Origin of the sequence: Agrobacterium sp. LY4 (assembly GCF_001526585.1) — a bacterium.
Taxonomy (GTDB): Bacteria; Pseudomonadota; Alphaproteobacteria; order Rhizobiales; family Rhizobiaceae; genus Agrobacterium; species Agrobacterium leguminum.
On sequence record NZ_ASYA01000019.1, the window covers coordinates 1 to 55952 of the forward strand.

Here is a 55952-nt window from a genome sequence, read left to right on the forward strand (position 1 = left end):
CAAGTCATCCTTCCCGTCGCCGACAAGCTCGGTGCCGCCGTCGGCGCCAGCCGTGCGGCTGTCGATGCGGGTTATGCACCGAACGACTGGCAGGTTGGCCAGACCGGCAAGGTGGTTGCACCGCAGCTTTATATCGCCGCCGGCATCTCGGGTGCGATCCAGCACCTGGCCGGCATGAAGGATTCGAAGGTCATCGTCGCCATCAACAAGGACGAAGAAGCGCCGATCTTCCAGGTGGCCGACTACGGCCTCGTCGCAGACCTCTTCGAGGCGCTGCCCGAACTGCAGAAGGCGCTGTAATTTAAGCATAAATTGGGGGCGGCGCGTTTTTTAAACGCGCCGCCTTCTCTTTTTCGGCGATATGCGTAACATCGCCGGCAATAACGCAGACAAAATCCCTGAGAGGAGACCAGCCTATGACCGCCCCCTTTAAGAACATCGGTGTCATTGGAGCCGGTCAAATGGGATGCGGCATTGCGCATGTCTCCGCCATTGCCGGCTACAAGGTCCATATCTACGATCTTTCCAAGGAAGGCATCGAGGCCGGTCTTGCCACGATCAACGGCAATCTCGCCCGCCAGGTCACCAATGGCAAGCTTTCGGACGACGCCCGCAAGCAGGCGCTGGCGCTCATCAGCGGTTCGACCGACATCAACGATCTGGCAGCCATGGATCTCGTCATCGAGGCCGCGACGGAAAACGAGGAAATCAAGCGCAAGATTTATGCGCAGGTCTGCCCGATCCTGAAGCCCGAGGCGCTGCTCGCCACCAATACCTCGTCGCTCTCCATCACCCGGCTTGCATCCGCCACCGACCGTCCCGAACAGTTCATGGGCATCCACTTCATGAATCCGGTGCCGGTCATGAAGCTGGTGGAACTGGTGCGCGGCATCGCCACCAACGAAAAGACCTTCGACGCGGCCAAGGACTATGTGCGGACGCTGGAAAAGGCGATCACCGTTGCCGAGGATTTCCCGGCCTTCATCGTCAATCGCATCCTGCTGCCGATGATCAACGAGGCGATCTATACGCTTTATGAAGGCGTCGGTTCGGTGGAAGCCATCGACACCGCCATGCGGCTCGGCGCCAACCACCCGATGGGGCCGCTGCAGCTTGCCGATTTCATCGGTCTCGACACCTGTTTGTCGATCATGCAGGTGCTGCATGACGGCCTCTCCGACAGCAAGTATCGCCCCTGCCCGCTGCTGGTCAAATATGTCGAGGCCGGCTGGCTCGGCCGCAAATCCGGCCGCGGCTTCTACGACTATCGCGGCGAGACGCCGGTTCCGACGCGCTGATCCCCTTCACCTGAACCCTCAGGCGATGAGCAGGTAAATGATCGATCCGACGCCGGCGGCGACGACGGATGCAGCCGTGAGCAACCCGCAATAAACGAGCGTTCCGGAAACGGCGGCGACGAATACGCGCCCTACCGCGTTGGCGGCGAGTGCAGCGAGGATAGCGCTCGCCACGATATCCGGCGACAGATTTTGTGCGCTGGTTCGCAACGCACTGAGAACGGCGACATCGGCATCGAATATGGCCGACAAGGCCGTGAGGGCGATGAAACCGCCCGCGCCGATCCAGACGAGCAGAACGGCATTCAGCGTTCTCGTCGCGGCAAAGAGCGTGGCGAAGATGGCAAGCGGCACCAGTTCAAACGGGTTCTTTGCGTCGATTTCCTGCCCTGGCTGCATATCCTGCAGCCTTATCAGGCCGGCGCCGCTTAACCCGAGAACCAGTGCGGCGGCCAGCGTTACCGGTGCGATAAGGGAAAATGTCGTCAGCGAAAGGGCAAGAACGATAACGAGGACCCGGAGCAGCGATACCGCCGCGGCCAGCGCCGCCACACCGGCCAGAGGCCACACGTTTTCACCGCTTTTCGCCTTCTGCCCGAAGCTGGCGGTTACGGCGGTCGATGAAACGAGGGCGCCCGCCAGCCCGGTCACCAGCAGGCCACGGGTTGAGCCGAGGAGGCGCACGGCAATATAACCGCAATAGGAAATCGTGGCGCTGAGCACGGTGAACAACCATATTTCCCAGGGGTTGAAGCCGCCCCACGGATCGATCGTCCGGTTCGGAAGGATCGACAGGCCAACGGCGGTCATCACGGCAAGCACCAGCGCGGAGCGCAGTTCGATCCATGTCAGCCGTTTCAGCAGGCGGTGGAGAACTTCCCTGCCCGCGAGCAATGCCGCAAGCGCAGCACCACCGGCCGCCGCCGCCGCCTGATATTGCGCCGTTACCGCAAGCCCGCCGAGGGCAAAGACGCAGAGCGCCGCCACCACGCCGGTAACACTGAAATCATTGTCATGGCGCGCCTCGCGCAGCTTGAACCATGAAAAACTGAATGCGAACCCCAGAAAACCCGCCGCGAAGGCGAAGGCGCTGTTCTGCTCGGCGGCCAATACGCCGAAGACGCCACCCAGCAGGCCGGCAATGCCATAGGTCCTGATCCCGGCGGTGCGGCTGCCCGCCGGCGCATCGCGCTCCCGCCAGCCGCGCTCAAGACCGACAAGCAGGCCGATGGCGAGGGCAAGACCAAGCCGGGGAATAAGCAACTCCATATCGGCACCCATTCATGGCGGAAGCCAGGATCATTATACGAGGCGGGTACGGGCTTGTCTGCACCGGCCCGTCCGCTGGAAAGGCTGGCTTTGCAGGCGGTTGCGGCTCACAGCCCTCAATGTCCAGCCGCCGGCATTATTTTCCAGTCGCGGCTGTCACCAGCGCCTTGGCATCCTCGCTGTCCCACGCCGCCGGGCCGTTCATGGCCGCAAGCAGGCAGCCGTTTTCATCCAGCAGCAGGGTTGCCGGCAGGCCGAAGGCGAGACCTTCCTTTTTCAGCACGTTGAAGACGCCCATGGAACTGTCGCGGTAGTGCTTCAGGGCATCGATCTTGTATTCATCCATGAAGGCTTTCGGTTTTTCATCCGCGCCGGTATCGATATTGACGGCCACGACCTCGAAAGCGTTACCGCCCTTTTCCTTTTCAAGCGCGTTCAGCGCCGGCATCTCTTCGCGGCAGGGCACGCACCATGTGGCCCAGAGGTTGAGAAGAACCGCCTTGCCCTTGAGATCGGCAAGCGTCATGTCCTGCGCCTCCGGCCCCTTGAAGGAGAGGGGAATGATGCGCGGCGTGTCCGTGGCCGACATGGCCGCCACCTGCCCCTTCAGAAACGGCTTCAGCGAAGCGATGCGGTTCGCCGCCCCCTCACATAAACCGGCGTCAGTCACCGCTGCCCCTTGAACCGGGCTCTCAGACCCAATATGCCTGAACCAGACCGCGCCCGCGCCGCTTAAGACACCGGCAACGGCAGCAATTGCAACCAACTTGGCGGAAGGAAGCCTGAACGGCCTTTTCTCTGTCATCGAATACTCCAGGGCACTGCGAACATGGCTGACGGCACAGATCAGAAATCCTCCAACCAGATGTGGGGCGGGCGTTTCGCTTCCGGGCCATCTGCCATCATGGAAGAGATAAATGCCTCCATCGGCTTCGACAAGAAGCTTTACGCCCAGGATATCCGCGGCTCTATGGCGCATGCCGCCATGCTGGCATCTAAAGGCATTATTTCGCCGGAAGATAAAGACAAGATCACCGATGGCCTGAACACGATCCTGTCAGAGATCGAATCCGGCAGCTTCGAATTCTCGCGCAAGCTCGAAGACATTCACATGAACATCGAAGCGCGGCTTGCAACGCTGATCGGCCCCGCCGCCGGCCGCCTGCACACCGCCCGCTCGCGCAACGACCAGGTGGCGCTCGATTTCCGCCTGTGGGTCAAGGAAGAATTGCAAAAGACTGAGGGCATGTTGACCGCCCTCATCGCCGCCTTCCTAGATCGCGCCGAAGAAAATGCCGATACGGTTATGCCTGGCTTCACCCATTTGCAGACAGCGCAGCCGGTGACCTTCGGCCATCATTGCATGGCCTATGTGGAAATGTTCGGCCGTGACCGCGCCCGCGTGCGCCACGCCATCGAGCATATGGACGAAAGCCCGATCGGCGCGGCCGCACTCGCCGGCACTGGCTACCCCATCGACCGTCATATGACGGCGAAGGCGCTCGGCTTCCGCGAGCCGACCCGCAATTCCATCGACACCGTCTCCGACCGCGATTTCGCGCTGGAATTCCTGTCTATCGCTTCCATCTGCGCCACGCATCTGTCGCGCCTCGCCGAAGAAATCGTCATCTGGTCGACGCCGCAATTCGGCTTCATCCGCCTGTCGGATGCCTTCTCCACCGGCTCCTCGATCATGCCGCAGAAGAAGAACCCGGACGCCGCCGAACTGGTGCGCGCCAAGACCGGCCGCATCAACGGCTCGCTGATCGCCCTTTTGACAGTGATGAAGGGCCTGCCGCTCGCCTATTCCAAGGACATGCAGGAAGACAAGGAACAGGTTTTCGACGCCGCCGAGAGCCTGGAACTGGCGATTGCCGCCATGACCGGCATGATCCGCGACCTTGAAGTGCGCAAGGACCGCATGCGCGCCGCCGCCGGTTCGGGCTATTCCACCGCTACCGATCTTGCCGACTGGCTGGTGCGCGAAGCGGGCCTGCCCTTCCGCGATGCCCACCATGTGACCGGCAATGCCGTGGCACTGGCGGAAAAGAAGGGCTGCGATCTCGCCGATCTTTCGCTGGAGGAATTGCAGGCCATCCACCCCGGCATCACCAAGGGTGTTTTCGACGTTCTGTCCGTCGAGGCGTCGGTTGCCAGCCGCACCAGCTTCGGCGGCACGGCCCCTTCGGAAGTGAAGAAGCAGATCGCCTGGTGGCGCGGACGCAACTGATAAAATCGCGTTACGCTGCGATCACAAGAAACAGGGTGCACAAGCGCCCTGTTTTTCGTTATCAGAGAGGCACATATTTCCTTTGGACAGGCCCATGCTTTCAAAAACTGCGCGCAAACTTATCGTTCCCATCGGCATGACGCTCGCCGTCAGCCTTGTTCTCAGCGCCTGCGGGCGTAAGGGCGACATCGACCCGCCGAGCACGCCGGTCGAAATGCGCAACAAGCGCAATGCCGACGGAACGGAGACAAAGCCGGCGACGGCGGAACGACCGTTCATTCTCGACAAGCTTCTCTGACGGATAAAAGCCTGTGAACCATTTCGGCTATATCGACGGCGTGCTGCACGCCGAAAACGTGCCTGTGCCTGAGATCGCCAAGGCGGTCGGCACGCCTTTCTACGTCTATTCGACCGCGACGCTGGAACGCCACTACAAGGTGTTTTCCGGCGCTTTTGCGGATGTGGACGCCATGGTCTGTTATGCCATGAAGGCCAATTCCAACCAGGCGGTTTTGAAGACTCTGGCAAAGCTCGGCGCGGGCATCGACGTCGTCTCGGGCGGCGAATTGCGCCGCGCACTCGCAGCCGGCGTTCCGGCAAGCCGCATCATGTTTTCCGGCGTCGGCAAGACGGTTGCGGAAATGGATTATGCGCTGGAAGCCGGCATCTACTGTTTCAACATCGAATCCGAGCCGGAACTGGAAGTCCTCAACCTGCGCGCCGTGAAAGTGGGCAAGCGGGCGCATGTCTCCTTCCGCATCAATCCGGATGTGGATGCGCGCACCCACGCCAAGATTTCCACCGGCAAGAAAGAAAACAAGTTCGGCATTTCCTATGAGCGCGCCCGCGCGGTCTATGCCCATGCCGCCACCCTGCCCGGCATCGAAGTGACCGGCATCGACATGCATATCGGCAGCCAGATCACCGAATTGCAGCCTTTCGAGGATGCCTTCCGGCTGCTGCGCGAACTTGTCGAGGCGCTGCGCACCGACGGACACACGATCAGCCACGTCGATATTGGCGGCGGTCTCGGAATTCCTTATCGCGATGACAATAATCCGCCGCCGCTGCCGGATGCCTATGCGCATATCGTCAAGAACGAGCTGAAGAGCCTCAACTGCAAGATCGTCACCGAACCGGGCCGCCTGATCGTCGGCAATGCCGGCATTCTGGTGACGGAAGTGATCTATGTGAAGGACGGCGGCGAAAAGACCTTCGTGATCGTCGACGGCGCGATGAACGACCTCATCCGCCCGACGCTTTATGAGGCCTATCACGGCATCCGCCCGGTGGTGCAGCCGGCCGAGAATACGCCGCGCATCAAGGCCGATATCGTCGGCCCCGTTTGCGAGACCGGCGACTATCTGGCGCTCGACCGCGAGATGGCCGCGCCGCAGCCAGGCGATCTGATCGCCGTCAGTTCCGCCGGTGCTTATGGCGCGGTGCAGGCCGGCACCTACAACTCGCGCCTGCTGGTGCCGGAAGTGCTGGTGAAGGATGACAAGTTCCACGTGATCCGTCCGCGCGGCACCTATGAAGAGTTGATCGCGCTCGATTCCGTGCCCGCCTGGCTCGATTGATCTCGCCTGCATCACCGGTTGGCCGATCACAATCAAGCGAAGCTGCCTAAAAAATGGGGGTGAGGGCTTGGGTGCCCTCGTCTTCGCCACAAAGAATGTTATCCTTGCTCCCGTGATATAAACAGCGCGCCGTTCCGGGAATGGCGTTCGACGTGGCCAGAACCGGGAGAACGGATTGATGACCACCGCTGGAGAGGACAGGACAGGCAGAAAGCGCCCGACCGGCGCATTCGCGCAGCGGCCGGACCTTGCCCGCCGGGTTGCCGCCAAGCGCTTCTTCGCGAAAATCGTACTGCTTTCGGAAAAAATTGCGCCGAAAACGCTGTGGCCGCTCTCCATCGCCGCCGTGTTTCTGGCGCTTGCCTGGTTCGGCCTCTACCGGCACATGCCGGATTTCCTGCGGCTCGGCGTTGTTTTCGTGCTGGTTTTCAGTTTCATCGCCACGCTTTTGCCAATCCTGCGGCTGAAATGGCCGACGGATAATGATGCATCCCGCCTGCTTGAAGATCGCAACGGTCTCGCGCACCAGCCGGTTGGCGTGCAGGAGGACGAACCGGCCTTCGATACGCCCTTTTCGCGAACGCTCTGGAAAGAACATCAGATCCGCATGGCGGAGCGCATCGCCGCGCTGAATGCCGGCCTGCCGAAACCCGATATCGCCCGTTATGACCGCCTCGCGCTGCGCGCCGTTCCCGCCCTTCTTCTGGCGGCCGCCTTCGGTTTTTCCTATTCCAACGGCGCGGGCACGATTGCCGATGCCTTCCGCAGCCGGCCGGCGGTCGGTCCCCTCAATCCCGATATCCGTCTCGATGCCTGGGTCACGCCGCCATCCTATACCGGCCGCGCGCCGATTTTCCTGACCGGACGCGACGCAACCAACCGTGACGCGGTTTCCGTGCCGCAATCCTCCAAGCTGACGATCCGCATGACCGGCGGCGATGGCGGCGAGGAGGTGACTTTCGAGCCTGAAATGGCAGGCGCGCTGCAAAAGCTTGCGCCGGAAGCGGCGCGTGCCGACAGCGCAAGCGGCGATATTGCCGTTCAAACGCCGGTTCGTTCGGCAGACCAGCCCGTCGCGCCGCGCACCTTCGCCATGGATGTTACCGAAAGCGGCATGATCACCGCCAATGGCGAACAATGGGTGTTCAACGTCATCCCCGACCAGCCGCCCAGCATCGCCTTCGACAACATGCCGCGCCGCGCCGTCAATGGCGCGCTGGAAGTGGGCTTTACCGCCAAGGACGATTATGGGCTGAAGGAAGCCCATGCCATCATCGAGCCGATTGGCGTTGCGGAAGGTGCGACCGCGCTTTATCCGCCGCCAGAATTCAAGCTCGATCTGCCGCGACAGAATAATCGCGAGATCAAGGGCCTGACCAGCCGCAACCTGACCGAACATCCGATGGCGGGAAAACGCGTGCGCATCACGCTGGTGGCGACTGACGGCGCCGGGCAGACCGGCCGCAGCCCCGCACATGAAATGGTGCTGCCGGGCCGCAATTTCTCCGAACCGCTGGCCGCCTCCATTGCCGAACAGCGGCAGATATTCTCACTGGATACGCGCCAGATGCCGAAGGCGATCGCCTATAACGAGGCGGTGGGCCTGCGCCCGGAAGAGACCATTCCCAACACGACGCATTATCTCCTGCTGCAATCGGCGCAGACCCGCATGCGGCTCGCTTATAACGAGGAAATGCTGAAGGATACGGCCGATTATCTCTGGGAAATCGCGCTCGGCATCGAGGATGGCGATCTTTCACAGGCAGAAAGACGCCTGCGCGATGCGCAGAATGCGCTTTCCGAAGCGCTTCAGCGCAATGCTTCCGATGAGGAAATCGCCAAGCTGATGCAGGAATTGCGGGAAGCCATGCAGCAATTCATGAGCGAGCTTGCGCAGCGCATGCAGAATGCGCCGCAGGCCAACATGAACAGCCAGGCACAGAACGTGCTGCGCCAGCGCGATCTGGAAAACATGATGAACCAGATCGAGAACCTCGCCCGCTCCGGCAACCGCGACGCGGCGCAGGAAATGCTCTCGCAGCTGCAGCGCATGATGAACAATCTGCAGGCGGGCCGCCCGCAGCGTCAGGGCCAGCAGGGACAGCAGCAGAGCAGCAAGATGCGCCAGCAGATCGACAAGCTGGGCGAAATCCTGCAGCAGCAGCAGAAGCTGATGGACGAGACCTTCAAGCTCGATCAGGCGCTGCGCGACCGCATGCAGCGCGGCGACCCGCAGCAGGGCGACGACGAACAGCAGATGGGTGAAAACGGCCAGCAGCCGCAAGAGGGACAGCAAGGTCAACAGGGCGAAAATGGCCAGCAGGGCGGACAGCCAAGCGACCAGATGACCGCCGAACAATTGCGCGACGCGCTGAAAAACCTGCGGGCGCAGCAGGATGCGCTCGGCAAGCAGCTTGGCGAGTTGCAGCAGGGGCTGCGCGATCTCGGCATGGAACCGGGTGAAAACTTCGGCAAGGCGCAGCAGGAAATGCAAGGAGCCGGTGAGGCGCTGGGCAAGGGCCAGGGCGAGCAGGCCGTCGAAGGTCAAGGCAATGCGCTGAATGCGCTGCGACAGGGCGCGCAGGACATGATGGGCCAGATCATGCAGGCCATGCGCCAGCAGGGCCAGCAGCCGGGGCAAGGTCAGGAAGGCATGGCCGGACAGGGAGGCCAGAACGGCCGTGATCCGCTCGGCCGCCCGCGCAGCACCACCGGCCCGGATTTCGGCGATCAGGTGAAGGTGCCGGATGAAATCGACGTGCAGCGCGCCCGCGAAATCCTCGAGGCCATCCGCGAAAAGCTCGGCAACAATCCGCCCGGTGAAATCGAGCGGCGGTATCTGGAGCGGTTGCTGGATATACAGTGAGGGTTCGCACAGGTAATGGCGCGCCTCGTTACATCCTGTTTCAGAAGCTAAAGTTTCCGTCATGCCGGACTTGATCCGGCATCCAGTCGGCGCGCGTCTGCGCGGCGGAAAGAGTTCTTTCAGCCCAAGGACTTGGGCTGGCTGGATTCCGGCTCAAGGCCGGAATGACGGAGGTAGGGAACTGCGCTGGGCCAGAGGGCTGACCAACAAAAAAGGCGGCCTAACAGCCGCCCTTTAAATCTCTGCGCCCTTATCAACTCAGGCTGCAAGCGCCCACGCCACAGCCTTGCGGATATCCGGAAGCGCAAAGGGCTTCGAGACGACGTCCACGATCTTCTCCGCCAGATCGTCAGCCCGTTCGCGCTGCTCGGCGTAACCCGTCATCAGCAAAATGCGCATGGCCGGGAAGCGTTCGGCGGCGCGGTGCGCCAGCTCGATGCCATCCATGACCGGCATGCGGATATCCGAAAGAAGAAGATCGAAACTGGTTTCCTGAAGCTTTTCCAGCCCCTGCTCGCCATCCGCCGCCTCATGGGTCTCGTGACCGTCGAGACGCAGGGCGCGAGCGACGAAAGCCCGCAATGCATCCTCGTCTTCGGTAATCAGAATCTTCGCCATTACTCATTGCTCCTGGGCATCATTTCCAGCCGTGAGCAACATCGCAGGCTCCTCTTTTCAAGAGGTAAACACCCAGCCCTTCGCTGGGTGAATGGTTAATGAGGCGTCTCCGCGCTGTGCCGTTCCGGCACGGCAAAAGTGCTCAGGCGTCGCCGGTCACGACGCCGACAAAGGGCAGTTCGCGGAAGGCATAAGCGACATCCATGCCGTAACCCACGACGAAATAATCCGGACATTCGAAACCGACATAATCGGCCTCCAGATCTTCCTTGCGCTTCACCTTCTTGTCGAGCAGCACGGCGATGGTGACGTTGCGGGCGCCACGCTCGTAAAGCAGTTCCTTGGCGAAACGCAGCGTGCGGCCGGATTCGAGAATATCGTCGATCAAGAGGACATCGCGGTCCTTCACGTCGCTGTCGATATCCTTGACGATCCTGACGCCTTGCGAAACCGTGCCGGTGCCATAGCTCGACAGCGTGATGAACTCGACTTCAGGGGCAAGGCCGCTATCATGCAGCGCGCGGATAAGATCGGCCGCGAAAATGAACGATCCCTTGAGCACGGCGATGACCAGTAAATCCTTGGTCGGGCCGCTGGCGATGTGCTTGGCCATGTCGCGATTGCGCTCGGCGATCTGCTCGGCGGTATAAAGCGGCTCGATGTTTTTTCCACGGACGACGGGCATTCTTACTCCTGTGCTGCGCCTTGCCGATTTTACCTTTCAGTAAAAATACGAAGACCACGCGTTAGCACAGTCAGCGTTCGGACGCACCCGCCTCAACGAAGGAAAGCTTGATCTCGGGCGTTTTTCCACCGGGATGGCGCAACTTTGCCGAAAAACCGTGGCTGAAACCGGGCTGCATCTCCTTCACCGGCGGTTCGATGACCATGCTGGCCACCAGCTGTCCCTTGGCGGCGAAGAGATCCGCGCGGAGGGCCGGCACCTCTTCGAGATTGCCGCCATTATTTTCGACAATGCCGTTGATGAGCAGAGTATCCATGCCGTCCGCCTCCATAGGGGTCACGGTGACATGGGAAATGGCGAGAGGGTTCACCGAAGCGGCAACAGCCGGCTTTTCCGGCACGACCACCGAGAGACCGCCCGAGCAGACGAAGACGAAAATCGCGAGCCCCGCCACCAGCGCCGAATAGGCGTCCGCCGAAAGACGGGACAATCTGCGGTCCAGCCAGCCGATGAAGGCGAGACCGAGCGCACCGATGGTGACGGGTGGTTTTGCCGCCTGCCGGCGCGCAGCACCACGATTGTCGTTTCCGGGTTGCCGCGAACGGTTTTCCTTGATGGTGACAAATTCCGCGTCTACCACATCGCGGTCGGGATTTGCCGCGCGCGCCGTGCGGCGCACCGGCGTTTCCGGCATCAGGAGGTCGAAATCGAATGCCGCTTGCCGGCGAGATGAACGGAACATAGCCATAGAATTCCTTGGGTGAGGTTTTCCGGCCCGCAAAACTGGGCATTGCAACGAATCCTGCCAAGTTTTAAATTTAATTGGTTAATGCTTCGCAAAAACGGCTCGCGCAGGCTGCCGGATCCGGGTTAAACCCCGACATCCGAACCCCATGCGCCAGCGGCTTGCGAACCACCACGAAACGAAGAGACTGGAAGTCCGTTGATCCATTTCGAAAATGTCGGGTTGCGTTACGGCATGGGACCCGAGATCCTGAGGGACATGACCTTCGATATACCCAAGGGTTCGTTCCAGTTTCTGACCGGCCCGTCGGGCGCCGGCAAGACGACGCTGCTCCGCCTGCTTTTGATGTCGCTGCAGCCGACTCGCGGCAATATCCGCATGTTCAACCGCGATGTATCGCGCATTCCGCGCAGCGAGTTGCCGATGCTGCGCCGCCGCGTCGGCATCGTGTTTCAGGATTTCCGGCTGCTCGATCATCTGACGACCTATGAGAATGTCGCCCTGCCGCTGCGCGTGCGCGGCAAGGAAGAAAGCGCCTACCGCAACGATGTGATCGAGCTTCTGAAGTGGGTGGGGCTCGGCGAGCGCATCAATGTGCTGCCGGCCATTCTTTCCGGCGGGGAAAAGCAGCGCGCCGCCATTGCCCGCGCCTTGATGGACCAGCCCGAAATCCTGCTTGCCGACGAGCCGACCGGCAACGTCGATCCGCCGATGGCCAAGCGCCTGCTCAACCTTTTCCTGGAACTCAACCGGCTGGGCACGGCCGTCGTCATCGCCACCCATGATTTCGGCCTGATGGACCAGATCGATGCGCGCCGGATGATCCTGACCGAAGGGCGGCTCGACATCTATGAATGAGATCAACCGCAAACAATTGAAGCCGGAAGCGGCGCAGCCGAAGCGCCCGCCCATGCGCATCCGCCCGATGGCGCCCATTCTACCGCCCTCCAATATTCAGGGCAATGCGCTGATGGTGGTCATCGCCATCATGGCCTTTCTCGCCTGCCTGACGCTGGGCGCCGTCTCCATGGTGCGCGCCACCGCCGCCACCTGGCAGAGCCAGATTTCCCGTGAGATCACCATCCAGATCAAGCCCGAGGACGGGCTGGACATGGATGCGGCGCTCTCCAAGGCACGTAATCTGGCGCTCACCTTCGTCGGCACGCGGGATGGCACCATCCTCGACGATGCGGCGACATCGCGCCTTTTGGAGCCTTGGCTCGGCAGCGGTCTCGATCTTTCCGAATTGCCGGTGCCGCGTCTCGTCGTCATCACCATCGACGAAAACAATCCGCCCGATTTCCAGGCGATGCGGGATATGCTGAAGGCCGAGATTCCGCAGGCATTTCTGGACGACCACCGCACCTGGGTCGACAGGCTGGTCTCCATGGCGAGAACCACCGTCATGATCGGCGTCGGCGTTCTTATCCTCGTTTTCACCGCCATGGTGCTGACGGTGGTGTTTGCGACGCGCGGCGCGCTTTCCGGCAACCGGCATATCGTTGAGGTGCTGCATTTCGTCGGCGCGGAAAGCAGTTTTGTGGCGCGCGAATTCCAGAAACACTTCCTGAAGATCAGCCTCAAGGGGGCGGCGGCGGGCAGTGCACTGGCCGCGGCGGTTTTCCTTGTCGCCGGTTTCTGGCAATCGAGCACGGTCGCCACGCCGCAGAGCGATCAGGCGAGCGCGCTTTTCGGCTCGTTTTCGGTCGGTCTCGGCGGTTATTTCGGCATTGCCATGACGATGATCATCATCGCGCTTTTGACCACAATCACGGCGCGCGTGACCGTCATCCGCACCATTGACGATATCGACCGCGTCCGCTCCGATCCATCGAAAAGCGACGGCCTTGCATCGTGAGAACACCCCCGGAATCCTGCGGTAAGACTGAAACCGTCACAAGCCGGATGTAACCTGCAGACGGTGGACAAAAATGCCTGTTCCTTGCCTTAATCGGCGAGTATTCAGGAGGAATGTTTGTGAGTCGGATGGACCAGGATCAGACGACAGCGCGACCGGCCAGAAAGGGCCTGTTGTCGCGGCGCGGTCCTCTGCGCCGTTTTATTCGCGGCCTCATCCTGCTTTGCGTCATTGTGCTCGGCGCATTTTCCGGCGGTTTCCTTTGGTTTGCCGATTCCGTCGCCTCCATGCGTCCGCCGGAGGGAGCGAGAGGCGATGCCATCATCGTGCTTACCGGCGGTTATCAGCGCATCGAACAGGCGGTCGGCCTGCTGAGAGACGGCGTGGGCAAGCGGCTTCTGATTTCCGGCGTCAACCCGGCCACCACCCGCTCGCAAATCCGCAAGATGACGCAAGGGTCATCCGACATGTTTTCCTGCTGCGTGGATATGGGCTATAAGGCGATAGACACGATCGGCAACGCCAGTGAGGCGGCAAGCTGGATACGCGACCACAATTATTCCTCCATCGTCGTCGTCACCAATAATTATCATATGCATCGCAGCTTGCATGAATTGCGCAGCGCCAGCCCGCAGACGCAATTCATCGCCTATCCCGTCATCAGCGCCGATCTCGCCCGCACCAACTGGTTCGTGGAGCCGGATGTGGTGAGAACCATGCTTTACGAATATCTGAAGTTCGTGGCGGCGGCGGGACGCGACCTCACCGGCTTCGGCAAGGGCGACGGTCTGCGCAAGGCCGCCGCCGATCATTCCCGGATAAAGACGACAACCGCTTCGTCCTGACCGGCGAGAACGCGCTTGCTGCGGCCCCTTGTTTTCGTGTAGGCGTCTGGCATCGGCATCCGGCATCGAGGCCTGTCCAAGGCTTCGGAACGGCTGCGCTCCGGGAAGGCTGTTGATGCTCAAGCTGCGCTCTTTTCTTTTCAATACGCTGTTTTATCTCAACCTGATTGTCCGCATGATCGTGCTGACGCCGATCTATTTCATCCTGCCGCGCAAGATCGCCTATGAAATTCCCAAGAACTGGGCGCGATCCAACCACTGGCTGATGAAAACCATCGTCGGTACCACCTTCGAGGTGGAAGGGCTGGAAAACATTCCCGAAACCGGCTGCATCTTCGCGCCCAAGCACCAGTCTTTCTGGGACACCTACGCGCTGCTGCCCAATCTTCCCGATCCGGTCTATATTCTGAAGCGCGAGCTTTTATGGATTCCGCTGTTCGGCTGGTACGCCATGAAACAGCGCATGATCCCGGTCAACCGCGCCGCACGCGGCAAGGTGATGCTGAAGGTGATGGAGCGGGCGAAAGAGGAAATGGCCGCCGGCCGCGAACTCATCATCTATCCCGAAGGGACGCGCCGCCCGCCGGGCGCCGAGCCCGAATATCGTTACGGCATCGCCAGGCTTTACCGCGATCTGCAGGTTCCGGTCATTCCCGTCGCGATGCATCCCGGCCTCTTCTGGCCGCGCCGTTCAACGATGCGCTATCCCGGCCATTTCAAGGTGCGTATCCTGCCGGCCATCGAGCCGGGGCTGGACCCCGACGTGTTTTTCAAGCGCCTGATCGATGTAACGGAAAAGGCGAGCGACGAGTTGCTGCTGGAAACCGTGCGCAACAACCCGCATTTGCCGCTGCCGCCGACCGCCGTGAAGCGGATCGCCGAACTTCAGGGCAAGGAAACCGTCGCTGGCTGAGCGGCGAGCGTGCCGACATTTTTGGCGATGCTCTCCAGCAGGGAATCGCGAATGCCCATCTCCTGCAGATGCTGCACGGTGTTGAAGACATAATCCGTATTCGGCCCGGATCGGCCCGATGCGGCTGCAACGATGGTCGCCGATTCGGCAACGCCTAGACCGCCGATATATTGCTCATGCGCGGGATCGGCCACATAGGTCACCGCGCTGCTGCGTCTGCCATCGGAAAGCGCGATGGAAACCAGCCGCTCCTTATAGACATTCGTCACCAGTTCGCGCTCGCGCAGATAGATCATGACCGGGTCGCGGTCCTGTCCGCGCACGCGGAAAGCGACGCCAAGGCAGGAACCGCCACGCTCCAGGCCGAGAACGAGACCGGGCTTTTCTTCGGTGCCTCTATAAAAGTTGGAACTGATGCAGAGCGAGCGCCGATACCCGTGCAGCCGAGCCTGCTGCCTCTCCTCGAAGGCGAAGCCGGGGTTCCACATCAACGAACCGTAGCCAAAGACCCAAAAATCGTCCATATCCCAAGCCAAATCGAAATTGTCTGAAGTCTGTTCATCGGAGATCAATATGGCAGCGTCAAGCCAATCCGGCACCGCCAAAAAATTCCTCTGGCTCGCCATCGCCATCCTCGTGGTCATCGGACTTTATACCGCCGGGTGGTTTTACGCCGCCGACAGGCTGAAGCAGACGGTTCTGAACGTCATTGCTCCCTCGCAGGCCCGCAGCGTCAGCGGCGAATGCGGCGATATCGCCTTCAAGGGTTATCCCTTCCGCATCGGCCTCTTCTGCTCCAAAGTGACGGTGGATGACAAGGAGAACGGCGTTTCCGCTTCCTTCGGCGAACTTCGCTCGGCGGCGCAGGTCTATAATCCCGGCCACATCGTCTGGGAACTCGATTCGCCGGCGGAAATCCGTTCCGCCCATGGCCTGACGATTTCGGCGGCCTGGCAGAACATGCAGTCCAGCATCGTCACCAAGCTGAAGGGCATCGATCGCAGCTCGCTCGTCATCGACGGGCTGAAGGCGCAGGCGGTTTCTTCCGTCACCGGCCAGACCATCGATTTCGATGCGGTAAAAACGGAAATGCATCTGCGCCAGAACGGCGCGGATCTCGACGGGGCCATCACGCTCACCGACTCCGCAACCGTTATCAAGGACTGGCCGCAGCTTCTGCCGCGCCTCAACGCCATTGCCGATGTCACGCTTGCCGGCAAGGCGGGCATGGTGGATGGCAGCGACAGATCGGGCCTTTATGGCGCGAGCGGCGAGCTTCGCCGGCTGGTGGCCGATATCGGCGAGGGCCGCACCATGCGCATCAGCGGCCCCTTCTCCTTCGACAATGAGGGCTATCTCTCCGGCCAGTTCAAGCTGGAAATAGAAAAGCTCGGCGCATGGTCGGACAATGCCAAGCAGGTCTTCCCGCAGTTGCAATCCACCATCGATACGGCCCGCAAACTGCTCGGCGCGCTCGCCGGCGGCGGTGACCGGGCATCCGTCGATCTCGTTGTGGATCGCGGCCGCGCCACGGTCAGCGGCTTTATTCCACTTGGGAAAATCCCGCCGATTTGAAGGATTGATTTATACTCGGCGTCATCCTCGGGCTTGACCAGAGGATCCATGGCGCGTCGGATCGTGGATCCTCGGGTCAAGCCCGAGGATGACGCCGGGGAGGCTTTGGCACTTTGCCGGCGGGCGCGACGGGCCGGATCAAATCCCATCACGACCTAAGCTAAATGCGATTTACTTCTTCTGGTCCAGCGCGTGACGGCCGAAGTCCGGTGCGTCGACATCCTGGCCCGCCTGCACGATAGAGCGGCGGATGGCGCGGGTGCGGGAAAACAGTTCGAACAGCTTGTCGCCCTCCCCCCAGCGGATCGCCCTTTGCAGGGATGCCAAGTCTTCGGAAAACCGCGCCAGCATCTCAAGGATCGCATCCTTGTTATGCAGGCAGACATCGCGCCACATGGTGGGATCGGAGGCGGCGAGACGGGTGAAATCACGGAAACCGGAAGCGGAATATTTGATGACTTCCGATTCGGTCACCGTCTCCAGATCGTCCGCCGTGCCGACGATATTGTAAGCGATGATGTGCGGCAGATGCGACACGATCGCCAAGACCTTGTCGTGGTGTTCGGCATCCATCTCATCCACGCGGGAGCCGAGCGCCCGCCAGAAATCCTTCAGCCTTTCCAGAGCCTCGGCATCCGTGCCCGGCAGCGGCGTGAAGATGCACCAGCGGTCGCGGAAGAGACCGGCAAAACCGGCATCCGGGCCGGATTTTTCCGTACCCGCCAGCGGATGGCCGGGAATGAAATGCACATTGTCAGGCATATGCGGGGCCATCTGCGCGATGACCGATGCCTTGGTGGAGCCGACATCGGTAACGATAGCGCCCGGCTTCAGATGCGGCGCGATCTGCTGCGCCACGCCCTCGGAAGCACCGACCGGCACCGAGACGATGACGAGATCGGCATCCTTTACCGCTTCCGCCGCCGAAACGGTGTAATCCGTGCCAAGCGCCAGTTCTTCCGCCCGTTTCAGCGTGTCTTCGCTGCGGGTGGAAATGGTCACATGGCGGGCAAGCCCCAGTTCCCTGACATCGCGGGCAATCGACGAGCCGATCAGGCCGATGCCGATCAGCGCGATGCGTTCAAACATGATCTCAGCCATCACGCCTGCCCCATGAACTCGGTGAGGGCCGCGATGACGCCGAGATTGGCCTCTTCCGAACCGACCGTCATTCTCAGCGCATTCGGGAAACCGTAACCACGTACCGCACGCAGAATGTAACCGCGGCGACTCAGAAACTCGTCCGCATCCGCCGCGCGCTTGCCGTCCTGATCCGGGAAATGGATGAGGATGAAGTTGGTAACCGAAGGCGTGACGGTGAGGCCAAGGCCGGTAAAGGTCGTGACCAGCTTTTCCATCCACAGCGCGTTATGCGCCACGGCCTTCTCTACGAAGGCCTGATCGCGGATGGCCGCAGCACCCGCTGCGATAGCCGGCGCACTCATGTTGAACGGGCCACGCACGCGGTTCAGTGCATCGATAACAGCGGCAGGTCCATACATCCAGCCGACGCGCAGGGCGGCAAGGCCGTATACCTTGGAGAAGGTGCGGGTCATCACCACGTTGCGGTTGCCGGAGACCAGCTCGAGACCGGCCTCGTAATCATTCTTGCGAACATATTCGGCATAGGCCGCATCCAGCACCAGCACGACATGTTTCGGCAGACCGGCCTGCAGGCGGCGGATTTCCGCCACGGGAACATAGGTGCCGGTGGGATTGCCCGGATTGGCGACGAAAACCATCTTGGTCTTCGGCGTCACGGCGGCGAGGATCGCATCCACATCCACCGCGCAATCTTTTTCCTTCACCGTCACCGGGGTCGCGCCCGCGCCCATGATCTGGATCTTGTAAACGAGGAAACCGTGTTCGGTGATGATCGCCTCGTCGCCCGCGCCCAGATAGACGTGGCAAAGCAGGCCGAGAAGCTCGTCCGAACCGTTGCCGCACATGATGTTCGCGATGTTGAGACCGTGCACGTCGGCAATCGCCTGGCGCAGCGCGATCGCCTGACCGTCCGGATAGATTTCCAGATGGCTGGCCGCCGTACCGAAAGCCTCTATCGCCTTCGGGCTCGGCCCAAGCGGCGTTTCATTGGAGGAGAGCTTATAAACCTTCGCGACGCCGTCCACATGTTCCTTGCCCGGAACATAAGCGGCGATATCCAGAATACCCGGACGCGGAACAGGTTGGCTAAGCTCTGCACTCATTTGATCGACCTTTGGAAAAGCGCCGGAGAACCCGGCAAAAGCAATGCCGGAGGCATTAGACCGGAATGGTCGCTTTGTCGAGGGTCAGCGCGGCTTTCCTTGGCTTGCGGCAGCGCGGGTGGTGGGCACCCCCTGCGGGGCCAGCACGGGCACAAAAACGCGACGCGAGGCGCGCTGGGTGACGGGCAATCCCTGATAGAGACGCTTCTGGGCTTCCACCACGATGACGCCGGAAAAAAGCGGCCAAAGCCGGCGGCCGGTATGTTCGAGATAGCGACGGAATTTCAGTATCGGTCGGCTGGTGGTGGGCGGAAAGAACAGCGCCTCGGCGGTGGCGCCCGGCGTAAAATTGGTTTCGCGCAAAAGCGCCGTCAGCTGTCCGCGCGAATAGGGTCTTCCGGAACCGAAGGGCGTATGTTCCATGCGCGCCCAGACGCCGCGCCGGTTCGGCACCACGATCACCAGACGGCCGCCGGGCGCCAGCACCCGCCACAGTTCCTTCAGGCTTTCGCGCGGATTTTCGGCAAATTCCAGCGCGTGCACCATCAAGACCCGGTCTATCGACGCATCGGGCAGCGGCAGTTCCTCGTCGAACACCAGCGCCGTGGAGGAAAGCTCGCCCGCCGGCCAGTTCACCGCCCCCTGCCCCGCCGGCATGAAGGCGAAGGTGCGCTCCGTATCGCGGCGAAACCGCTCCAGAAACGGCACCGCGTAACCAAGGCCGACCAGCCGCTCTTCCGGCAAGGGTGGCCACAGCGTCGAAAGCGCCATGGTGATCGCCTGCTCGGCCGAGCGGCCAAGCGGAGAATGATAGAATTCGCGCAGATCGACGATATCGGTATTCATGGGCGAGAATGTAGCATCAGGCGGTTGGACTTCAAGGCGTCTGCCCTTACATAGAAGGTCAGGCGGGCGAATGCGCCGGTTTTGGCCGGCAAATGGAGAGGATAAGATGAAACCTTTGGAAATAGACGTCTTTCTTTGCCGCAGCGACAATTTCGGGGTTCTTCTGCACGATCCCGAAAGCGGCGCGACAGCCACCATAGACGCACCGGAAGAAGGACCTATCCTGCAGGCGCTCGACGGCCACGGCTGGAAGCTCACCCATATCTTCACCACCCACCACCATCAGGACCATGTGGAAGCCAATCTGGCCCTGAAAGACAAGTTCCGCTGCGAAATTCACGGCCCCTACGACGAAGCGGTTGCGATCCCCGGTCTCGACCGTTCGCAGGCCGATGGCGACGAGTTCGAATTCGCCGGCCGCCGCGTTCAGGTCATCGCCACGCCCGGCCATACGGCTGGACATATCTGTTATTATCTGCCCGATGACGGGCTGCTGTTTGCCGCCGATACGCTGTTTGCCATGGGCTGCGGCCGCCTGTTCGAACGTCCGGCGGCGGATATGTGGCATTCCTTCCAGAAACTCATGGCGCTGCCGGATGAGACCAAGGTTTATTTCGGCCATGAATATACGCTGACGAATGCCCGTTTCGCCCTCACCGTTGATCCGGAGAACGCTGTGCTGAGCGAGCGCGCGGCCCACATAGAGAAGGCGCGGCAGGCGAATGAATTCACCATTCCCACCACCATCGGGCTCGAAAAACAGACCAATCCCTATATGCGGGTGGCCGATGCCGGTATTCGCAAATATCTTGGCCTTGAAAGCGCCACCGATGCCGATGTTTTCGCGGAAATCCGCACACGCAAGGACAATTTCTGATGGGAACGGAAATATCGGCGCAGGCGATCATTCGCGAACTGGGGCTGGAGCCGCATCCCGAGGGCGGTTTTTACCACCAGACGTTCCGCGATAAGGCAGGCGGTGAGCGCGGTCATTCGACGGCGATCTATTATCTTCTGGAAAAGGGCGGCCGCTCGCACTGGCACCGGGTCACCGATGCGGTGGAGGTCTGGCACTATTATGCCGGCGCGCCGATTGCGCTGCATCTTTCGCAGGACGGCCGGGAAGTGCAGACCTTCACGCTCGGCCCCGCCATTCTTGAAGGCGAGCGCCCGCAGGTCATCGTTCCCGCCAATTGCTGGCAATCGGCCGAAAGCCTCGGCGACTTCACGCTCGTCGGCTGCACCGTCTCGCCGGGCTTTGCCTTTTCGAGCTTCGTTATGGCAGAGCCCGGCTGGTCGCCGGGAGATGCGCCGTAACTCCCTGAGTTATGTCGGTGGGGTGAGCGGATGCCACTTGTTTCTTCTCCCCGGCGGGGAGAAGAAATACGCCGCAACGTTTACTTTTCTTACGCCACCGCCAGCTTTGGTCAGCCGCCGTATTTCGTAGCCGTAATATAGACCTGCCCCACCCGGGTCGGAATGATGGCATAGACAGGCGCATAGACATCCATGTTGTTCGATTTGGCGAACCAGATCTCCATGGAGATGGATTTCAGATATTCGATATCCTTGCGCCCCTGCCTGTAACCCGACTTCGGCACATACCGCGCCTTGCAGACGATGGCGTCGCCATTAAAACCGTTGGTCCTGAACGGCTTGGTGCCGCTGGAGCTCAAAACCAGATCGAGTCGCGATTCGCCGTCATAGATCGGCAGGCGAGTCGGGCAGATGCGCCCGCCCGCGGGAATGATGAGGCCGGAGATCGGATCGAGAACCGAGCGCAGGTCGCGGTCCTTCACATCCACCCAGTTGTCCGGCCGGGCTTTCGGCTCAGGCTTCACCGTGGTCGATGTGACGTTGCCGTTGCGATAGACAACGTCATAGGTACGCACCCGCTTGCCGTCCTTGTAGACCAGCGAATATTCATTGGCCTGCAGCCGGTGGCCGCGCTTGGCGCCGGAAACGGTCGTCTTGCCGGAAATATCCTTGAGGATGCTGGCAAGGCCGGCGGCGCTGAAGGAACCGGAGATCGAATAATTCGGTCCATCCATGCGAGTCGAGAAACTCGCCCTGGCAATCGGCAAAATGCCGAGATTGATGCTGTATTCGCTTGTGTGGCGCGCTTCGGCGGCGAGCGAGGGGGAGACGCCCGCTAACGCCATTGTCGCGGCCACGAAAATGCTTTTTCCTCTGGCAATCATTTCGATATCACCTTAAAAGAGGCGCGGAAGCGGCCTTATCGGGCGATCATATACGCTGACTTGTGGCAATAAAAAAGCGGATGCCGGTTGAAAACGCCGGAATTTCCTTTCATTTGATCGCGAGCGGCTTGACTGTTAAGTCTCGTCTGACTATAGAACCGCAACTTTCCAATCATGGCCAGTTGGATTGCCACCCCGGTTTTGCCGGTGGCGAGCCAGTGGTGAAACAGACGAAACGAAATAGGTGTACCCATGTCCCGTGTATGCGAATTGACCGGCAAGGGCGTCCAGACGGGCAACAACGTCAGCCACGCCAACAACAAGACCAAGCGCCGGTTCCTTCCGAACCTCTGCCAGGTCACGTTGATCTCCGATGCTCTCGGCCAGCGTTTCCGCCTGCGTGTTTCCGCAGCCGCTCTGCGCTCCGTTGAACACCGTGGCGGCCTCGATGCCTTCCTTCTGAAGTCCGGCGAAAACGAACTGAGCATGCGCGCTCGTCTCCTGCGCCGCCAGATCGCCAAGAAGACGGCCGAAGCTGCTTAATAGCGGTTTCGACATCATCTGAATTCAGAAGGCTTGAATGGCTTTGCCGCTCAAGCCTTTTGTTTGTTCCAGATTTTAGTTGCATCGGGTTTTGCGAAAACCGTTTGAGATGTTTTCCTCCGATGCTTGGCTCCAACTGGTGGCATCACCCAGGATAAAAAAATGCCCTATCTGCGCTTTACGCTTATCTATGTGCTGCTGATGACACTGGTGGTCGTCGCGTCCAATATTCTGGTGCAATACCCGCTTTCCGGCTCGTTGTTCGGCGTCAATCTCGGCGACCTTCTGACCTGGGGCGCCTTCACCTATCCCATCGCCTTCCTCGTTACGGACCTGACCAACCGCCAGTTCGGCCCCTCCATCGCACGCCGCGTCGTGCTTGCCGGCTTCGTCGTCGGGGTCACGCTGTCCTTCTGGACATCCATTCCGCGCATCGCGGTCGCTTCCGGCACCGCCTATCTGATCGGCCAGCTGCTGGATATTTCCGTTTTCAACCGCCTGCGCCGCCAGCGCTGGTGGCATGCGCCGCTCGCCGGCTCCATGCTGGGATCGGTGCTGGATACGGCCCTGTTCTTCTCCATCGCCTTTGCGGCAAGCTTCTCCTTCGTCGGCCCCAACGACGCCTTCGCCATCGAAAACGCTCCAATTCTAGGTGTCTTCGCCGTGGAAGCGCCCCGTTGGATTTCTTGGGCGCTGGGTGATCTCTCAGTGAAGGTTCTCGTCGGCCTCATCATGTTGTTGCCTTACGGCGCGCTGATGAACACGCTGAAGCCGATGCCGGGCGCCGTCAAAACGGGCCGCGTTTGAGGCCGGGCAAGCGCGGATCAAATCGCGCTTGCAAGCCAGCCGTCAGCATTGCAGTCTGTCGTCCGTGGCACAGCGCGGAGGCGGGTCGACATGCAGATCAAGGACGTTATAGACATCGTGGAGGCTGTCAGCGCCACGCTTTCAGGCTCAACCTTCAACGACGTCAATCTATCCGGCACGGTCTTCGACAATGTCAATCTTTCCGGGGCGAGCTTCAACAATATCAATTTGTCAGGTGCGTCGTTCACGGATAACAACATGTCCGGCTGGTCGATCGACGACGTCAATTTTTCCGGTCTGAAACTGAGCAACTCCAACCTGTCCGGTGCGCAGATAACGTCATGCCGAATGACCGGCATGAAGATCGACGGCATTCCCGTCGAGGACCTGATGGCTGCCTACAAGGCGGCACAGCAGCAGGCCTGATTTCACTCCACCAGTTTGAATTCCAGCATCAGGTTGCGCTGGAGGAACGAGTGATTGTCATCGGAAACGATGATGAGGCGCGTCGAGCCGTCCGGCCCCTTCACCACATCCATGCCTTCCATATTGTCGATCTGGTAGGCCATGCCGGCTTCCATGAGGATTTCGCCATCCACCACCGCACCCGGCCGAATATCGGCCCCACGGATGCGGCGGATGCGCATGCCGACGCCTTCGGCGAAATTGAAGCGGCGCTCGAGAAGCAGCAGGTCGCCATTGGGCAGGAACGCGCCGTCCGTCACGTCGAACGACGGATGATGCGTAACGGCGAATGTGCCCTTGCGCGGACCTTCCAGTATGGCGGCGAGAAGATTGCCGTCCGTGTCGATGCTTTTTTCAGCCACCACGACCAGAGCGCCGGCGAGCGGCGAATCGGCCGGCGATACCGCGAGAGCCTCCAGGCCGCCATTGTGGCGCAACTCGTTGCTGGGGATGAGATATGGCAGGCGGTCGAGCGGCTTTGCGGTGGCGAAGCCCGGATCGGGATAGATATCGATCCTGTGGCGCTGCTCGTAACTGACGAAAACCCTGCCGTCGCGCAGCGCCAGCCCTTCCGCATCCATCTCCATCTTGCGCGGCGGTTCACGCCCGCTCATGTCCAGCATGGGGGTGATGCGGGCATCGGCAAGCCCGGACAAAGCACCGCGAGCGTCGTGCAAGACCCTGCCCGTCAGCCAATGGCCGGTATCCAGCACCGCAACGAAATCCTCCCCATTGGGGCGGAAACGGATGGAGGATATCGCCCCGAACAGCTTTTCCGGCGCGCTCATCACCATGCCGCCGATAAATTCCAGCTTGCCGAAACGTTTTTCGCTGGTGCCGACCTCGAAAGAGGAGAGCAGACGCACGCTTACCGGCACATCGATGGTGGAAGCGCCGATGGAAACCGGACATAGCGATGCGGCCGCCAGAATGGCGGCCATCGCAAGCGTTTTGCAGGCGGAAGAAGCCCGGCCCCGCTTATCCCGCACGGCGAACCCTGCGGGACGAACCGGAAGCGCCGCTCGTATCCTCGAAGAGCGCCGCAAGCTGCTCGGTCATCGCGCCGGCCAGCTCGTCCGCATCCACGATGGTCACGGCGCGGCGGTAATAACGCGTCACGTCATGGCCGATGCCGATTGCCAGAAGTTCCACCGGCGAGCGCGTTTCGATCTGCTCGATGACGGCGCGCAGGTGCCGCTCCAGATAGTTGCCCGGATTGACCGACAGGGTCGAATCGTCCACCGGCGCACCGTCCGAGATCATCATCATGATCTTGCGCTGCTCGGGGCGGCCGATCAGGCGGTTATGCGCCCACATCAGCGCTTCACCGTCGATATTTTCTTTCAGCAGGCCCTCGCGCATCATCAGGCCGAGATTGCGCCGCGCGCGTCGCCACGGAGCGTCCGCCGATTTGTAGATGATATGGCGCAGATCGTTGAGACGGCCCGGCGACGCCGGCTTGCCATTGGCGAGCCACTGTTCGCGCGATTGTCCGCCCTTCCAGGCCTTGGTGGTGAAGCCCAGAATTTCGACCTTCACGCCGGAGCGCTCCAGCGTGCGCGCCAGAATATCGGCGCAGGTGGCAGCCACGGTAATCGGACGGCCGCGCATCGAACCGGAATTGTCGATGACCAGCGAAACCACAGTATCGCGGAACTTGGTGTCGCGTTCCTTCTTGAAGGAAAGCGGCTGCATCGGGTCAATAATGAGCCTGACGAGTCGGGCCGGATCGAGATAGCCTTCTTCCAGATCGAAGTCCCAGGAACGGTTCTGCTGCGCCATCAGGCGGCGCTGCAGACGGTTCGCTAAGCGCCCGACCGCGCCCTGAAGATGAGCGAGCTGCTTGTCGAGGAAGGCGCGCAGACGGTCAAGCTCGGCCTCGTCGCACAGTTCCTCGGCGTGGATTTCCTCGTCGAATTCCTGGGTGAAGATGCGGTAATCGACTTTCTCATTGAAATCGTCGAAGGGGCTGTTGGGGCGGCGGGTCTCGCCGGGCGTTTCGGAATCCTCGTCGAGATCGTCGGACATTTCCTCGTCCGACATCTCGGCGCCGTCCATCTCGCCTTCTTCCATTTCCTCCTGCGAGGCCTCGTTTTCGTCGGCAGGCGTCGCGTCCGATCCGGCTTCTTCCTCGACCTGCTCTTCTTCGGTCTCGTTGGTGCGCGGCTGGTCCTCGTTGGATTCCGCTTCCTGGCTGTCAGGCTCGTTATCCTCGTCGCCGAAATCTTCCGCCATCTGCATGGAGGTCAGCATCTTGCGCACCAGCCGCGAAAACGCCTTCTGGTCGGTGATGACGCTGGAGAGATCCTTGAGGTCGCCAGCCGCCTTGTCCTCGATGAAATCGCGCCACAGATCGACAACCTTGCCGGCGCTTTCCGGCGGCTTCTCACCCGTCAGCTTCTCGCGCACCAGCAGCGCAACGGCCTCTGCAAGCGGCGCATCATCCTTGTTGTTGATGCCGGCGAAATTGGCCTTGGCGTATTTTTCCGTATTCATGGCCTGGATATTGGAGGCCATGCCCGGCATGCGCAACGCGCCGATGGATTCCACGCGCGCCTGTTCCACCGCATCGAAGATCAACCGCGCTTCGGCGCCCTGCGGCGACATCACCGCATGGGTGTCGGCATCATGGCAGGCAAGGCGCAGCGCCATGGAATCGCCGAGGCCGCGGGTGATGGCGATTTCCTGCGCCGTCGGCTTCTTGGAGATTTCCGGCAGCCGCATACGCTCACCGGCGAGGCCCGGCCGCTCATTGGCGAAGACGACTTCGACTTCGGCATCGCCGGCAACGGATCGCACGCATCCGGCAATCGCCTGACGCAACGGTTCCGTATCGACCGCCGTACCCGGTTTCGCTCTGGAATTGTCGCCGCGCCCTGCCATTGTCTTTCCTGTCATTTGTCGGCGCCTGCGGCACGCGATCGGAAGATCGCGCGCCCCACCGGCGTCTTCAAGTCATCGGTGATCTTCTCCGGACAAGCCGGGGACGATCAGGCGCTGAGAACGATGTTCGCAGCGCTTTCCTTCAGCTCGACGCCGAAAGCCCGCTGATATTGCTCGGCCACCAGCGTGCGTTCCAGCTCGTCACACTTGTTGAGGAAGGTTACGCGGAAGGCAAAGGCGAGATCGCCGAAGATTTCCGCATTTTCCGCCCAGGTGATGACGGTACGCGGGCTCATGACCGTGGAAAGATCGCCGTTGATGAAAGCCGAACGGGTGAGATCGGCCACGCGCACCATCTTGGAAACGGTTTCACGGCCCTTCGGATTGTCGAAGCTCTTCACCTTGGCGGCGATGATGTTCACTTCCTGCTCATGCGGCAGGTAGTTCAGCGTGGTGACGATAGACCAGCGGTCCATCTGCGCCTGGTTGATCTGCTGCGTGCCGTGGTAAAGGCCGGTCGTATCGCCAAGGCCGATGGTGTTGGCGGTTGCGAAAATGCGGAAGGCCGGGTGAGGACGGATGACGCGGCTCTGGTCGAGCAGGGTCAGGCGGCCGGAGGATTCCAGCACGCGCTGGATGACGAACATCACATCCGGGCGGCCGGCATCATATTCGTCGAAGACGAGCGCCACATTGTGCTGGTAGGCCCAGGGCAGGATGCCGTCCTTGAATTCGGTGACCTGCTTGCCGTCTTTCAGGACGATGGCGTCCTTGCCGACGAGGTCGATACGGCTGACATGGCTGTCGAGGTTGACGCGCACGCAGGGCCAATTCAGGCGGGCGGCCACCTGCTCGATATGGGTGGATTTACCCGTGCCGTGGAAACCGGAGACCATGACACGTCGGTTGTGAGCAAAACCGGCAAGGATCGCAAGCGTCGTGTCGCGATCGAAAAGATAGTCGGGATCGAGGTCAGGCACATAGGCGTCGCCCTGGGAATAGGCGGGAACCCGCAGATCCGTATCAATGCCGAAAACCTCCCGCACGGACACCGTCGTGTCGGGCAGGTTGGAAATATCAAGGTCGATTTTGCTCATCACGTCTCCAAGGCGGGCGGCAGCCACCCGGCCACATCATCAATCAGGCGGTAAACACATAAGTTGGCTTAGCAGAAACCTGACTGCTTTAACAATTGATATGCTTGAACAACAGCCCGAAAACGCTCTTCCGAACCACGATCGCCACCATTAGCATCAGGATGGTGCTTTTTGACAAGCTCCTTGTAGCGCCTTTTTATGTCTTCCTGCTTTGCGGTGGAAGAAAGACCGAGCGTATCGAAGGCTTTTGCCTCCAGCGTCTTCAATTTTCGGTCCTGCTGCATGCGGGTGCCGCCTGCCCTTGCGCCGCCCGCAAAACCGCCGGCGAAGCCGAAAGGATCGCGGATACGGGCGTTCCCGCTCGCCGTGCCGGAACGCAGCGTGGAGTGCAGCGGACTGTCGCGCGCCGTCTTGTTGACGCCCACCGTCCAGGTCGGGCGATGGCCGGTGATCGCTTCTTTCTGGTAACGGGCGATCTCGCTGTCGGACAGGCCGGAAAAATAATTATAGCCCTTGTTGTATTCCTTCACATGCTCAAAACAGAACAGGAAGAATTGCCCCTCGGCATTGCGGCCGACGGGTGCCCGGTGAATACCCGGTTTATCACATCCGTCCCACTGGCAGGTGGGGGCCTGAACCTCAGGTTCCCTCTCCCTTTTCCGGCGCGTGCGGATGCGATCGAAATATTTCGAATCCAGTTTCATGATGCCCTGATTATGGGGTGCGAAAAGCCGCACAACAAGAATTGACAAAGCGGAATGTTGCTGGCTTTTAGGTAGCCCCCTTCAAGACCAGCCAACGAGAATGGAGCCCGTCGCATGTCCCTGCGAGAACGCATAGAAACGAAGCTTCGGGAAAGCTTTTCACCAGAGCGCCTGAGGGTCGTCGATGAAAGCCGGATGCATGCCGGCCACCAGCCGGATATGACCGGCACGGGCGAGACGCATATGCGTGTTCAGATAGTGTCGGAAAGCTTTTCCGGCAAGTCTCGCGTCGAGCGCCACCGGGCGATCAACGCGCTTTTGAAGCCGGAACTCGATGCCGGCCTGCATGCGCTGGCGATAGAGGCGGCGGCGCCGGGGGAACCAGTGCGGTTCTAGGCACGGCTTCCTTTGTCTCGCGGCCTTAACCCGGATGTTTTTCCGACAGGAAGGACTGTACCTCGGATGCCGCAACATCATCGGCCACAAAGGACTGGCCGATGCCATGGGTGAGGATGAAGGTGAGCTTGCCGCCTTTGACCTTCTTGTCCTGCGCGATTGCCGTCATCAGCGTTTCGACCGGCGGCAACTCGCCGGGAATATCCTTCATCGTCGTCGGCAGGCCGACGGCCTTCAGATGCGCCTCGACGCGGGCGGCATCGTCCGGGCTTGCGAGGTTGAGGCGGGCGGAGAACTGGTGCGCCAGCACCATGCCGATGGCGACGCCTTCGCCATGCACCAGCCGCTTGCTGTCGTAATTGGTCGCCGCCTCCAGCGCATGGCCGAATGTATGGCCGAGGTTCAAAAGGGCGCGCACGCCGTTTTCCTTCTCGTCGGCCACCACCACGTCCGCCTTGGCCTGGCAGCTCGTCGCAATCGCCTGAATGCGGGCGGGTCCGCCGGTGCGGATGTCATCCCAGTTCTTTTCCAGCCAGAAGAAGAAGTCCGGCTTGTCGATCAATCCGTACTTCACGACTTCAGCATAACCGGCGCGGAATTCACGCGGGCTCAGCGTATCGAGCACCGCGGTATCCGCCAGCACCAGATCGGGCTGGTGAAATACGCCGACGAGGTTCTTGCCATGGCGGCTGTTGATGCCGGTCTTGCCGCCGACGGAGGAATCGACCTGCGCCAGAAGCGAGGTCGGTATCTGCACGAAGCGCACGCCCCGGCGCACGATGCCCGCTGCAAAACCGGCGAGATCGCCGATCACGCCGCCGCCGAGCGCGATCACCGCATCGTTACGCTCCACCCTTGCTGCCAGAACCGCATCGCAGACGGTGACGAGATGCTCGAAGCTCTTGGTCTTTTCGCCGGCCGGCAGGGTCAGCGAGACGGCCTCGATGCCATCCGTCTGCAACCCGTCCATCAGACCTTCGAGGTAGAGCGGCGCGACATGTTCGTCGGTGATGATCGCCGCGCGCCGGCCCTTCAGCCGTGCCGAAATCTCGCCGCCCGCCCGGCCGATGAGGCCCGGCCCGATCAGAATGTCATAGGCGCGCTCGCCGAGCGGCACATGGACGAGACGTTCATCGGCGTGGATTTCGGAAGGCGTCATGGGGATCAGTCTTTCTGTTCGATGCCGGCTATGGCAGCCAGCACTTCTGTCACGATGATTTCCTTGCGGACATCGCGGGATTCGATGGTCAGATCCGCTTCCGCATAGATCGGATAGCGCTTCTCCATCAGGGCCGCCAGCGTAGCCTTGGGGTTTTCGGTCTTGAGAAGCGGGCGGTGGTCGCGCTTGTTGACCCTCTCCCACAACACCTCGAGATCGGCCTTCAGCCACAATGAAATGCCGCCGCGCGTGATGTGCCGGCGGGTATTGTCGTTGATGAAGGCGCCGCCGCCGGTGGAGATGACCTTGGGGCCGCCGCGAAGCAGCCGCTTGATGACCCGCGTTTCCAGCGCCCGGAATTCCTCCTCGCCATAGGTGGCGAAAAGTTCCGATATCGTCATGCGCGAAACGCGCTCGATTTCGACATCCGTATCGATGAACGGCACCCTGAGCTGCTGAGCGACCATGCGGCCCACCGCCGACTTTCCAGCCCCCATCAGCCCGACGAAGACGATGTTGCGCCGTCCGAGCTTTGCCCGCGCTTGCTCCCCGAGTGTGGCCGGGACGGATAAATTCGTTTCATTCATAGATTTGAAAGCCCGTTTGGCATGGATATCTGCAAATGTTTACGAAGCGTCAAGCCAAATTGCTGACTGAATTGCGGTGAATCACAATCATCGCCGCATGCGGCATGGGGCGGAGCGGGCATTTTGATCTTGTCGCCGCTTTCGCCGCACCGCATATACGTTTCGACCGCCACCTTCACGGAGCCGCCATGCCCACCCTCTTCCGCTTCACGATGATACTGGCGACCATCGCGGGGCTGATCTATGGCGGCATGGTGCTGCTCGTTATGGTCGTCAAACCGCGCGACCGCGAGGTGACGGTGCGCATTCCTTCCGAGCGGCTGAACCCGCCGTCAACCGAACCGGCAAGGCGCACCCCATGAGCGGACAGCCGATGGCAGGACGCGACGGCGCGCGGCTCGAAAGTTTTCTGGAAATGATGAGCGCCGAACGCGGGGCTGCCGCCAACACGCTTTCTTCCTATGAGCGCGATCTTTCCGATCTGCGCGAATTTCTCTCTGATCGCGGCCAGTCGCTGACGGAGGCGCAGACGCCTGACCTTTCCGCCTATCTGACCCATCTTTCCGCTCAGGGTTTTGCCGCAACCTCACAGGCGCGACGTCTTTCCACCATGCGGCAATTCTATCGTTTTCTCTATTCGGAAGGGCTGCGCGGCGACGACCCGACCGGCATCATCGACGCTCCCAGGAAAGGTCTCGCTTTACCGAAAACGATGAGCGTCGCCGATGTGAACAGGCTTCTTAGCCTCGCGGCGCAGGAGGCCGCCACATCCGGTCCCGGCCAGCTTGCCCGCATCCGCATGCATCTGCTGCTCGAACTGCTTTATGCCACCGGCATGCGTGTCAGCGAACTCGTCTCGCTGCCAGTCAAGGTGCTGCGTCAGGAAGGCCGCTTCCTGATGATACGCGGCAAGGGCAACAAGGACCGCATGGTTCTTCTTTCCCGCGCCGCCATCGAGGCGATGGAAAAATACGAGGCTGCCAGAAAGGCGCTCGCATCGGAGAAAAGCAAGGTGGCCGCTTCGCAGAAAAAACCGGAGACGCCGGAGAGCCCGTGGCTGTTTCCTTCCAGCAGCAAGGAAGGCCACCTGCCCCGCCAGGTCTTTGCCCGCGACCTTAAGGACATCGCCATTCGTGCAGGCCTGACCCCGTCTGCGATATCGCCGCATGTGCTGCGCCACGCCTTTGCCAGCCACCTTCTGCAGAACGGCGCGGATTTGCGCGCGGTACAGGAACTGCTCGGCCATTCCGACATTTCCACGACACAAATCTATACACATGTGCTGGAAGAACGCTTGCAAGAGCTGGTACAAACACATCACCCCCTTGCCAAACAGGGCAAAAACCTTGATTAGAGCGACCGGAACCGCCGGATAATCCGGTCAAACCTTGCGCAAAACGATCGGAAACGGATCTCATGCACAATTATCTCGACTTCGAAAAACCTATCTCGGACCTTGAGGGCAAGATCATCGAGCTGAAGAAGCTTGCCGATGAAGACGAGAGCATAGACACCTCGGAGGAGATCAACCGTCTGGAATCGCGCGTCAACGACGCGATGCAGGACATCTATTCCAAGCTGAACGCCTGGCAGAAAACGCAGGTCGCGCGCCATCCGCAGCGTCCGCATTTCGTCGATTACGCCAAGGCGCTGTTCACCGATTTCACACCGCTGGCCGGCGACCGCAAATTTGCCGAAGACGCCGCCATTCAGGCAGGCCTCGGCCGCTTCAACGGTCAGCCCGTCGCCATCATCGGCCAGGAAAAGGGCAACGACACCAAAAGCCGCCTGAAGCATAATTTCGGCAGCCCGCGCCCGGAAGGTTACCGCAAGGCGATCCGCGTGCTGGAACTGGCCGACCGTTTCTCGCTGCCGGTGATCACCCTCATCGACACGGCAGGCGCCTATCCCGGCGTCGGCGCGGAAGAGCGCGGCCAGGCCGAAGCCATCGCCCGCTCGACGGAAATGTGCCTCAACGTGAAGGTGCCGATCGTCTCCGTCGTCATCGGCGAAGGCGGCTCGGGCGGCGCAATCGCGATCGCCACCGGCAACCGCGTCTATATGCTCGAACATGCGATCTATTCGGTAATCTCGCCGGAAGGTGCCGCCTCCATTCTCTGGCGCGATTCGACCCGCGCCAAGGAAGCTGCAACCAATATGAAGATCACCTCGGAAGATCTGAAGGCGCTCGGCGTCATCGACGGAATCATTCCCGAACCGATCGGCGGCGCGCATCGCGCCCCGGAAACCGTCATCAATGCAACCGGTGACGTCATCGCCAAGGCTCTGGCCGATCTTTCCCAGCGTTCCGGCACACAATTGCGCGCCGAACGCCGTCAGAAATTCCTGGATATCGGCCGGAACCTTTAAGCCCGGCCTTATTTCCTTGAATATCGCCCCAACTCGGCCATAGTCCGGTCACATCAAAAGATGTATCGGCGGCCGCGGGGCGGATCCGATTTGAGTTAAGAAGATGTAAACGGTTAATACCGTATTTAAAATACACACGGGACGGTGTAGAACTGCCGCCGCTTCGTGCCATCGTCTTTCGGATCAGATCATGCGTTTGACACATTTTGCACTTCTTGCCTGCACCGCGCTCGTTCTTGCCGGCTGTAACGATACGCTCGAAACCGTTGAACGCGACGTTTCCCACGTCAAGAACAAGGTCGATTACCCGCTGTCTCCGTCCATTCTGGCCGAGATCGACAAAAGGGGCATGGACCGCACCTCGCCGATCATGATCCGCATCTTCAAGGAAGAAGGTGCCTTGGAAATCTGGAAAGCCAGGCGCGACAACCGTTTCGAGAAGATCGCCGGCTACGAGATTTGCGCATGGTCCGGCAAGCTCGGCCCGAAGGTGAAGGAAGGCGACCGGCAGGCGCCGGAAGGTTTCTACAACCTGACGCCCGCGCATCTCAATCCGAACTCGAAATATTATCTCGCCATCAATACCGGCTTTCCGAACCGCTATGACGCCGCCAATGGCCGCAACGGCACCAATCTGATGATCCATGGCGCCTGCTCCTCTTCCGGCTGTTATTCGATGACGGATGCGCAGATTCTTGAAATCTACGGTTTTGCCCGTGACGCCTTCAAGGGCGGCCAGAAGACCGTGCAGCTGCAGGCCTTCCCGTTCCGCATGACGGCGGAAAACATGGCCCGCCATCGCCAGAGCGAACATCTCGAATTCTGGAAGATGCTGAAGGTCGGTTACGACAATTTCGAAGTGACCAAGCGGCCGCCGGAAGTGAATGTCTGCGAGAAGAAATATGTCTTCAACCAGCAGACCGAAGGCGGCAGCTTCAACGCCTCCGCCCAATGCCCGGCCATGAGCACACCGCCGGCGCTCGTCAGCGCGCTTTCGAGCTACGAGAAGACCTACGATCTCGCCTATGAAAAGGCGATGAAGAAATATGACGGCATGGCCTGGTACGACCCGAGCGAAGCCGAGCGCAAGGCGCTGGTCGCCGAAAAGCGCAAGGGCCGCGAGCCCGCCTATGCCCCGACCGGCTCGGCGCTGAAGGCTGGCAAGCTGATGAAGGAAACGGAATATGCCGCGCTGATGGAGAAGAAGGCGCAGCAGGTGACGTCGTCCTCACCGGCGACGACCGCAACCGCCTCTTCCCTGCGCGGCTCGCGCCCTTCGGCTGTCCAGCCCGCCACGGCACCGCAATCGAACCCGGCCCCCGCGGCACCGACGATGGTTGCCTCGGCTGCCCCCGCAGCAGCCGGCCAGACCGGAGCTACCGCCCAGAGCGTTCCGGTTCCGACCATGAACCCGCTTGCCTATTCCGCAGCGCCTGCTCCGGAAGCGCCGGAGAAGAAGCCGTTCTGGAAGTTCTGGGCCAAGGAATGAGCGACACGGCCGAGATCGTCTATGATTTGAGGGGGCTTAAATGCCCCCTTCCGGTTTTGAGAAGCCGCAAGAAACTCGCAACCCTGAAGGCAGGCGATATTCTCACCGTCGAGACGACCGATCCGCTGGCGGTGATCGATATTACCCATATGTGCAATGAGGATGGGCATAGGCTGGTGGAAACCACTGCGCTGGATAAGGGGCATCGGTTTCGGATCGTGAAGGGCGGGTAACTGACGTCCAACGCTCACGCTCCGGGCTTACCCCCCTCTGCCCTGCCGGGCATCTCCCCCTCAAGGGGGGAGATCAGTTGTGGCGACTGCTCGTTTTCTTACAAGCTCTGCACTTCGGGTTGCTGTCCCCATAAAGATGTTCGGAGCAAGCCGCTTGTCGATCTCCCCCCTTGAGGGGGAGATGTCCGGCAGGACAGAGGGGGGTGAACCACATCCACCGACCTAGACCATCACAACACGCCCTAAAACCGCAACCCCGAAACCGCCAGCGGATTATCCGTCATCGCCTGCCTGTCCGGCCGGTCGATGCCCGGTGCGCTTGTGAAGGCCGCGAACAGGTCCTGCACGAAGGCTTCCGGCAAATCCTTGGTAATCAGCACCATGCGCGTGCGCTGATCAGCCGGGTCCGGCCAGGCCGCAAGGCGTTCCGGCGTGTGGAAAATATTCTGCACCCCATGCAGCACCAGCGGCCGGGCCGGATTATCCGACAGCTTGACGATGGCCTTCATGCGCAACAGCTTTTCCCCATGCGCCGAGCGCAGCAGATCCACGAACATGTCGATCGCCATCGGGCTGACCGGCTGATCGTGAATGATCGAGAAGGAACGGATAGACGCATCGTGCCGGTTCACATCGTGATGATGGTGGTGGTCGTCGTGATCGCCATGATGGTGGTGATGGCCATGGTCATGACCGTGATCGTGATCGTTGTGATCGTGTGCCGCCTCTTCGCCCAGCCAGCGGCCGACATCGGCATTCTTGCTGCCGGCATCGTAAAGGCCGTTGTCGAGAAGCCCCGCAGCGCTCCACTCGGTTTTGTCGCCATCCTCGATGGTCGCACGCGGATTGAGCGCTTGTAGACGGGCTGTCAGCGCGGAAATCGCGGCGGCATCGGCAAGCGCGCGCTTGGTCATCACCAGACGGTCAGCCACGGCGGCCTGTTTCACCGCCTCCTGATGATTGTCGAGCGTGGAAAGGCCGTTCACGGCATCCACCACCGTAATCATGCCGTTCAGCACGAAATTCTGCGCAATGACCGGGTTGCCCATGACCGACTGCATGACGGGGGCAGGATCGGCAAGGCCCGTGGTCTCGATCACTACCCGTTTTACCGGCTTCAGCTTGCCTGTCTGGATGCCGTCCATCAGTTCCGCCAGCGTATCCACCAGCTCGCCGCGCACCGTGCAGCACAGGCAGCCCTCCGCCAGCTCGATGATGCCCTCACCCGCGCTTTCGACCAGCATGTGATCGATGCTGACATCGCCGAATTCATTGATGATGATCGCCGCATCGCTCATCGCCGGATCCTTGAGAAGCCGGTTGAGCAGCGTCGATTTTCCGGCGCCGAGAAATCCGGTGATGATGGAAACCGGGATGCGATCGCGAGACATGACTTGCCTGTGTGTTGATGGCCGCTCCGGCAGGTCACTGGACGACACGAAACCCGGAGCCGCATGGAGCTAAAAGAAATCGCCCGCGCCTGGAAGCCGCGAGCGACACTGTAATATCATAACATCATCGACCTGCGAATACACAAACCGCATTGCAACCGCGAGGCTCGGCCTCAAGGAAGTCACCGATCATCAGAATGTCGGACGCGGGATCGGGATCGGCACGTTGGCGAGTTCGCCCTTGCCGGCTCCCTTGCTGGCATTCACCGCCACCGTCTCGCTGCCCGGAATGAGACCGGCGAAGGAATATTCCGGCGGGCGGGTCATTTCCTGCACATAGGGCGAATGGATGACCATGCGGCCAGCCTCGTCGCGGCTTTCGCTGCGCACCTTGGCGGCCTTCGGGTTGCAGATTTCGGCGCTGACATCGTTGACATCGCCGGTATCGCCATAGGGCGCCAGCGCGGCGAGCGAAACGCCTTGGCCCGAAGGCGCCGTCAGCCCCATCTGCAACAGATCGGCCGACTGATCGGTGCGTCCGGCAAGGCTGTCCGCGCCCAGCACGACCGTGATGACCGAGCGGCCATTGCGCACGGCCGACGACACCTGGTTGAAGCCGGAGGCACAGATGAAGCCGGTCTTCATGCCGTCCGCGCCATCGAAACGGCCGACCAGCATGTTGAAATTGGCGTAGTTCTTCTTGCCGGTGCTGACGCCTTCCAGCGAGAAATAATGGGCATATTCCGGAAACTCGCGCTTGATGATCAGCGCCAGCAGCGCCAGATCCCGGGCGGTCGTATATTGTCCCTTGCCGGGCAGGCCATTGGCGTTGATGTAACGGGTGGAACTCATGCCCAGCCGCTGCGCCTGCGCATTCATCTGCGCCACGAAATTGTCGCTGGTGCCGCCGATGGTCTCGGCGATCGCCACGGCGATGTCATTGGCGGATTTGATGAGCAGCAGCTTCAAAGCGCTATCCATCGTCAGCTTCTGGCCGGGCTTGAAATACATTTTCGAGGCCGGCTGGTCGGCGGCCTTCTTGCTCATCACCACTTCCGTCTGCGGGCTGATCTTGCCAGCCTTCATCTGGGAAAAGGCGATATAGGCGGTCATCAGTTTGGTGAGCGAAGCGGGATACCACTTGCGGAAAGCTTCCTGATGGGAAATCACCTTGCCGGTTTTGACATCGACCACCATCTTCGGGTTGGCATTCGCCACGGGCGCTGCGGCAACGAGGCCTGCAGTCATGATAGCAACGGCTGCGGAGAGCCGTCTGGCGGCGTTTGGCGATTTAAAAGTCTGTGGCAAGGCTTGTCCTCGAATTCCCGTCTTCGGTCGGGGAATGGCAATATTCACCATATATGTCCTAGCAATGGCAAAGTACATTGATTACGTCAATTATGCGGCGCACTATCCACCACGGAGGATAGGATTTTACGACACGCCGCACCGATGAACCCAGGAATGAACGAATGCCGATTTTGAACAGAGCCGCCGAACTCCAGCAGGAAGTCAGCGAATGGCGGCGTCACCTGCATGAAAATCCCGAGATTTTGTATGACGTCGACAACACCGCGGCCTTCGTTGCGGAGAAGCTGAAATCTTTCGGCGTTGACGAAATCGTGACCGGTCTCGGCCGCACGGGTGTGGTCGGCATCATCAGGGGCAATCTTCCGGGCAATCGTACCATCGGCTTTCGCGCGGATATGGACGCTCTCCCAATTTTTGAGGAAACCGGCAAGCCCTGGGCCTCCAAAACCGCGGGCGCCATGCATGCCTGCGGCCATGACGGCCACACGGCCATGCTGCTTGGCGCGGCCAAATATCTTACCGAGACCCGCAATTTCGCCGGCTCCATTGCCGTCATCTTCCAGCCGGCGGAAGAAGGGGGTGCCGGCGCGCTCGCCATGGTCGAGGACGGCCTGATGGAGCGTTTCGGCATTAACGAGGTCTATGGCATGCACAACATGCCGGGCATTCCGCTCGGCGCCTTCGCCATCCGCAAGGGCGGCATCATGGCGGCACCGGACAAGTTCTCCATCACTGTCAAGGGCCGTGGCGGCCACGCGGCGCAGCCGCACCGCACCGTCGATCCCATCACCATCGGCGCGCAGATCGTCGGCAATCTGCAGATGATCGCCTCACGCAATGCCGACCCCATCCGCTCAGTGGTCGTTTCCGTCACCCGCTTTCAGGCCGGTTCCAGCCACAACATCATTCCCAACGAGGCATTGATCGCCGGCACGGTGCGCAGCCTCGATGAAACGGTGCGCGATCTGGCGCAGGATCGCATCAAGCAGATGGCGGAAGGCATTGCCCTTGCCAACGGCGCGGAAGCGGAAGTCGTCTATGAGCGTTATTGCCCGGTAACCTTCAACCACGCCGCCGAGACCGACCACGCCATCCGCGTGGCCCGCGATGTGGCAGGCGAACCGAATGTCGATCCCGATGTCGATCCTTCCATGGCGGGAGAGGATTTCTCCTTCATGCTGAAGGAAAGGCCGGGCTGCTTCATCTTCATCGGCAACGGCGATTCGGCCGGGCTTCACAATCCGGGCTATGATTTCAACGACGAGGCCATCGCTTACGGCATTTCCTACTGGGTGAAACTGGCCGAACAGCGCCTGACGAGCTGATTGCCGACTGACGCGAAGAAAGCCGAGGAAGAGATCGACCGCGATGAAGAACGCGGTTGATCCGCAGGCATCGTCAGGTTAAAGAGCAATTCAGTGTCCACGTAGCTCAGCAGGATAGAGCACAGGATTCCTAAGACAAATTGGGGGTTGCGACCGGAAACGACGCAATCGATCTGCTCAAAGTCGGGGAAAGCTTCGCTGGTCTTCCAGCATGCCAATCCCGAGCCAAGCTCCGGAGAAATCCGGTGAAGGTGTAGAGACTGGATGGGCAGCACCTAAAGGCCGCAAGGCCCATGGTGAAGGGACAGTCCAGACCACGAACGTCTTGCCGGCAAATGGCGGGACGGCGGCGAAAGCCGAAGCGGTATGAATCCTGGGGTCGGAGGTTCGAATCCTCTCGTGGACGCCATTTTCCTGAAATATTTTTAAAGACAATAGGATAGATGCTGATGATTTCGCTCCGTAGGTTTGTCGCTATATCAACTTGGTCGGGTCAAAATGCTCCGATAGGCCTGCCGCCAGCAAGATAAAGTGTTTCGACCAACATTTTATTTCACGGGTTCCTATTCCCCTTCTGACTGGCTGGATTATTTCGCGGTGTTGTTGAACGCCATAAGGTCCCGTTAGCGTCATAGTTCTCAAGCGCTTTAACTGCCTGATGTATCCTCCAACTGATCGCTCAGCTCTTCCCACCTGATGTCACCTGGGGGGATGCGCTCTCCGTAATTAGCTTCCGATGACCATTTCTCCCAGGCCGGATCGTGTATTTGCGAGAAAACAGAACGCGCCAAGGCAGACGAAACAGCACAAGTCAAGGCGGCCGGCACAACTCGCGGTCCTGCCTTCAGGATGATAGACGCCCGTGCCGGCGATCTGTTTTTCCTAGTCTTCGATCTCGCGATCTCAGGGGGAGAGGTAGTTTACGATGGCCCCGAGGAATCCGGGATCAAACTGTTGCCAACGGGCATGTTCAAGTTCTCGATTTTCGTGATTGTAAGTTGCAGGACCGCTCGATTTCACAATAGACTGAGAATGTTGTTGGAGGATCACCAGTTGAAGCTTTCGAAGGCCCGCGTCACGGATTATCGCAGTGTAAAAGATTCAGGCTGGATCGATTTCGAACAGTCGAAGACAATCATGGTCGGCCCAAATGAAGCGGGAAAGTCGGCGGTTCTCCGCGCACTGCAACAAATTAACGCACCAATTGGCACAGCCAAATTCGACGTTTTACGAGACTATCCTCGAAAAGATTACAACGATATTACGACGAAAAAGGTGGACCCGGCAAAAACGGTCGTGGTCGTCGCTCACTTCACCCTCGATGCTGACGACAAAGCTTCGATTGATGAAGACTTTCGACAGACGACTTACGTATTTACCAGGTACCTAGACAATTCGTCGACCCACACCTTCGAAGGTGGCCCCGAGCGTCCCACCACAGAAGGCATCGCCAAGGACTTGCAACGACTGGCCGCACATATAGATTCGCGTCAGAAGGACGATGAGGAGAAATCCAGCAAGCTCTTGGAGGTGGCGCTGGCCAAATGGTCTGGCGGAAACTATTGGCTACAGGGAGATGTCGCTACGGCGATATCGACTTGGTTGACAAAACATCTGCCGCTCATCGACGAAGCTAACGAAACCGAAGAAGCGCGGTACGACAAGCTCCTGAAGTTGACAAAGTTCGCGGCGCGACGGGACGCTGCTCTTCAAACCCTTATGAAGGCGATCCCAGTTTTTGTGCTGTTTTCAAACTACTATCGAGTTCGGCCGCTCATTCATCTCGATCATCTGGCTACACGTATCGAACAGAAATTACTTGATGATGATCAGTATGACTATGGAAACGAGTGCCTGCTAAAACTGCTCGGTTTTACAGCGCGCGAGCTTTCCAAGCTCGGACGAGCGCCTGAACCAGGTGCTGCAGATCAAGATGCACTGAAGAAATATCGAGACCAACTCGATCAACGATCCTACCAACTGAACGCCGCAAGCGTCAGGTTGACGTCGGAAATTGTGAACATATGGAATCCAAATCCGGATAGAGCCGAGGCCAACCGACTGAGGATCACCGCGGACGGCCAATACCTAAAGGTTGTCGTTGAAGACGAGTTGGGCGTCGAGATCGAGCTGGATCAACGTTCAGAAGGCTTCCAATGGCTAGTATCGTTTTTCGTAGTGTTTTTCTCGGAGACTGCAGGGAAGCATGCCAATGCGATCCTGCTCCTTGACGAACCGGGAATGAGTTTGCACGCGCTCAAACAGCGCGACTTCCGCGAGACAATTTCGAGATTGGCGGAGGCGAACCAGACTGTCTACACCACTCACTCGCCGTTTCTCGTTGGCCCGGATGAGCTTGATCTGGTTCGGGTCATTGAGATGAAAGATCGACGAACCGGAACCAAAGCCCATACGACTATTACCGCCGCCGACCCCGCTGCACTCCTACCTCTGCAGGAAGCCTTGGGTTACGATCTCGCACAGAGCCTCTTCGCCCAGCAACGCAACCTCATACTCGAAGGCCTAACCGACTTCTGGTACATTGAGGCGACGGCTGAGATGCTACGGCAGGACAGTATTGTCGACCTGAATTCCAAGATTGCGCTCGTACCTGCCAATACGGCCAGTAAGGTAGTTTACTTCGCAACTATCTTGGTTGCCCATAATCTGAAAGTTGCGGCGCTCCTCGATTCTGATAATGCAGGTGATCAAGCCGCGAAGCAGGATGTCCTCGTTCATAGATTGGGCGCGAAACGAATCTTACGCACCACGGACTTCACGGTTCCTCCGGTTCCTAAGGCCGAGATTGAAGACTTGCTCCGCGATACGCTTATCGGGATAGCATCGTCAGACCTCGGGATCGATATTTCGGCGGAGGCTACCGCATCGCCGACCACTCCCGTAATCGACCTATTGACGAGGAAGGGAGGGACAAATTTTTCGAAATATAAATTGGCTAAAGCCTACGTAAAATGGACCAGAGATCACTCATCGACTGATCTAAGCGAGGCCGAGCGGAATGGTTGGTCGAAGCTGATTAACGCGATTAACGCGGCATTGAAGTAAGTTTATCTTCACGAGACATCGCAAAATCAGCGAATAGAAAATCGCGTGAGCGGGGTTTGCTCCGCTTCCTCCATCACTCTCGCGTCTTCGCGTTCTGCCGCTCCGTGTCCGCTAGGGGCAACTTCTGCCTCATCGCTATTTAGCTGAAAAGGGGCTGGCCTTGTGGAGTGCACCCCGTTTCATCGGACAGGTCAGTGAATAGCCCCGGGTTTCGTAGACACCCTCGGGTTAGATTTTCTACTGCTTCTCGGACTCGACGGGCGACAGCATGGCCTTTGCTCCTGATAGCAAAAAAATCAAGAATTCGACGAAAAAAATCTCCAATTTTAATAAAACGCCGGTGAAATCCGGGCATCTTCCCTTTCGCAGTCAACGGTGACTGCGGAAAAACGGAGCAAGCCATTGAAATATTTGGCAACGACCTGCCTTGTAAGCGAGGTTTCTAAACCTCGCCAAAAGCCCCACGTCTTGGAATTCATTGCTACGAACACATTCGTGTTCTCGCCCGAGACCCTGATTGACGTTCAACGCGGAATCCTTAGGACGTCGAGAACGAATCCTCAGAAAGCCGCTGAGCTTCGCGAATGGCTTTCCTCTGTCAGTAGCAGTTGGCCTCTTGTATCCGGCCGAGAGCAGGAGAAGGCAAAATTAGTCGCGGCCATGCTTGAGTGCCGTGAACTGAAGAATATTTGGCTCCCTCAACCGCGGGCAACACATCCTAGTTTCGGATACCATGTGTCAATCGCAGCGGCGGCGATTACATACGAGCTTCCGCTTGCAGGCTTCGGGATCGATACCTTCCTGCAAATTGATCGCTATTTCAGCCTACCCGGCATATTCGACCTAAAAGACGAGAGCTGGCGATCTGCTGCAAGCGAATGCCGCACGGTCGATTGGAAACAGGTCAGCATGCAGCTTCATAAGTCTCCCGATGGTCGGCAGGCACATGGAAGGCGGGCGGCCTAACGAAGCCGATAGGTCGCCCGAACCACTTCAACACTCAACATCCAATCAGCAGTCATTCACAGTGATTGCTAATCTTCAAGGCGGGCATTGCGTAAAACGCTTTGTCTGCCTTGAGAAGAGTTATGGCCGGCAAACCTTAATAAAACACCGGCGAACCTCCTCCCAGAAGTGGCTCCTGTATTCTCTGTGAAGTTAATCAAATAAGATGTGCCATGCAAAAGCCAGCGCGATAGCGCGATATTTGGAATCAGTTTAGCCGTTTGAGGGAGGATTTACGTGAGCGACGGACTTCATCTTCAATTGCAAGCAATCGTCTACAAGAGCCCGCTGCTCTCTTCGATCCTTAACAAATGGGATGAGATTGCTCTGCCTGATTCCTGGCTTGTCGCTGGTGCCGTAACCCAAACGGTTTGGAACCACGTTTTTGGCTTCTCACCCGTTTATGGCATTCAAGACGTCGACATTGTCTATTTCGACGCCGACGATCTTTCGGAAGCCTCGGAGACCAACCACTCTGCCCGTATCCGAGCCGCATTTCCTGACTTGCCATTCTGGATAGATGTGAAAAATCAGGCCAGAGTGCACTCTTGGTATGAGACCAAGTTTGGACACTCGATTAAGCCGTATACCTCGACAGCCCAGGCCATAACCACTTTTCCGACAACGGCAGCAGCTGTGGGACTCCGACCTGGCCATACTAAATTGGAACTGTACACTCCCTACGGACTTTCTGACTTACTGAGTGCCATCGTCCGCCCGAACAAAAAGCAGATTACGCGCGAAATATACGAAACGAAGGTCGATCGCTGGATCAAATTATGGCCCGAGCTCGCAATCGTCGGCTGGGATCAATAAATGTGGCAAGCAGGCTTCCACACAGCCTGTCCGATTAAAGCAACACTTGTTTTTCCGGCTTTTGCTGTGCCTGAGGGTAAATAATTTTGAGACGCCCGCAATCTCTGCTGCTAAGCAGACGATGACCGCTGGTGCGCTTGGTCGCAAAATTGTAAACGGCAGGCCGTCAGCACTGCGACGCTTTCGCTTCGGTGGCATTTATTACACAATTTCACGATTACCCCCCAGAGCGCATCCATGGAAACCTCTCTCTATCAACCTGTGAAAGCCTTTCTCGAAAAGGCTGGCTATGTGGTCAAAGGAGAGGTCGGCAGTTGTGATCTCGTCGGTCTAAGTGAAGATGATCCGCCCGTCGTCGTGATTTGCGAACTGAAACTGGCTTTTAATCTCGAGCTGATACTTCAGGCGGTTGATCGGGGATCGATCTCTGACGAAGTCTGGATCGCAGCGAAAATGTCTGTCCGAGGGAAAGGACGCGATACCGATAAGCGTTACCGAGACCTTTGTCGTCGCCTGGGGATTGGAATGCTTGGGGTATCGGAAGGCGGTGATGTCAACATCATCGTGAGTTCGGTTTCTCCAATGCCACGAACAAATCCCAAACGACGGTCGCGACTTATACGCGAACATCAGAAACGCAAAGGTGATCCAGTGCTTGGTGGCAGCACGCGTACACCACTCATGACGGCGTACCGCCAGCAAGCACTTGGATGTGCGAAAGCCTTGACCCAAGGACCACTACGCGTCCGCGATGTGAAGCTGGGCTTCCCCGATGCGGGCAAAATACTACTCTCAAATGTATATGGCTGGTTTGAGAGGCTTGACCGAGGGGTCTATGGTCTGACCGACGCGGGACGCGAAGCATTGATGCGCTGGTCTATATGAGTGACGAATTAATCGCCGTTGGCGCGATCAGAGCCTGCCTCTCTACTACGCAAATCTTTGGGTGGTCGGTATGCTCTCAAGAAAAGGACGGACTGAGGCCGATGATATCCAAGGAGGTAACGGTGTTTCACTGGTTTCTTCGTTTTCTGGCGGTTTTAGGATTTTCTATCAGCTCAGCCATTGCGGCGGATGCCGACGTAGTCAGGACTTTCCACGACGCAATCCATACGGGCAAAGTGGAATCCGTTCGAACAATGCTTGCGGCCGAACCTGGCCTGGCGACGTCTAGGGATGAATATGGTTTCCAGCCCGTACACCTGCTCGACACGTATCCCGATGAGGAAGTGCTCGACCTTCTGCTTGCGAATGGAGCAGACATCAATGCCGCGAACGACGAGGGCGTCACCATTCTCCACATTGTCACCGATCCGGATGCTGTCCCGCTCCTTATCGGACGAGGCGCAAATATCGAAGCTCGCGACAAAAGAGGATGGACCCCGTTGATTATGCAGGCAAACAACCAGCAAAATGGGCCGGACGTCGTGGCCGCTCTTCTTGCTCACGGCGCTGATCCGAATGCTGAAGGGCACAATGGTGAAACTGCTCTTTCCTTCGCAAGGGAAACTGGCGATGGATCGTTTATCGAGGTCCTGACCGCTAACGGCGCGGCGAAGTGACGACGGTTTCAGCTTCGATACTCCTACGCAAGCTGCAAGGTTGCTTCCCGGCCCCAAAGCAGTCATCGTAGCGTTTTCGCCATAAGCGGATTAGGTTGGTGCGCATCCACCATTTCCCAACCGATTTTGAGATAGAAACTTACCGCGTCGGGCGCTGCGTGAACCACTAACTTTACGGCACCCTGAGCCATAGCAAGACTCTCGACGGCTGTCATCATGCTTCGGCCGATACCTTGGCGCTGCCGATTCGCGACAATCGCCACAGTGCGCACAACACCACTTCCGCCGCCAGAAAGATCAAGACGAACTGCACCAAGAACGTCCTCCCCTTCGACAAATATCAGCGGGAAATGATTTGGCTTGCGGTCATCAGGATGTTGATCATCATACCCCGTCAATCTGCGCAGATCGAAAAGTACATGGCGTCTGATCTTATGATACGCGGCCCATTCAGTTTGAGTCGAGACCTGCACGAGTTTCATACCACCGCCCCCTGTCAATTAATCGAAGCTATAATTCCTCGATATCTCCCGGTTTCAGCGGCCCTTCCTTATCCAGGATATCATCTAGGGATTTGCCTCCAGTTTGCCTGAACGACACCTCAAACCTGCCATTGGGAGCAACAATATATTGCGACGACGTCCGTGCCGCTTCAAGTAGACTCGACAGGTCGGCAGATGCCTCATCGATGGTCCAGTTTCGTGACATCGTCCCCTTCCTCCAATTATCGACTATGATATTTTTCAACCCAATTTTTACCAAAAACCGGCACATGCCGATTACGACCCTTGGTGCTTTCACCTACATCCGAGGGTTTCGAAATGGCAGACCTCATTTTTCTGATGGATACGAACATCCTGAGCAATGCCGGTTTGCAACGACCTCCGCCAGGGTTACGTGCCTGGATGAGAGCCATGGGAGCAGATTCACTCGCCATCTCGTTCCCCGCTATAGCAGAGTTGAGACGGGGTGCCCATCTAGCCTCGAGGCACGATCCACAAAAAGCAATACGGCTCCACAATTGGATCGATGACATCCTCTCCGTGAGCTTCCAGTTCGCCGAACTCACGTCCAAAGCCGCTGATCTCTATGCCGAAATGACGACCGTCGGACCGCTCCGCCATCTCTATTTACCAAGCCCTGAGCAGAAGAAGGAAAAGATCGGACACGATCTTCTGTTCGCGGCCCTGTCGATCACCCATCAGATGCCGATCGCGTCGTTTAACGTGAAAGACTTCGTGCTGATCGACAGGTACTTTCCGTTGCCGGGCGTTTTTCATCCTGTGGAAACTCAGTGGTACGTTCCCTGCAAGTTTATGCCGCCCGCTGACCATAAAGGAATAACGCCACCATCATTGCCCGAGTTCGTATCCGGCGGTTTTGGTTTTATGAGATAGACCAACGCCCTTGTCTCCTAAGGCAGCTCTAATCGTGTCAGCCGACAAACTGCCCTGCTGCAAAAGACCGGTATGAAGATCGAGAAGCGCATCTCTATGTTCTTCGAGCAGAGACTTTGCGCGCCTAAACTCTGACTGCAATGTTGCCTCAACGGACTTTCCGAGCCCCTTGCGTCGATGACGGTACGCCGACAATTCACGCGAACTATCACTTGGCTCGACAGACAGTGTCTTGCCGAGCCCCCACTTGATCTCCATCATGGTCGCTAGATCAGTCGCACGGTTGAGGTCTGCCGAGGGATCACCGCCGGCTCCATTTCCGAATTCGCCGAACAGCAATTCTTCGGCTGCAATGCCGCCAAGCAGGGTGGCAACCTTGTTTCGCAAGTACTCCGACGTCTTCCGACTGAATAACCGTTCTTCGAACTCGGTGTGCCCCAGAGATTGAGACGATCTGCCGACTTGAATGTTTCTCTGAATGGAAACCGATACCAGTGGGTCAGCCTCGAGCAGAACACCGAGAATAGCGTGCCCAAGTTCGTGTGCGGCGACACAACGCTGCACCGCCATTGGGACTGGGATGAGCCGTGGTAGGACGTCCATAAGATCAGCAACGGCCATTCGACGCTTTGCTCGTCGCGCGTTACGTCGGGCATCGCGGATACACCGTTCGATATCCGCTCCCGACCAGCCTTCGCTCAAGGAAACAATCCTATCGAGATTTTCGTCGCTGAGGTCTCTCCGGAGATAGAAACGGAAGATATCTCTGCGTGCTACATCATCTGGAAGCGGAATGATGAAATGGCGTTCCAGGCGGCCCGCCCGAAGAAGCGCCGGATCAATAATGTCCGGATAATTCGTCGCACCGATGACGATCACGCCTTCATGCGACTGTGCTCCGTCCAACAGTTCCAGAAGCGCGTTGACTACTTGCCGATGGTAGTTGTCGTTGCTACTGCCGGTCCGATCATCACGGCTGGTAAAACTGTCGAACTCGTCAATCAACAGGATCGAAGGTGCCTGTCTCGCGGCTTCGGAGAACGCTTTCCGCATAGCTTTGAGCATATCACCGAGATGACCGGTTGCCTGCCAACGGGCTGCGGAACCCAATACCAGGGGCACGCCGCAGGTCTTCGCCAACGCAGCCGCGTATGACGTCTTACCCGATCCAGGAAGACCAGACAGCAGAAGGCCGCGGTCGACATCGTCCCAGGCGATGACACCCGCCTTCCATGCCGCAATATCTTCGGCAAGTTCGAGACCCCAAGCTTTAGCTTCACCATATCCAGACAGGTCCTGTAGGGTTGGTCCCGCCGACGAGGAGTCAGGGAAACGTTTTCCTTTTTCGATATGAGGATGGCGACGGAGACGCTCGATACTGGCGGCCACGGATCGTCCGCGCCGCCAACCGAGTTCGACACTCTTCGTAGATTGGCTTGCGAGAAACTCAGCGTCCCCTCTCGTGATCTTCCCGAAACCCATTCTCTGCGCCGCAATGCGGTAGTCGTTCGGCGTCGGCAATTGCAAACGGACAACGATATCAGCAGCAATGCGCACTTCACGCGAAAGGAGGTCTTCGTCTTGAAGGAGAATAATGGCTCGCTTGAGTTCCCTGAGTTTCCGGAACCCCGCGAACTCATCGGCAAGCTCAGCCTCTTCAGCTACGAAGAGGACGTAGTTGTTGCCGTGTTCACCACCGATCGGGACAGTCCCTTCGAGCAGATACTTCGCCGCCATCTTGTAGGCATGGACATCCGCTTTCGGCGGCATAACGAAAGCTGCCACGAAGGATGATCGCTTTTTCAGAAATTGTCGGATCGACCTCGACATTGCGATGATCGCCAGGTGAGTCGGCAAGGTCAGTTGGTATTTGGAGCTGTGAAACGGATCACGAGTTGCGAGAAGGTTATCGCTATAAGACTGCATGGGATGCCTCGAAACACGGAGAATAATGGTGGCACTGACGGGACGGTCAGGGCCGTATTCTCCGCACAATCGTCTCGGGGCCGAGTAATTCCGTGTCGAGGTCGACTTCAACGAAACCGTGCAAGATCATCTGGGCCAGTCCAGCAACTGGCTTGGTTTCGGTAAAAACCGTAAGGCACTCGGCCACTGTCAGGTTGCCGTGCTCGTCTAGGGTTGCAAGCACCCGCAGGCGGTCTCCCAGTGCCAAACCGTGGCTGCCGTACGAAAGCAGGTCCTTTGCATTCTGAAGACGTGGACCCTCGTAGACTTCATCGGCGAGCAGACGGCGATAACGCAAGCCTGCCCTCTCGGCGACGGCGGCAATTCCGTCGGCGTCGAACGGCAACACCCTGTCAGGACTGTCGAAAAGCATCTTGCCACCGTCATTGTTCAAGATGCCAAAATCGGGGACGTGGGCTACGCCGCCACAGTCCAGGGAAACAGGCATACAGTGCCACGAAACAACGTCAGGATTGACATCCAGCAGGCACGCGGTGTCGCGCGCCACCTGAGAACGAAAAATGGATGGGCCGTCGCACTTGATAGTGGCGGCCGGAGAAAATGTACGGATGGATGCAGAATGACGGCTTGCGCGAACCGATCTCGCGCGCTGTGCGATACCCATTTTGAAAAACCTCACACTAAACATGGTTGATAGTCGCCGCGAAGGTCACGGCGACGTGGGATCAACCTATTCGTATGAGGCGGGTAAGATTTTTCATGCACGAACAATTAGTGAACAAAAATCCAAAGGTCAATACATACCTCAAGATTTTATCAGACTGAAAATTGCTATTGGAAAAGCTGCAGGATCGTGGATGGTTGGGAATTGGCGAGGTGTAATCCATTGATCGCCAGTTGCTGCTGCGTCTCCAGCGCCCTCAGCTTCACCGCAGTGACCTCCATGTCGGCGTCTACCAGCCGCCCGACGCCCCGTGTCGCGGAGTCGATCCGCTTCCTGTTGTTTTCGTCATACAGGTCGAGTGCCGACTGAACCGACCCGACATAGGCCATCTTGGACGTCAGCTGTTGGATTTTGCTGTCGATGTTGGCAACGAGGTTGCTGTATAGGCCCTGCCTGTCCGACCCGAAACGGACGACGTGGTTCTCGATCGACTGGAGGATATAGGTGGGACTGACCGCATAGGCCTCCGGGTCGCCCGTGACGGGGTTCGAGACCGGGATGTTGTACCAGTAGATCGCGGCGGGAGTGAACGATCCCGGCGCGTCAATGATATCGCTGCCGTCGAACAGCATCTTTTCCGGGTTGAACTCACCTGGATATGTGGTTGGGTAGCTGCCGAAGTCGTCGTTCAGAAGCAGGGTGTCCATGGCACTGACATCCATCGTCTGTACCTTGCCGCCCGCGTATCCGACGACGAAGGAGAACACCTGTTTGCTGGCGTCAACGTCTTCGTTCTTCCCGTGGTAGATCATGTTCACGCCGGCGAACGAAGCCGACAGTATCGCCGCCCTGGCCTGATCCTGGAGCTGCTGTATCTGCACATTGATCTTGTAGACGTCCGACTTGGCGTATTCCGGGTCGAGGCTGAATGCCGGCTTGATGGCGTCTTCCATGCCGGGCTGCGGCATGTCGCTGGCGGTGATCGCAAGGTTCCTGATCTCGACGAAGGATTGTCTCACGGTTTCCATCGCCGCATATGCGGTATCGACGATCCCCATCGCCAGCCCGATACTGTCGGTGACGGCCTCCATCGCATCAACGTCAGAGCGCATCGATGTCGAGATCGACCAATAGGCGGCGTTATCGGACGCCGTTGAGACCCGGAGGCCCGATGACATCTGTTGCGATGCACTGGAGAGCTGTGCGCCGATCCCGCGAAGCGTACTCAACGCCGTCATCGCCAAACCGTTTGTCAGGATACTGGTCATTCAAAATCCGATGTCCGCAATCTGTAGCAACGAAGCCATATGCGGCTTCACCGACAGATTTCGGACATCGGCGTTAAAACCGCGGCAAATTGAGAGGGTAAAAATACCCTGTCTCAAAGATTTTCTGCCGACGGATTTTATTTCGATAGGCCAAAATGCGCCCTGCGTTTCCGACCCTTAAAGTTTACCGTTTTATGTCGAGATAATTCAGTCTGGTACCAGACAGAAAACGCTTACCTCATGACGCTTTTAAAAACGCACGGAGTTAGCGAGGAAACGGTCTATTTTCGAAAGGCCTATCTACTGACGACCGCGATCACCTACTCTTTTTCGGCTTTGAAGGAAGAAGTCCGTCGCGCTGCATCTGCTTACGGGCGAGCTTTCTCTGACGGCCGACTGCTTCAGCCTTTTCCCGCGCTTTCTTGATCGATGGTTTCTCAAAAGCTTCACGAAGACGCATTTCGCGGAAAATGCCTTCGCGCTGAAGCTTCTTCTTGAGAATGCGCAGCGCCTGATCGACGTTGTTGTCGCGTACTAAAACCTGCATTTTGATCCTCTGGAGGTGAAAATGGTGCGCTACCATACTCAATTTTTCATTGAATCCAAGATCGACGATCTCCCTATGATAGGCCCCTGACAGAAAGATCAGCCTTCCGTGTCAGGTTATGGGCCAACGCAGCACCGTGCAGCTATCGGTCAGTCTTCTGGTTAATGCAAAAAAGTCTCGACACCCCGCGCATGGGGCAGAGATCGTGTTTTTGATCCTGAAACGATCAAACCAAAACAGATATCCCTAAACCTGCGCCGGAAAGGATTGTGCGCAATGAACTTGCGGCTGGGTTTTACGAATGGCACGCTTAAATTGTGCGAATCACCACCAACACGGAGGAAAGCAACATGGCGCATAAGTTTGAAATTTATAAAGATAAGGCTGGCGAATTCCGCGTTCGCTTCAAATACAACAGTGAAGTGATCTTTGCGACCGAAGGCTACTCCTCCAAAGCGAGTGCGCAGAACGCAATCGCCTCGATCAAGAAATATGGTCCGGACGCGCCTACCGAAGACAATAGCTAAGGCTTTAAAGCGGCCCGCCCAGTTGGGTGCGCCGCTTTTTCTCAAAAAGACACAAAGGCCCCACTCCAGTCGGTCCACTCATTTCTGGAGAGACGACTTCTCTGCGGCAAAGGCCAACTGCGGAAAGTGGCGACCGGTCAATTGGGATCATAACTGCCGAGGGGAATGTCCCCACCTCCGCTATACATTAGTTATGATTCATAATGTTAAATAGCAAGAATAAAAGCCCTACGACATGGGCATCACGTGATCTGATTGGTGCCGACGTCACCGGAGGTATACGCTACGACCTCACCGACTTGAGCCGATATTGATGACGGCGGACGAACCGACCTGAACAAAAGAATACTCGACCGCACCTCGCTTCCACAAAGCCGTTGTACTTTCGATCGCGTCATTCTTGTCGAGATTATCCGGTGCACCAAGCCTCTCCGATAACGCATCCAGGAAACCGGCAGGCCTTGGCGTGGAATATGCGCATGCTTTGTGTCCGTTCGGACCAGTAGCAAGCCAAAAAGACAATGACTCGGCTCCGCCTGCCTTCTCTTGCCGCCAGCCCACAACGTCCACCGAACCGCCATTATGGGCGACGAAGCTACGACGCCACTCCTCTGTTTCCGCATCGGTCAGCCGCGGCCAGCCAAGTTCATCACCCTTGGTCATCGCGGTCTGCACGGTGGGCGCTTCACAGATAGTGAGAAGGCGCTCCGCCGTCATGTCCGCCGGCATCGCCGTGGCCACCCCGAAACTCAAAAATGCAGCGCAGAAGCTGCCAATGGTCGATATCTCAAGATACCGAAGCGGACTTGCTCGCTCTGCGCTCCTCATTTTCTTCTCCGGTTCATCATCGTCCATGGGATCAGACCGCCGCGTCCGAAAGTAAACGTTGCGGGATGGATGCAGCCAGTTGAGGATCATGCCCCGGCGTTCACACCGGGCGCAACAGGCTTCCTGTCGTTCGCAAACGCTCTTCCAGCAATTCCATAAGCTGCTCCTCGCGAATACGACCCTGCCCCAAGCCGAGCTTCATTGCCAACTCGCGCCAACCATATGTCGGACGGACCTGGGGTGCGCCATAGGCATCAGCGAACCATGCAAGAGCGACTGCATACCCGTATCCGTATTCCATCTCGACCGAGCCGCCGACAGATACCCAGATATCGGCACCGATGAAAATCGGCGTCCTGAAATCGCCACCGACTACCATCGACGAGTCTTCCCTGGACGCGAAAACCCAATCCCCGACGACGGCATCTCCGGTGACGAAGATAATGCTGGCCCAGTCATTGTCGATGCTGCCACAGTTCAGATCGCCAAAGACAACGAGGGTAACATGGCCATCGCCCCCTTCGATGCATGTTGAGACTTTGCCGCTGACATGCAGGTTTCCGTCGATCACAGTGATCCATGAAGACGGGACGAAATCCCCGTCAATCGTGAGATCGCCGCGATGAATGCACGCGTCCGCGGTTTCGTTTTGGGGGCCTCCGGGAACCAGATGAAACCTCGACAGGGCCTCGGCCACGGCGGGGTCGGGAAGCTTCCTCGACCTCTGGGTTACAAATTCCTGCCACTCTGCTGATGTTACGCTGTTCAAGGGCAGCCACTCTCCTCTTTTCGCCGGATATGCCTGAACGGCAACATGCCGCTGGCTTTGACCGAAGCGGACCCTAAAAGGCTGATGTAAACATGTCCAGCAGGGGTGGTTTGCGCATGAACGGCTTCCTGGAGTACCTCTGGGGAAGCGGGCTGTTCGGACGGGAAACAATGATTGAAAGACTTCTACCAGTTTTGCGCCTGTTGTCGGTCGTCATCGCGCTGCTTTGCGCGGCAGATACGCCCGCTTTTGCAGAATCTCGTTACGTCACCGCAGGCACAACGGAACAGCCTGCCGACTTGGGTAAGGTCGAAGGCGTCCTAACTTTTGAGGGACGAACTGGTGAAGGGTCGCTAAAGGACGCATGGTTCGCCTTCACGCTTGCGAATGCTGCCCGCGTCAGGATCGCGGTAGACCAACCAGATGTCACATTCGATCTGCGCGTGGTTGGCAGCCGGGGCGTCGATGGCGTTCTGATCAGTACCGCCTTCTCCCGTGAACCCAGCATCGAGTATGTGGATGCGGGGACGTATCTGTTGCGTACCTATACGGACGCCCCCTCAAGCTACACCATCACCATAGAGGCAAACTGACATAGGCACGGATGGGCCGTTGGCCTGTGCGACCTGATGATTTTATTTCTGCCAACGATAGGTGCGAGGTCGTTCCATGAAGTCCATGGCTGTTACATCATACGAATTGAAATGGGCTTTTGTCTTATGCGCCGCGCCTGTTGCGCTCTGCTTATGGGTTGCGATTGGCGTCGAGAATTCTGCCGCGTTCTGGCAAATAACTGCCGTCCCCATTCTCGGACACGCGATCATATCGTTTGCCGTTATCGGCCCCCCATATCGGTGATCGCGATTTGGGGACGCAAGCCGATCATTCAATCGATCTTCGTCGCTTATTACATCGTTCTTCTTGGGATCGCAGATTTCCAACCGAGGCCATTGGAAGACGCCTCATTCGGCGATCAATTCGTCAATGTTTTTCGAGCGGCCTATTACAGCTTGTTGGTTCTCTTTTTATTGGCTCTATTCGCCGCCATAGCGAGGAGGCGGGAAGAGAGGAGTGCAATGAAGCCAATCATTCTCGTTGTGTTCATTGTTCTTTCGGCTACGCTCGCACTCGCATTGCCACAGATGCTCTAAATCCCGGGGGAATCGGGCAGGCCACCTCAGCTTCACGCCAACCGGCGTATCCCCCGAAGAACCGTTCGAGGATGAACGTTGTACTTTCGAGCAACCTCCCGCACGGATGCACCGGCGTTCAGCACAGTAAGGATTTCCCTGCATTGCATTTCGGTCAGCGCAGGACGTCGCCCAGGCAATTTACCTCGTGCCTTCGCGGCAGCTATGCCAGCGATGGTCCGCTCCCGGATCAGCGACTTCTCGAATTCGGCAAGAGCCGCGAGAATGTGGAATATCAACTGACCGCCCGCCGACGACGTATCTATGCTTTCAGTCAGGGATACGAAGCCGACCCCACGGCGCTTCAGAGTTTCGACCATGGAAATCAGATGGGTGATCGACCTTCCGAGACGATCAAGCCTCCAGACGACCAGAATATCGCCGCGCCGAAGCACCTTCAGCATCGAAGACAGGCCACCTCTTTGCTGGTGACTTCCTGAAACGCCGTGGTCTTCGAATACACGTTCGCACCCCGCCAAACAAAGGGCGTTTCTCTGCAAATCAAGATGTTGGTCGGTCGTCGAAACACGCGCGTAACCGATCCTCGCCATGGTACCGATGAAACCTCTCATTTCACTCGCCTGCTATCACGACTTGACAGAAACGAACGGTTTCGCGGGAGGGGCATTCAGTCTCTCGTTCAAGTCTTGAATTCAACAATGAGAGGCAGTTACGCGTAGAACGACAACCCCCGGTCCGTCGTGACAAAACCGTTCGTTTTTGTCCGTTTGGGCGGACGCCTATTGAGGCCAAATGTCCCATTTCCCGATCTGGCGAGACGACTGACAGATGCGTGGCTGGAGAATTCAGGCGGGCTATCGGTCTCACCAGATGCCATCTGGCGTTCCGTGAAAGGCCTCCTGAAAGTCAACATGGCATTGATCGTCGTTGACATGGTGAATGCGCCACCCAATTGGCATATGGACTTCATCCAACGATATGGGATTCCGACCAGCCTGATCGACGCCAAAGGCCTTCAAAACGCCGGTGGTCTCCGTGACTTCTCGAGGGTTCCCCTCCTCGAACAGCACATCGTCGGGGTTTGCCAAAAAGCGATTAGCGATGGACGGCCGACTATCGGCAAAATCGATCACGTCATTCAGGATGCTAGAGTTGTTGCGAGTGGCATCGTCGTACCCGATCCAACAGCGAAAAAGACATGGTGCGTCATTCTCGGTGAGGTCCATTCTATCTCGGCCGTAGTCCGCGACGCTCGTTTTGATGACATCGATCTGTCTATCGTTCAATTGCTACGCGAAGGATTGTCCGCACGTGAAATCGGTCACGTTATCGAACTCTCCCCACGAACCGTGGAGCACCGCATTGAGAGGATGAAAGCACGCGCCGACGTAAAGTCGATAGTTCCATTGTTGATCGCCAAAAACTAGACGTGGCTTCGTAAGCTTATCGTCGCGTCAATTGTCATTCTGCATCTGTGGTTGGGGACTCGACCGCCGGTTAAGATGAGGGATTACCATTGCCGTATCTACCAGCAGACGACGTCTGCCCAAAGCCGCCAGGGCAGCTCCTGGTGGATCAGTCACATGGCTGGCGACAGACGGTAAATGCCGTAGCTGCTCCCCTCAAACTTAATCCTCGCATAAAGGCTCAGTACAACCATCGCGGGGCCATCGCTGCCGGTAACCGCTGACACATCAATCGTATGGCCGTCACCGAGCATCGTCGAGAGCGACATGGCACCCACGGCAGTCAAAAGCGTCCGCGCGACTTCCAGCTCGAAATGACCTTCGGTCATAAGCTCGTAGCGCTGCAGGCCTTCCGCGCTGATCATCTGTTCCGGATACATCGCGAGTTCACTTGTCACGCAAATTTTGCTGTGTGTGGCAGTGCGGAGAGCAATTGGGCCACCGACCTCAAAGCCGATAATCGC

59 protein-coding genes (1 of these 59 running past the window's edge) are annotated in these 55952 nt (G+C 58.6%); 32 read left to right on the top strand and 27 right to left on the bottom strand.

Features of this window, described 5'->3' with window-relative positions:
* Both L904_RS16545 and L904_RS16550 read left to right on the top strand, forming a co-directional pair.
* Positions 1-300 (top strand): electron transfer flavoprotein subunit alpha/FixB family protein (locus tag L904_RS16545; RefSeq protein WP_197416756.1); only part of this gene is annotated, 300 nt, incomplete at its 5' end.
* Positions 301-416: 116 nt separating this feature from the next.
* Complete coding sequence (locus tag L904_RS16550; protein ID WP_003523331.1) at positions 417-1298, top strand: 3-hydroxybutyryl-CoA dehydrogenase; 882 nt, start codon at positions 417-419, stop codon at positions 1296-1298.
* Between the two features lie 18 nt (positions 1299-1316).
* Here L904_RS16550 and L904_RS16555 read toward each other — a convergent pair whose 3' ends face one another.
* On the bottom strand, positions 1317-2567 hold the full coding sequence (locus L904_RS16555; RefSeq protein WP_020811953.1) for an MgtC/SapB family protein: 1251 nt from the start codon (positions 2565-2567) through the stop codon (positions 1317-1319).
* Between the two features lie 136 nt (positions 2568-2703).
* Positions 2704-3372: a TlpA disulfide reductase family protein gene (locus tag L904_RS16560; RefSeq protein ID WP_031234226.1), complete on the bottom strand. Its 669-nt coding sequence runs from the start codon at positions 3370-3372 to the stop codon at positions 2704-2706.
* A 24-nt stretch (positions 3373-3396) separates the two neighbouring features.
* Between L904_RS16560 and argH the strand changes: the two genes are divergently transcribed.
* The 4 genes from argH to L904_RS16580 all read left to right on the top strand — a co-directional run bounded on the left by argH (position 3397) and on the right by L904_RS16580 (position 9243).
* Positions 3397-4797, top strand: coding sequence for an argininosuccinate lyase (argH, locus tag L904_RS16565; RefSeq protein WP_035262163.1), 1401 nt, complete (start codon positions 3397-3399; stop codon positions 4795-4797).
* A 94-nt stretch (positions 4798-4891) separates the two neighbouring features.
* Positions 4892-5095: a lipoprotein gene (locus L904_RS16570; RefSeq protein WP_003497438.1), complete on the top strand. Its 204-nt coding sequence runs from the start codon at positions 4892-4894 to the stop codon at positions 5093-5095.
* A 13-nt stretch (positions 5096-5108) separates the two neighbouring features.
* Positions 5109-6377 carry a diaminopimelate decarboxylase gene (lysA, locus tag L904_RS16575; RefSeq protein ID WP_020808968.1) on the top strand — a complete coding sequence of 423 codons (1269 nt, stop codon included), beginning with the start codon at positions 5109-5111 and terminating at the stop codon, positions 6375-6377.
* A gap of 178 nt (positions 6378-6555) precedes the next feature.
* Positions 6556-9243 carry a TIGR02302 family protein gene (locus tag L904_RS16580; protein ID WP_020808967.1) on the top strand — a complete coding sequence of 896 codons (2688 nt, stop codon included), beginning with the start codon at positions 6556-6558 and terminating at the stop codon, positions 9241-9243.
* Between the two features lie 258 nt (positions 9244-9501).
* Here the strand turns inward: L904_RS16580 and L904_RS16585 are convergent, their stop codons facing one another.
* From L904_RS16585 to L904_RS16595, 3 genes are all read right to left on the bottom strand, one after another.
* Positions 9502-9861, bottom strand: coding sequence for a response regulator (locus L904_RS16585; protein WP_020808966.1), 360 nt, complete (start codon positions 9859-9861; stop codon positions 9502-9504).
* Positions 9862-10003: 142 nt separating this feature from the next.
* The gene (gene hpt, locus L904_RS16590) at positions 10004-10546 is read right to left on the bottom strand and encodes a hypoxanthine phosphoribosyltransferase (protein WP_004445644.1); all 543 of its coding nucleotides are present in this window, start codon (positions 10544-10546) and stop codon (positions 10004-10006) included.
* A 70-nt stretch (positions 10547-10616) separates the two neighbouring features.
* Positions 10617-11288 (bottom strand): hypothetical protein, encoded by a 672-nt coding sequence (locus tag L904_RS16595; RefSeq protein ID WP_031233441.1) that lies wholly within the window; start codon positions 11286-11288, stop codon positions 10617-10619.
* 201 nt (positions 11289-11489) lie between these two features.
* Between L904_RS16595 and ftsE the strand changes: the two genes are divergently transcribed.
* The 4 genes from ftsE to L904_RS16615 all read left to right on the top strand — a co-directional run bounded on the left by ftsE (position 11490) and on the right by L904_RS16615 (position 14907).
* Positions 11490-12149 carry a cell division ATP-binding protein FtsE gene (gene ftsE / locus L904_RS16600; protein ID WP_003497447.1) on the top strand — a complete coding sequence of 220 codons (660 nt, stop codon included), beginning with the start codon at positions 11490-11492 and terminating at the stop codon, positions 12147-12149.
* Positions 12142-13149, top strand: coding sequence for an ABC transporter permease (locus L904_RS16605; RefSeq protein ID WP_020808964.1), 1008 nt, complete (start codon positions 12142-12144; stop codon positions 13147-13149). The genes ftsE and L904_RS16605 overlap by 8 nt, the downstream gene beginning before the upstream one ends.
* A 128-nt stretch (positions 13150-13277) precedes the next feature.
* Positions 13278-13994, top strand: a complete 717-nt coding sequence (locus L904_RS16610; RefSeq protein WP_020808963.1) for a YdcF family protein — start codon at positions 13278-13280, stop codon at positions 13992-13994.
* A gap of 115 nt (positions 13995-14109) precedes the next feature.
* Positions 14110-14907 carry a 1-acyl-sn-glycerol-3-phosphate acyltransferase gene (locus tag L904_RS16615; RefSeq protein ID WP_020808962.1) on the top strand — a complete coding sequence of 266 codons (798 nt, stop codon included), beginning with the start codon at positions 14110-14112 and terminating at the stop codon, positions 14905-14907.
* On the opposite strand, the gene L904_RS16620 is transcribed toward L904_RS16615, so the two are convergent.
* Positions 14880-15431: a gamma-glutamylcyclotransferase gene (locus tag L904_RS16620; RefSeq protein WP_020808961.1), complete on the bottom strand. Its 552-nt coding sequence runs from the start codon at positions 15429-15431 to the stop codon at positions 14880-14882. The two genes, L904_RS16615 and L904_RS16620, sit on opposite strands and share 28 nt — an antisense overlap.
* Before the next feature lie 49 nt (positions 15432-15480).
* Between L904_RS16620 and L904_RS16625 the strand changes: the two genes are divergently transcribed.
* On the top strand, positions 15481-16482 hold the full coding sequence (locus tag L904_RS16625) for a DUF2125 domain-containing protein (protein ID WP_020808960.1): 1002 nt from the start codon (positions 15481-15483) through the stop codon (positions 16480-16482).
* A 171-nt stretch (positions 16483-16653) separates the two neighbouring features.
* On the opposite strand, the gene L904_RS16630 is transcribed toward L904_RS16625, so the two are convergent.
* The 3 genes from L904_RS16630 to L904_RS16640 all read right to left on the bottom strand — a co-directional run bounded on the left by L904_RS16630 (position 16654) and on the right by L904_RS16640 (position 19535).
* Positions 16654-17583, bottom strand: a complete 930-nt coding sequence (locus L904_RS16630; protein WP_020808959.1) for a prephenate/arogenate dehydrogenase family protein — start codon at positions 17581-17583, stop codon at positions 16654-16656.
* Positions 17583-18689, bottom strand: a complete 1107-nt coding sequence (gene hisC, locus L904_RS16635; protein ID WP_020808958.1) for a histidinol-phosphate transaminase — start codon at positions 18687-18689, stop codon at positions 17583-17585. Before hisC ends, L904_RS16630 begins: the two co-directional genes overlap by 1 nt.
* Positions 18690-18773: 84 nt before the next feature.
* Complete coding sequence (locus L904_RS16640; RefSeq protein ID WP_020808957.1) at positions 18774-19535, bottom strand: class I SAM-dependent methyltransferase; 762 nt, start codon at positions 19533-19535, stop codon at positions 18774-18776.
* Between the two features lie 106 nt (positions 19536-19641).
* Here L904_RS16640 and gloB point away from each other — a divergent pair, with 106 nt between their 5' ends.
* Positions 19642-20412, top strand: a complete 771-nt coding sequence (gloB, locus tag L904_RS16645) for a hydroxyacylglutathione hydrolase (RefSeq protein WP_003523305.1) — start codon at positions 19642-19644, stop codon at positions 20410-20412.
* Positions 20412-20852, top strand: a complete 441-nt coding sequence (locus L904_RS16650; RefSeq protein ID WP_020808956.1) for a cupin domain-containing protein — start codon at positions 20412-20414, stop codon at positions 20850-20852. Before gloB ends, L904_RS16650 begins: the two co-directional genes overlap by 1 nt.
* A 110-nt stretch (positions 20853-20962) precedes the next feature.
* Here L904_RS16650 and L904_RS16655 read toward each other — a convergent pair whose 3' ends face one another.
* Positions 20963-21736, bottom strand: a complete 774-nt coding sequence (locus L904_RS16655; protein WP_020808955.1) for a DUF3108 domain-containing protein — start codon at positions 21734-21736, stop codon at positions 20963-20965.
* 252 nt (positions 21737-21988) lie between these two features.
* Here L904_RS16655 and rpmB point away from each other — a divergent pair, with 252 nt between their 5' ends.
* The 3 genes from rpmB to L904_RS16670 all read left to right on the top strand — a co-directional run bounded on the left by rpmB (position 21989) and on the right by L904_RS16670 (position 23512).
* Positions 21989-22279 carry a 50S ribosomal protein L28 gene (rpmB, locus tag L904_RS16660; RefSeq protein ID WP_003509888.1) on the top strand — a complete coding sequence of 97 codons (291 nt, stop codon included), beginning with the start codon at positions 21989-21991 and terminating at the stop codon, positions 22277-22279.
* Between the two features lie 162 nt (positions 22280-22441).
* Positions 22442-23086 carry a queuosine precursor transporter gene (locus L904_RS16665; protein WP_003523300.1) on the top strand — a complete coding sequence of 215 codons (645 nt, stop codon included), beginning with the start codon at positions 22442-22444 and terminating at the stop codon, positions 23084-23086.
* A gap of 90 nt (positions 23087-23176) precedes the next feature.
* Positions 23177-23512 carry a pentapeptide repeat-containing protein gene (locus tag L904_RS16670; RefSeq protein WP_035262327.1) on the top strand — a complete coding sequence of 112 codons (336 nt, stop codon included), beginning with the start codon at positions 23177-23179 and terminating at the stop codon, positions 23510-23512.
* Between the two features lie 2 nt (positions 23513-23514).
* Here the strand turns inward: L904_RS16670 and L904_RS16675 are convergent, their stop codons facing one another.
* From L904_RS16675 to L904_RS16690, 4 genes are all read right to left on the bottom strand, one after another.
* Positions 23515-24492 carry an esterase-like activity of phytase family protein gene (locus L904_RS16675; RefSeq protein ID WP_035262330.1) on the bottom strand — a complete coding sequence of 326 codons (978 nt, stop codon included), beginning with the start codon at positions 24490-24492 and terminating at the stop codon, positions 23515-23517.
* Between the two features lie 37 nt (positions 24493-24529).
* The gene (cobT, locus tag L904_RS16680) at positions 24530-26434 is read right to left on the bottom strand and encodes a cobaltochelatase subunit CobT (protein WP_035262332.1); all 1905 of its coding nucleotides are present in this window, start codon (positions 26432-26434) and stop codon (positions 24530-24532) included.
* 107 nt (positions 26435-26541) lie between these two features.
* Complete coding sequence (gene cobS, locus L904_RS16685) at positions 26542-27531, bottom strand: cobaltochelatase subunit CobS (protein ID WP_004445672.1); 990 nt, start codon at positions 27529-27531, stop codon at positions 26542-26544.
* Positions 27532-27599: 68 nt separating this feature from the next.
* Positions 27600-28235 carry a J domain-containing protein gene (locus tag L904_RS16690; RefSeq protein WP_059755848.1) on the bottom strand — a complete coding sequence of 212 codons (636 nt, stop codon included), beginning with the start codon at positions 28233-28235 and terminating at the stop codon, positions 27600-27602.
* Between the two features lie 114 nt (positions 28236-28349).
* Between L904_RS16690 and L904_RS16695 the strand changes: the two genes are divergently transcribed.
* A complete protein-coding gene (locus L904_RS16695; RefSeq protein WP_035262334.1) occupies positions 28350-28631 on the top strand; it encodes a BolA family transcriptional regulator in 282 nt (93 codons plus the stop codon).
* Positions 28632-28656: 25 nt separating this feature from the next.
* Here the strand turns inward: L904_RS16695 and aroB are convergent, their stop codons facing one another.
* Positions 28657-29790, bottom strand: coding sequence for a 3-dehydroquinate synthase (gene aroB, locus L904_RS16700; protein WP_035262336.1), 1134 nt, complete (start codon positions 29788-29790; stop codon positions 28657-28659).
* 5 nt (positions 29791-29795) lie between these two features.
* Positions 29796-30377, bottom strand: coding sequence for a shikimate kinase (locus L904_RS16705; RefSeq protein ID WP_035262338.1), 582 nt, complete (start codon positions 30375-30377; stop codon positions 29796-29798).
* Positions 30378-30565: 188 nt separating this feature from the next.
* Between L904_RS16705 and L904_RS16710 the strand changes: the two genes are divergently transcribed.
* From L904_RS16710 to L904_RS16730, 5 genes are all read left to right on the top strand, one after another.
* A complete protein-coding gene (locus tag L904_RS16710; RefSeq protein ID WP_035239639.1) occupies positions 30566-30739 on the top strand; it encodes a hypothetical protein in 174 nt (57 codons plus the stop codon).
* The gene (gene xerD / locus L904_RS16715; protein WP_035262340.1) at positions 30736-31731 is read left to right on the top strand and encodes a site-specific tyrosine recombinase XerD; all 996 of its coding nucleotides are present in this window, start codon (positions 30736-30738) and stop codon (positions 31729-31731) included. Before L904_RS16710 ends, xerD begins: the two co-directional genes overlap by 4 nt.
* 62 nt (positions 31732-31793) lie before the next feature.
* Positions 31794-32747, top strand: a complete 954-nt coding sequence (locus L904_RS16720; protein WP_003523282.1) for an acetyl-CoA carboxylase carboxyltransferase subunit alpha — start codon at positions 31794-31796, stop codon at positions 32745-32747.
* Positions 32748-32937: 190 nt separating this feature from the next.
* Positions 32938-34236 (top strand): murein L,D-transpeptidase family protein, encoded by a 1299-nt coding sequence (locus L904_RS16725; RefSeq protein WP_035262342.1) that lies wholly within the window; start codon positions 32938-32940, stop codon positions 34234-34236.
* Positions 34233-34469, top strand: a complete 237-nt coding sequence (locus tag L904_RS16730; RefSeq protein WP_020811686.1) for a sulfurtransferase TusA family protein — start codon at positions 34233-34235, stop codon at positions 34467-34469. Before L904_RS16725 ends, L904_RS16730 begins: the two co-directional genes overlap by 4 nt.
* A 242-nt stretch (positions 34470-34711) precedes the next feature.
* Here the strand turns inward: L904_RS16730 and L904_RS16735 are convergent, their stop codons facing one another.
* Both L904_RS16735 and L904_RS16740 read right to left on the bottom strand, forming a co-directional pair.
* A complete protein-coding gene (locus L904_RS16735; RefSeq protein ID WP_031234160.1) occupies positions 34712-35860 on the bottom strand; it encodes a GTP-binding protein in 1149 nt (382 codons plus the stop codon).
* Positions 35861-36052: 192 nt separating this feature from the next.
* Entirely contained in the window at positions 36053-37108 is a 1056-nt protein-coding gene (locus L904_RS16740; protein WP_020811684.1) for a D-alanyl-D-alanine carboxypeptidase family protein, read from the bottom strand.
* 224 nt (positions 37109-37332) lie between these two features.
* Here L904_RS16740 and L904_RS16745 point away from each other — a divergent pair, with 224 nt between their 5' ends.
* From L904_RS16745 to L904_RS16770, 6 genes are all read left to right on the top strand, one after another.
* Positions 37333-38496, top strand: coding sequence for a M20 aminoacylase family protein (locus L904_RS16745; protein ID WP_003523272.1), 1164 nt, complete (start codon positions 37333-37335; stop codon positions 38494-38496).
* A gap of 1053 nt (positions 38497-39549) precedes the next feature.
* Positions 39550-41562 (top strand): AAA family ATPase, encoded by a 2013-nt coding sequence (locus L904_RS16750; RefSeq protein ID WP_035263860.1) that lies wholly within the window; start codon positions 39550-39552, stop codon positions 41560-41562.
* Between the two features lie 402 nt (positions 41563-41964).
* Entirely contained in the window at positions 41965-42528 is a 564-nt protein-coding gene (locus tag L904_RS16755) for a hypothetical protein (RefSeq protein WP_059762603.1), read from the top strand.
* Between the two features lie 276 nt (positions 42529-42804).
* Positions 42805-43383 (top strand): nucleotidyltransferase family protein, encoded by a 579-nt coding sequence (locus tag L904_RS16760; RefSeq protein ID WP_035263821.1) that lies wholly within the window; start codon positions 42805-42807, stop codon positions 43381-43383.
* Positions 43384-43620: 237 nt separating this feature from the next.
* Positions 43621-44268 carry a DUF2161 domain-containing phosphodiesterase gene (locus tag L904_RS16765; RefSeq protein WP_059762606.1) on the top strand — a complete coding sequence of 216 codons (648 nt, stop codon included), beginning with the start codon at positions 43621-43623 and terminating at the stop codon, positions 44266-44268.
* Between the two features lie 101 nt (positions 44269-44369).
* Positions 44370-44945 (top strand): ankyrin repeat domain-containing protein, encoded by a 576-nt coding sequence (locus L904_RS16770; protein WP_051671918.1) that lies wholly within the window; start codon positions 44370-44372, stop codon positions 44943-44945.
* Positions 44946-45007: 62 nt separating this feature from the next.
* On the opposite strand, the gene L904_RS16775 is transcribed toward L904_RS16770, so the two are convergent.
* Positions 45008-45427: a GNAT family N-acetyltransferase gene (locus L904_RS16775; protein WP_051671911.1), complete on the bottom strand. Its 420-nt coding sequence runs from the start codon at positions 45425-45427 to the stop codon at positions 45008-45010.
* Between the two features lie 339 nt (positions 45428-45766).
* Between L904_RS16775 and L904_RS16785 the strand changes: the two genes are divergently transcribed.
* Entirely contained in the window at positions 45767-46342 is a 576-nt protein-coding gene (locus L904_RS16785) for a type II toxin-antitoxin system VapC family toxin (protein ID WP_035263829.1), read from the top strand.
* Here L904_RS16785 and L904_RS16790 read toward each other — a convergent pair.
* From L904_RS16790 to rpsU, 4 genes are all read right to left on the bottom strand, one after another.
* Positions 46298-48268 carry an AAA family ATPase gene (locus L904_RS16790; protein WP_035263832.1) on the bottom strand — a complete coding sequence of 657 codons (1971 nt, stop codon included), beginning with the start codon at positions 48266-48268 and terminating at the stop codon, positions 46298-46300. The genes L904_RS16785 and L904_RS16790 overlap by 45 nt on opposite strands.
* A 46-nt stretch (positions 48269-48314) precedes the next feature.
* The gene (locus L904_RS16795; protein ID WP_035263864.1) at positions 48315-48932 is read right to left on the bottom strand and encodes a hypothetical protein; all 618 of its coding nucleotides are present in this window, start codon (positions 48930-48932) and stop codon (positions 48315-48317) included.
* Between the two features lie 167 nt (positions 48933-49099).
* Positions 49100-50200, bottom strand: a complete 1101-nt coding sequence (locus L904_RS16800; RefSeq protein WP_035263834.1) for a flagellin — start codon at positions 50198-50200, stop codon at positions 49100-49102.
* A 316-nt stretch (positions 50201-50516) separates the two neighbouring features.
* A complete protein-coding gene (gene rpsU, locus L904_RS16805) occupies positions 50517-50747 on the bottom strand; it encodes a 30S ribosomal protein S21 (protein WP_035263866.1) in 231 nt (76 codons plus the stop codon).
* A gap of 350 nt (positions 50748-51097) precedes the next feature.
* Between rpsU and L904_RS27125 the strand changes: the two genes are divergently transcribed.
* Positions 51098-51274 (top strand): YegP family protein, encoded by a 177-nt coding sequence (locus tag L904_RS27125; RefSeq protein WP_080707349.1) that lies wholly within the window; start codon positions 51098-51100, stop codon positions 51272-51274.
* Between the two features lie 291 nt (positions 51275-51565).
* On the opposite strand, the gene L904_RS16810 is transcribed toward L904_RS27125, so the two are convergent.
* A complete protein-coding gene (locus tag L904_RS16810; RefSeq protein ID WP_035263868.1) occupies positions 51566-52129 on the bottom strand; it encodes a hypothetical protein in 564 nt (187 codons plus the stop codon).
* 73 nt (positions 52130-52202) lie between these two features.
* Entirely contained in the window at positions 52203-52871 is a 669-nt protein-coding gene (locus tag L904_RS16815; protein WP_035263836.1) for a hypothetical protein, read from the bottom strand.
* 116 nt (positions 52872-52987) lie between these two features.
* Here L904_RS16815 and L904_RS16820 point away from each other — a divergent pair, with 116 nt between their 5' ends.
* A complete protein-coding gene (locus L904_RS16820) occupies positions 52988-53464 on the top strand; it encodes a PPC domain-containing protein (RefSeq protein WP_035263838.1) in 477 nt (158 codons plus the stop codon).
* Between the two features lie 590 nt (positions 53465-54054).
* On the opposite strand, the gene L904_RS16830 is transcribed toward L904_RS16820, so the two are convergent.
* Positions 54055-54633 (bottom strand): recombinase family protein, encoded by a 579-nt coding sequence (locus L904_RS16830; protein WP_080707350.1) that lies wholly within the window; start codon positions 54631-54633, stop codon positions 54055-54057.
* A 300-nt stretch (positions 54634-54933) separates the two neighbouring features.
* On the opposite strand from L904_RS16830, the gene L904_RS16835 reads away from it, so the two are divergent.
* The gene (locus L904_RS16835) at positions 54934-55449 is read left to right on the top strand and encodes an AsnC family protein (RefSeq protein WP_051671912.1); all 516 of its coding nucleotides are present in this window, start codon (positions 54934-54936) and stop codon (positions 55447-55449) included.
* Between the two features lie 152 nt (positions 55450-55601).
* On the opposite strand, the gene L904_RS16840 is transcribed toward L904_RS16835, so the two are convergent.
* Positions 55602-55952 carry the 3' portion of a hypothetical protein gene (locus tag L904_RS16840; RefSeq protein ID WP_035263842.1) on the bottom strand. Its footprint extends 96 nt past the window's final position, so the window shows 351 of its 447 coding nt (coding positions 97-447); the start codon falls outside the window, past its right edge; its stop codon occupies positions 55602-55604.

Excerpts from the sequence above, each read along its gene's own strand:
- rpmB (WP_003509888.1), top strand. The coding sequence starts at position 21,989 with ATGTCCCGTGTATGCGAATTGACCGGCAAGGGCGTCCAGACGGGCAAC.
- aroB (WP_035262336.1), bottom strand. The coding sequence starts at position 29,790 with ATGACGCCTTCCGAAATCCACGCCGATGAACGTCTCGTCCATGTGCCG.
- L904_RS16650 (WP_020808956.1), top strand. The coding sequence starts at position 20,412 with ATGGGAACGGAAATATCGGCGCAGGCGATCATTCGCGAACTGGGGCTG.
- L904_RS16690 (WP_059755848.1), bottom strand. The coding sequence starts at position 28,235 with ATGAAACTGGATTCGAAATATTTCGATCGCATCCGCACGCGCCGGAAA.
- L904_RS16795 (WP_035263864.1), bottom strand. The coding sequence starts at position 48,932 with ATGGGTATCGCACAGCGCGCGAGATCGGTTCGCGCAAGCCGTCATTCT.
- L904_RS16595 (WP_031233441.1), bottom strand. The coding sequence starts at position 11,288 with ATGTTCCGTTCATCTCGCCGGCAAGCGGCATTCGATTTCGACCTCCTG.
- L904_RS16675 (WP_035262330.1), bottom strand. The coding sequence starts at position 24,492 with ATGGCCGCCATTCTGGCGGCCGCATCGCTATGTCCGGTTTCCATCGGC.
- cobT (WP_035262332.1), bottom strand. The coding sequence starts at position 26,434 with ATGGCAGGGCGCGGCGACAATTCCAGAGCGAAACCGGGTACGGCGGTC.
- L904_RS16830 (WP_080707350.1), bottom strand. The coding sequence starts at position 54,633 with ATGAGAGGTTTCATCGGTACCATGGCGAGGATCGGTTACGCGCGTGTT.
- L904_RS16710 (WP_035239639.1), top strand. The coding sequence starts at position 30,566 with ATGCCCACCCTCTTCCGCTTCACGATGATACTGGCGACCATCGCGGGG.
- L904_RS16560 (WP_031234226.1), bottom strand. The coding sequence starts at position 3,372 with ATGACAGAGAAAAGGCCGTTCAGGCTTCCTTCCGCCAAGTTGGTTGCA.
- L904_RS16640 (WP_020808957.1), bottom strand. The coding sequence starts at position 19,535 with ATGAATACCGATATCGTCGATCTGCGCGAATTCTATCATTCTCCGCTT.
- argH (WP_035262163.1), top strand. The coding sequence starts at position 3,397 with ATGGCTGACGGCACAGATCAGAAATCCTCCAACCAGATGTGGGGCGGG.
- L904_RS16605 (WP_020808964.1), top strand. The coding sequence starts at position 12,142 with ATGAATGAGATCAACCGCAAACAATTGAAGCCGGAAGCGGCGCAGCCG.
- gloB (WP_003523305.1), top strand. The coding sequence starts at position 19,642 with ATGAAACCTTTGGAAATAGACGTCTTTCTTTGCCGCAGCGACAATTTC.
- L904_RS16785 (WP_035263829.1), top strand. The coding sequence starts at position 45,767 with ATGGCAGACCTCATTTTTCTGATGGATACGAACATCCTGAGCAATGCC.
- xerD (WP_035262340.1), top strand. The coding sequence starts at position 30,736 with ATGAGCGGACAGCCGATGGCAGGACGCGACGGCGCGCGGCTCGAAAGT.
- hisC (WP_020808958.1), bottom strand. The coding sequence starts at position 18,689 with ATGAGTGCAGAGCTTAGCCAACCTGTTCCGCGTCCGGGTATTCTGGAT.
- L904_RS16665 (WP_003523300.1), top strand. The coding sequence starts at position 22,442 with ATGCCCTATCTGCGCTTTACGCTTATCTATGTGCTGCTGATGACACTG.
- L904_RS16630 (WP_020808959.1), bottom strand. The coding sequence starts at position 17,583 with ATGGCTGAGATCATGTTTGAACGCATCGCGCTGATCGGCATCGGCCTG.
- L904_RS16820 (WP_035263838.1), top strand. The coding sequence starts at position 52,988 with ATGAACGGCTTCCTGGAGTACCTCTGGGGAAGCGGGCTGTTCGGACGG.
- L904_RS16610 (WP_020808963.1), top strand. The coding sequence starts at position 13,278 with ATGGACCAGGATCAGACGACAGCGCGACCGGCCAGAAAGGGCCTGTTG.
- L904_RS16550 (WP_003523331.1), top strand. The coding sequence starts at position 417 with ATGACCGCCCCCTTTAAGAACATCGGTGTCATTGGAGCCGGTCAAATG.
- L904_RS16620 (WP_020808961.1), bottom strand. The coding sequence starts at position 15,431 with ATGGACGATTTTTGGGTCTTTGGCTACGGTTCGTTGATGTGGAACCCC.
- hpt (WP_004445644.1), bottom strand. The coding sequence starts at position 10,546 with ATGCCCGTCGTCCGTGGAAAAAACATCGAGCCGCTTTATACCGCCGAG.
- L904_RS16835 (WP_051671912.1), top strand. The coding sequence starts at position 54,934 with ATGGCATTGATCGTCGTTGACATGGTGAATGCGCCACCCAATTGGCAT.
- L904_RS16585 (WP_020808966.1), bottom strand. The coding sequence starts at position 9,861 with ATGGCGAAGATTCTGATTACCGAAGACGAGGATGCATTGCGGGCTTTC.
- L904_RS16735 (WP_031234160.1), bottom strand. The coding sequence starts at position 35,860 with ATGTCTCGCGATCGCATCCCGGTTTCCATCATCACCGGATTTCTCGGC.
- L904_RS16555 (WP_020811953.1), bottom strand. The coding sequence starts at position 2,567 with ATGGAGTTGCTTATTCCCCGGCTTGGTCTTGCCCTCGCCATCGGCCTG.
- L904_RS16800 (WP_035263834.1), bottom strand. The coding sequence starts at position 50,200 with ATGACCAGTATCCTGACAAACGGTTTGGCGATGACGGCGTTGAGTACG.
- L904_RS16810 (WP_035263868.1), bottom strand. The coding sequence starts at position 52,129 with ATGGACGATGATGAACCGGAGAAGAAAATGAGGAGCGCAGAGCGAGCA.
- L904_RS16615 (WP_020808962.1), top strand. The coding sequence starts at position 14,110 with ATGCTCAAGCTGCGCTCTTTTCTTTTCAATACGCTGTTTTATCTCAAC.
- L904_RS16765 (WP_059762606.1), top strand. The coding sequence starts at position 43,621 with ATGGAAACCTCTCTCTATCAACCTGTGAAAGCCTTTCTCGAAAAGGCT.
- L904_RS16580 (WP_020808967.1), top strand. The coding sequence starts at position 6,556 with ATGACCACCGCTGGAGAGGACAGGACAGGCAGAAAGCGCCCGACCGGC.
- L904_RS16740 (WP_020811684.1), bottom strand. The coding sequence starts at position 37,108 with ATGACTGCAGGCCTCGTTGCCGCAGCGCCCGTGGCGAATGCCAACCCG.
- L904_RS16770 (WP_051671918.1), top strand. The coding sequence starts at position 44,370 with ATGATATCCAAGGAGGTAACGGTGTTTCACTGGTTTCTTCGTTTTCTG.
- rpsU (WP_035263866.1), bottom strand. The coding sequence starts at position 50,747 with ATGCAGGTTTTAGTACGCGACAACAACGTCGATCAGGCGCTGCGCATT.
- L904_RS16705 (WP_035262338.1), bottom strand. The coding sequence starts at position 30,377 with ATGAATGAAACGAATTTATCCGTCCCGGCCACACTCGGGGAGCAAGCG.
- L904_RS16790 (WP_035263832.1), bottom strand. The coding sequence starts at position 48,268 with ATGCAGTCTTATAGCGATAACCTTCTCGCAACTCGTGATCCGTTTCAC.
- L904_RS16745 (WP_003523272.1), top strand. The coding sequence starts at position 37,333 with ATGCCGATTTTGAACAGAGCCGCCGAACTCCAGCAGGAAGTCAGCGAA.
- L904_RS16670 (WP_035262327.1), top strand. The coding sequence starts at position 23,177 with ATGCAGATCAAGGACGTTATAGACATCGTGGAGGCTGTCAGCGCCACG.
- L904_RS16570 (WP_003497438.1), top strand. The coding sequence starts at position 4,892 with ATGCTTTCAAAAACTGCGCGCAAACTTATCGTTCCCATCGGCATGACG.
- L904_RS16655 (WP_020808955.1), bottom strand. The coding sequence starts at position 21,736 with ATGATTGCCAGAGGAAAAAGCATTTTCGTGGCCGCGACAATGGCGTTA.
- L904_RS27125 (WP_080707349.1), top strand. The coding sequence starts at position 51,098 with ATGGCGCATAAGTTTGAAATTTATAAAGATAAGGCTGGCGAATTCCGC.
- cobS (WP_004445672.1), bottom strand. The coding sequence starts at position 27,531 with ATGAGCAAAATCGACCTTGATATTTCCAACCTGCCCGACACGACGGTG.
- L904_RS16775 (WP_051671911.1), bottom strand. The coding sequence starts at position 45,427 with ATGAAACTCGTGCAGGTCTCGACTCAAACTGAATGGGCCGCGTATCAT.
- L904_RS16625 (WP_020808960.1), top strand. The coding sequence starts at position 15,481 with ATGGCAGCGTCAAGCCAATCCGGCACCGCCAAAAAATTCCTCTGGCTC.
- L904_RS16725 (WP_035262342.1), top strand. The coding sequence starts at position 32,938 with ATGCGTTTGACACATTTTGCACTTCTTGCCTGCACCGCGCTCGTTCTT.
- L904_RS16695 (WP_035262334.1), top strand. The coding sequence starts at position 28,350 with ATGTCCCTGCGAGAACGCATAGAAACGAAGCTTCGGGAAAGCTTTTCA.
- L904_RS16720 (WP_003523282.1), top strand. The coding sequence starts at position 31,794 with ATGCACAATTATCTCGACTTCGAAAAACCTATCTCGGACCTTGAGGGC.
- L904_RS16730 (WP_020811686.1), top strand. The coding sequence starts at position 34,233 with ATGAGCGACACGGCCGAGATCGTCTATGATTTGAGGGGGCTTAAATGC.